This window comes from Pseudomonas sp. HC1(2025), assembly GCF_058742075.1.
Genome location: NZ_CP196017.1, coordinates 519,045 through 576,715, shown reverse-complemented (window position 1 = coordinate 576,715; position 57,671 = coordinate 519,045). Strand labels below are relative to the sequence as shown.

51 protein-coding genes and 1 riboswitch (2 of these 52 cut by a window edge) are annotated in these 57,671 nt (G+C 62.0%); of the genes, 14 read left to right on the top strand and 37 right to left on the bottom strand.

Translation table 11 applies throughout. The features are described 5' to 3' along the window. From ACSSVH_RS02430 to ACSSVH_RS02375, 12 genes are all read right to left on the bottom strand, one after another. On the bottom strand, positions 1-474 hold the 5' portion of the coding sequence (locus ACSSVH_RS02430) for a methyl-accepting chemotaxis protein (protein WP_172312576.1). Its footprint begins 1,461 nt before the window's first position; 474 of the gene's 1,935 nt are visible here — the first part of the coding sequence; its start codon is at positions 472-474; the stop codon falls past the left edge of the window. A 139-nt stretch (positions 475-613) separates the two neighbouring features. Continuing rightward, the gene (locus ACSSVH_RS02425; protein ID WP_169952210.1) at positions 614-1,903 is read right to left on the bottom strand and encodes an adenylosuccinate synthase; all 1,290 of its coding nucleotides are present in this window, start codon (positions 1,901-1,903) and stop codon (positions 614-616) included. A gap of 54 nt (positions 1,904-1,957) precedes the next feature. Next, positions 1,958-3,145: an ATP phosphoribosyltransferase regulatory subunit gene (locus ACSSVH_RS02420; RefSeq protein WP_172312572.1), complete on the bottom strand. Its 1,188-nt coding sequence runs from the start codon at positions 3,143-3,145 to the stop codon at positions 1,958-1,960. A gap of 296 nt (positions 3,146-3,441) precedes the next feature. Further along, positions 3,442-4,308, bottom strand: a complete 867-nt coding sequence (hflC, locus tag ACSSVH_RS02415; protein WP_017849753.1) for a protease modulator HflC — start codon at positions 4,306-4,308, stop codon at positions 3,442-3,444. Continuing rightward, positions 4,308-5,486 carry an FtsH protease activity modulator HflK gene (gene hflK / locus ACSSVH_RS02410; protein ID WP_115127254.1) on the bottom strand — a complete coding sequence of 393 codons (1,179 nt, stop codon included), beginning with the start codon at positions 5,484-5,486 and terminating at the stop codon, positions 4,308-4,310. Before hflK ends, hflC begins: the two co-directional genes overlap by 1 nt. A 96-nt stretch (positions 5,487-5,582) precedes the next feature. Beyond that, on the bottom strand, positions 5,583-6,884 hold the full coding sequence (hflX, locus tag ACSSVH_RS02405) for a ribosome rescue GTPase HflX (protein ID WP_029299582.1): 1,302 nt from the start codon (positions 6,882-6,884) through the stop codon (positions 5,583-5,585). 12 nt (positions 6,885-6,896) lie between these two features. Then, positions 6,897-7,157 carry an RNA chaperone Hfq gene (hfq, locus tag ACSSVH_RS02400; protein ID WP_010221594.1) on the bottom strand — a complete coding sequence of 87 codons (261 nt, stop codon included), beginning with the start codon at positions 7,155-7,157 and terminating at the stop codon, positions 6,897-6,899. Between the two features lie 95 nt (positions 7,158-7,252). Continuing rightward, a complete protein-coding gene (gene miaA / locus ACSSVH_RS02395; RefSeq protein ID WP_170042453.1) occupies positions 7,253-8,224 on the bottom strand; it encodes a tRNA (adenosine(37)-N6)-dimethylallyltransferase MiaA in 972 nt (323 codons plus the stop codon). Further along, positions 8,224-10,122: a DNA mismatch repair endonuclease MutL gene (gene mutL / locus ACSSVH_RS02390; protein WP_170058222.1), complete on the bottom strand. Its 1,899-nt coding sequence runs from the start codon at positions 10,120-10,122 to the stop codon at positions 8,224-8,226. Before mutL ends, miaA begins: the two co-directional genes overlap by 1 nt. 14 nt (positions 10,123-10,136) lie before the next feature. Continuing rightward, on the bottom strand, positions 10,137-11,558 hold the full coding sequence (locus ACSSVH_RS02385) for an N-acetylmuramoyl-L-alanine amidase (RefSeq protein ID WP_169952436.1): 1,422 nt from the start codon (positions 11,556-11,558) through the stop codon (positions 10,137-10,139). Positions 11,559-11,575: 17 nt separating this feature from the next. Continuing rightward, entirely contained in the window at positions 11,576-12,043 is a 468-nt protein-coding gene (tsaE, locus tag ACSSVH_RS02380) for a tRNA (adenosine(37)-N6)-threonylcarbamoyltransferase complex ATPase subunit type 1 TsaE (RefSeq protein WP_169952216.1), read from the bottom strand. Beyond that, a complete protein-coding gene (locus ACSSVH_RS02375; protein WP_169952218.1) occupies positions 12,031-12,891 on the bottom strand; it encodes an NAD(P)H-hydrate dehydratase in 861 nt (286 codons plus the stop codon). Before ACSSVH_RS02375 ends, tsaE begins: the two co-directional genes overlap by 13 nt. A 63-nt stretch (positions 12,892-12,954) precedes the next feature. Here ACSSVH_RS02375 and queG point away from each other — a divergent pair, with 63 nt between their 5' ends. Continuing rightward, on the top strand, positions 12,955-14,034 hold the full coding sequence (gene queG, locus ACSSVH_RS02370; RefSeq protein ID WP_169952220.1) for a tRNA epoxyqueuosine(34) reductase QueG: 1,080 nt from the start codon (positions 12,955-12,957) through the stop codon (positions 14,032-14,034). On the opposite strand, the gene ACSSVH_RS02365 is transcribed toward queG, so the two are convergent. Next, positions 14,016-14,630 carry a trimeric intracellular cation channel family protein gene (locus ACSSVH_RS02365; RefSeq protein WP_169851492.1) on the bottom strand — a complete coding sequence of 205 codons (615 nt, stop codon included), beginning with the start codon at positions 14,628-14,630 and terminating at the stop codon, positions 14,016-14,018. The two genes, queG and ACSSVH_RS02365, sit on opposite strands and share 19 nt — an antisense overlap. A gap of 175 nt (positions 14,631-14,805) precedes the next feature. Continuing rightward, the gene (gene orn, locus ACSSVH_RS02360) at positions 14,806-15,348 is read right to left on the bottom strand and encodes an oligoribonuclease (protein ID WP_169952222.1); all 543 of its coding nucleotides are present in this window, start codon (positions 15,346-15,348) and stop codon (positions 14,806-14,808) included. 106 nt (positions 15,349-15,454) lie between these two features. Here orn and rsgA point away from each other — a divergent pair, with 106 nt between their 5' ends. Further along, positions 15,455-16,486: a small ribosomal subunit biogenesis GTPase RsgA gene (gene rsgA / locus ACSSVH_RS02355; protein ID WP_492634030.1), complete on the top strand. Its 1,032-nt coding sequence runs from the start codon at positions 15,455-15,457 to the stop codon at positions 16,484-16,486. Between the two features lie 114 nt (positions 16,487-16,600). Here rsgA and motB read toward each other — a convergent pair whose 3' ends face one another. Both motB and motA read right to left on the bottom strand, forming a co-directional pair. Next, on the bottom strand, positions 16,601-17,623 hold the full coding sequence (gene motB / locus ACSSVH_RS02350; protein ID WP_169952225.1) for a flagellar motor protein MotB: 1,023 nt from the start codon (positions 17,621-17,623) through the stop codon (positions 16,601-16,603). Positions 17,624-17,626: 3 nt separating this feature from the next. Beyond that, on the bottom strand, positions 17,627-18,478 hold the full coding sequence (motA, locus tag ACSSVH_RS02345; RefSeq protein WP_169952227.1) for a flagellar motor stator protein MotA: 852 nt from the start codon (positions 18,476-18,478) through the stop codon (positions 17,627-17,629). A 166-nt stretch (positions 18,479-18,644) separates the two neighbouring features. On the opposite strand from motA, the gene ACSSVH_RS02340 reads away from it, so the two are divergent. Genes ACSSVH_RS02340 through asd form a run of 3 tightly spaced genes read left to right on the top strand, consistent with a single transcriptional unit; the run spans position 18,645 to position 21,930 of the window. Next, a complete protein-coding gene (locus ACSSVH_RS02340; RefSeq protein WP_492634029.1) occupies positions 18,645-20,180 on the top strand; it encodes an HDOD domain-containing protein in 1,536 nt (511 codons plus the stop codon). 57 nt (positions 20,181-20,237) lie between these two features. Next, the gene (locus tag ACSSVH_RS02335; protein ID WP_169952231.1) at positions 20,238-21,053 is read left to right on the top strand and encodes a rhodanese-like domain-containing protein; all 816 of its coding nucleotides are present in this window, start codon (positions 20,238-20,240) and stop codon (positions 21,051-21,053) included. Between the two features lie 16 nt (positions 21,054-21,069). After that, a complete protein-coding gene (gene asd, locus ACSSVH_RS02330; RefSeq protein ID WP_169952233.1) occupies positions 21,070-21,930 on the top strand; it encodes an archaetidylserine decarboxylase in 861 nt (286 codons plus the stop codon). Between the two features lie 97 nt (positions 21,931-22,027). On the opposite strand, the gene serB is transcribed toward asd, so the two are convergent. Continuing rightward, positions 22,028-23,242, bottom strand: coding sequence for a phosphoserine phosphatase SerB (gene serB / locus ACSSVH_RS02325; protein ID WP_169952235.1), 1,215 nt, complete (start codon positions 23,240-23,242; stop codon positions 22,028-22,030). Between the two features lie 133 nt (positions 23,243-23,375). Between serB and ACSSVH_RS02320 the strand changes: the two genes are divergently transcribed. Beyond that, positions 23,376-24,905, top strand: coding sequence for an AhpA/YtjB family protein (locus tag ACSSVH_RS02320; protein ID WP_492634028.1), 1,530 nt, complete (start codon positions 23,376-23,378; stop codon positions 24,903-24,905). 171 nt (positions 24,906-25,076) lie between these two features. On the opposite strand, the gene ACSSVH_RS02315 is transcribed toward ACSSVH_RS02320, so the two are convergent. The 9 genes from ACSSVH_RS02315 to ACSSVH_RS02275 form a co-directional block, all read right to left on the bottom strand. Further along, complete coding sequence (locus ACSSVH_RS02315; RefSeq protein WP_029299146.1) at positions 25,077-25,784, bottom strand: PqiC family protein; 708 nt, start codon at positions 25,782-25,784, stop codon at positions 25,077-25,079. A 176-nt stretch (positions 25,785-25,960) separates the two neighbouring features. After that, positions 25,961-28,225 (bottom strand): DNA topoisomerase IV subunit A, encoded by a 2,265-nt coding sequence (parC, locus tag ACSSVH_RS02310; protein WP_169952239.1) that lies wholly within the window; start codon positions 28,223-28,225, stop codon positions 25,961-25,963. Between the two features lie 10 nt (positions 28,226-28,235). Next, complete coding sequence (locus ACSSVH_RS02305) at positions 28,236-28,757, bottom strand: TIGR02281 family clan AA aspartic protease (protein ID WP_169952241.1); 522 nt, start codon at positions 28,755-28,757, stop codon at positions 28,236-28,238. Further along, positions 28,754-29,749 (bottom strand): esterase-like activity of phytase family protein, encoded by a 996-nt coding sequence (locus ACSSVH_RS02300; protein WP_169952244.1) that lies wholly within the window; start codon positions 29,747-29,749, stop codon positions 28,754-28,756. Before ACSSVH_RS02300 ends, ACSSVH_RS02305 begins: the two co-directional genes overlap by 4 nt. After that, on the bottom strand, positions 29,749-31,653 hold the full coding sequence (gene parE, locus ACSSVH_RS02295; protein WP_169952246.1) for a DNA topoisomerase IV subunit B: 1,905 nt from the start codon (positions 31,651-31,653) through the stop codon (positions 29,749-29,751). Before parE ends, ACSSVH_RS02300 begins: the two co-directional genes overlap by 1 nt. Before the next feature lie 44 nt (positions 31,654-31,697). After that, entirely contained in the window at positions 31,698-32,306 is a 609-nt protein-coding gene (locus tag ACSSVH_RS02290) for a YqiA/YcfP family alpha/beta fold hydrolase (protein ID WP_169952248.1), read from the bottom strand. A gap of 205 nt (positions 32,307-32,511) precedes the next feature. Beyond that, positions 32,512-33,327: a 3',5'-cyclic-AMP phosphodiesterase gene (gene cpdA, locus ACSSVH_RS02285; RefSeq protein WP_170042440.1), complete on the bottom strand. Its 816-nt coding sequence runs from the start codon at positions 33,325-33,327 to the stop codon at positions 32,512-32,514. Positions 33,328-33,424: 97 nt separating this feature from the next. Further along, the gene (locus tag ACSSVH_RS02280; RefSeq protein WP_169952252.1) at positions 33,425-33,874 is read right to left on the bottom strand and encodes a DUF1249 domain-containing protein; all 450 of its coding nucleotides are present in this window, start codon (positions 33,872-33,874) and stop codon (positions 33,425-33,427) included. After that, positions 33,865-34,482, bottom strand: a complete 618-nt coding sequence (locus tag ACSSVH_RS02275; RefSeq protein WP_169952254.1) for an NUDIX domain-containing protein — start codon at positions 34,480-34,482, stop codon at positions 33,865-33,867. Before ACSSVH_RS02275 ends, ACSSVH_RS02280 begins: the two co-directional genes overlap by 10 nt. A gap of 202 nt (positions 34,483-34,684) precedes the next feature. Between ACSSVH_RS02275 and ACSSVH_RS02270 the strand changes: the two genes are divergently transcribed. Next, complete coding sequence (locus ACSSVH_RS02270) at positions 34,685-35,431, top strand: RsiV family protein (RefSeq protein WP_432754951.1); 747 nt, start codon at positions 34,685-34,687, stop codon at positions 35,429-35,431. Here the strand turns inward: ACSSVH_RS02270 and cytX are convergent. Both cytX and thiC read right to left on the bottom strand, forming a co-directional pair. Further along, the gene (gene cytX / locus ACSSVH_RS02265) at positions 35,400-36,689 is read right to left on the bottom strand and encodes a putative hydroxymethylpyrimidine transporter CytX (protein ID WP_492634027.1); all 1,290 of its coding nucleotides are present in this window, start codon (positions 36,687-36,689) and stop codon (positions 35,400-35,402) included. The genes ACSSVH_RS02270 and cytX overlap by 32 nt on opposite strands. Before the next feature lie 130 nt (positions 36,690-36,819). After that, positions 36,820-38,709: a phosphomethylpyrimidine synthase ThiC gene (gene thiC / locus ACSSVH_RS02260; RefSeq protein ID WP_169952260.1), complete on the bottom strand. Its 1,890-nt coding sequence runs from the start codon at positions 38,707-38,709 to the stop codon at positions 36,820-36,822. Between the two features lie 150 nt (positions 38,710-38,859). Continuing rightward, a riboswitch (TPP riboswitch) is annotated at positions 38,860-38,965 on the bottom strand. A 196-nt stretch (positions 38,966-39,161) separates the two neighbouring features. On the opposite strand from thiC, the gene ACSSVH_RS02255 reads away from it, so the two are divergent. After that, positions 39,162-40,601: a TolC family outer membrane protein gene (locus ACSSVH_RS02255; RefSeq protein ID WP_169952262.1), complete on the top strand. Its 1,440-nt coding sequence runs from the start codon at positions 39,162-39,164 to the stop codon at positions 40,599-40,601. Positions 40,602-40,737: 136 nt separating this feature from the next. Here the strand turns inward: ACSSVH_RS02255 and waaA are convergent, their stop codons facing one another. Together waaA and ACSSVH_RS02245 are read right to left on the bottom strand one after the other, a co-directional pair. Then, the gene (waaA, locus tag ACSSVH_RS02250; RefSeq protein WP_492634026.1) at positions 40,738-42,015 is read right to left on the bottom strand and encodes a lipid IV(A) 3-deoxy-D-manno-octulosonic acid transferase; all 1,278 of its coding nucleotides are present in this window, start codon (positions 42,013-42,015) and stop codon (positions 40,738-40,740) included. Positions 42,016-42,038: 23 nt separating this feature from the next. Then, complete coding sequence (locus tag ACSSVH_RS02245) at positions 42,039-42,929, bottom strand: LysR family transcriptional regulator (protein WP_169952266.1); 891 nt, start codon at positions 42,927-42,929, stop codon at positions 42,039-42,041. A gap of 105 nt (positions 42,930-43,034) precedes the next feature. On the opposite strand from ACSSVH_RS02245, the gene ACSSVH_RS02240 reads away from it, so the two are divergent. From ACSSVH_RS02240 to ACSSVH_RS02225, 4 genes are all read left to right on the top strand, one after another. Continuing rightward, entirely contained in the window at positions 43,035-43,370 is a 336-nt protein-coding gene (locus ACSSVH_RS02240; RefSeq protein ID WP_099170110.1) for a DMT family transporter, read from the top strand. Between the two features lie 85 nt (positions 43,371-43,455). Next, a complete protein-coding gene (locus tag ACSSVH_RS02235; RefSeq protein WP_492634025.1) occupies positions 43,456-44,631 on the top strand; it encodes an NAD(P)/FAD-dependent oxidoreductase in 1,176 nt (391 codons plus the stop codon). Then, positions 44,628-45,440, top strand: coding sequence for an aldo/keto reductase (locus ACSSVH_RS02230; RefSeq protein ID WP_169952270.1), 813 nt, complete (start codon positions 44,628-44,630; stop codon positions 45,438-45,440). The genes ACSSVH_RS02235 and ACSSVH_RS02230 overlap by 4 nt, the downstream gene beginning before the upstream one ends. A gap of 41 nt (positions 45,441-45,481) precedes the next feature. Beyond that, a complete protein-coding gene (locus ACSSVH_RS02225) occupies positions 45,482-46,447 on the top strand; it encodes a metal ABC transporter ATPase (protein ID WP_169952272.1) in 966 nt (321 codons plus the stop codon). A 27-nt stretch (positions 46,448-46,474) separates the two neighbouring features. Here the strand turns inward: ACSSVH_RS02225 and ACSSVH_RS02220 are convergent, their stop codons facing one another. The 3 genes from ACSSVH_RS02220 to msbA form a co-directional block, all read right to left on the bottom strand. Beyond that, positions 46,475-47,404, bottom strand: a complete 930-nt coding sequence (locus tag ACSSVH_RS02220; protein ID WP_170042431.1) for an NAD-dependent epimerase/dehydratase family protein — start codon at positions 47,402-47,404, stop codon at positions 46,475-46,477. Positions 47,405-47,415: 11 nt separating this feature from the next. Continuing rightward, positions 47,416-48,852 (bottom strand): bifunctional D-glycero-beta-D-manno-heptose-7-phosphate kinase/D-glycero-beta-D-manno-heptose 1-phosphate adenylyltransferase HldE, encoded by a 1,437-nt coding sequence (hldE, locus tag ACSSVH_RS02215; RefSeq protein WP_170042429.1) that lies wholly within the window; start codon positions 48,850-48,852, stop codon positions 47,416-47,418. A 105-nt stretch (positions 48,853-48,957) separates the two neighbouring features. Continuing rightward, a complete protein-coding gene (gene msbA / locus ACSSVH_RS02210) occupies positions 48,958-50,778 on the bottom strand; it encodes a lipid A export permease/ATP-binding protein MsbA (RefSeq protein ID WP_169952278.1) in 1,821 nt (606 codons plus the stop codon). Positions 50,779-50,902: 124 nt separating this feature from the next. On the opposite strand from msbA, the gene ACSSVH_RS02205 reads away from it, so the two are divergent. Then, positions 50,903-51,559, top strand: coding sequence for a phosphotransferase (locus tag ACSSVH_RS02205; protein WP_169952279.1), 657 nt, complete (start codon positions 50,903-50,905; stop codon positions 51,557-51,559). Between the two features lie 2 nt (positions 51,560-51,561). Here the strand turns inward: ACSSVH_RS02205 and ACSSVH_RS02200 are convergent, their stop codons facing one another. The 4 genes from ACSSVH_RS02200 to ACSSVH_RS02185 all read right to left on the bottom strand — a co-directional run bounded on the left by ACSSVH_RS02200 (position 51,562) and on the right by ACSSVH_RS02185 (position 56,340). Beyond that, the gene (locus tag ACSSVH_RS02200; RefSeq protein ID WP_492634024.1) at positions 51,562-53,034 is read right to left on the bottom strand and encodes a hypothetical protein; all 1,473 of its coding nucleotides are present in this window, start codon (positions 53,032-53,034) and stop codon (positions 51,562-51,564) included. A 160-nt stretch (positions 53,035-53,194) separates the two neighbouring features. Continuing rightward, positions 53,195-54,100, bottom strand: coding sequence for a glycosyltransferase family 2 protein (locus ACSSVH_RS02195; RefSeq protein ID WP_169952283.1), 906 nt, complete (start codon positions 54,098-54,100; stop codon positions 53,195-53,197). Then, a complete protein-coding gene (locus ACSSVH_RS02190; protein WP_169952285.1) occupies positions 54,093-55,847 on the bottom strand; it encodes a carbamoyltransferase C-terminal domain-containing protein in 1,755 nt (584 codons plus the stop codon). The genes ACSSVH_RS02195 and ACSSVH_RS02190 overlap by 8 nt, the downstream gene beginning before the upstream one ends. Positions 55,848-55,998: 151 nt before the next feature. Further along, complete coding sequence (locus ACSSVH_RS02185) at positions 55,999-56,340, bottom strand: YceK/YidQ family lipoprotein (RefSeq protein ID WP_346266505.1); 342 nt, start codon at positions 56,338-56,340, stop codon at positions 55,999-56,001. A 163-nt stretch (positions 56,341-56,503) separates the two neighbouring features. Between ACSSVH_RS02185 and ACSSVH_RS02180 the strand changes: the two genes are divergently transcribed. Then, on the top strand, positions 56,504-57,671 hold the 5' portion of the coding sequence (locus ACSSVH_RS02180; RefSeq protein ID WP_492634023.1) for a TonB-dependent receptor family protein. It continues 926 nt past the right edge of the window; only the first 1,168 of its 2,094 coding nucleotides appear in the window; its start codon is at positions 56,504-56,506; its stop codon lies off the right edge, out of view.

The following is a 57,671-nucleotide window of genomic DNA, read 5'->3' as shown; positions in this document are numbered from 1 at the left end:
GTGCTGGCCCGTGGCATCGTCGTACACCACAAACAGCACGTTGGGGTTGCGCTGGGCGCGTCGGGCGAACTCGGACAGCGCCGGGACATCACTGTCCCACATGGCACGCGGCGCAACCGAGGCCAGCAACTGCGCCATGTCATTGGCAGAGTCCTTCAGGTCCTTTTCCAGGGTCGCACGCAGTTGCTGCTGCTCTTGCTTGAGGCGCGCAGAAAGCCCGGCCGTCAGGCGGTCGCTGGTGCTGGTCGACAGGCTGTCCAGGCTGGATGTCACTTCCTTGCCCGCCTGGGTCAATTCGCCCGACAGTTTCTGGCTGTCCACACCCAGACGCTTGCCCAAATCGGCTTCCAGGGCCGTGACTGTGCTCCGGGTCAGGGCGACCGCCACCAGCACTTGCACCAAAAGAGCGATACCAAGGGTAACGAACACCGGCCGCAGCAGCCGGCTTTGTAACAATGAGAGAACGGCAGACATCGGGAATCCCTCCACCACGGGTGCCATTAAATTGATAGCACCGCGAAAGAGAGAAACATAGCAAGGGTCGTGCCGTGCGCAAGGCAGAAACGACAAAGGGCCCCCGAAGGGACCCTTTGCTTTTTACATCAACAGCTTATTAAGCGAACGGATGACGCAGAACGATGGTCTCGTTGCGGTCCGGGCCGGTCGAAATAATGTCGATCGGCGCGCCAATCAGCTCTTCAACGCGCTTGATGTACGCACGGGCGTTAGCGGGCAGTTCTTCCAGGGTCTTGGCACCCACGGTCGATTCGGTCCAGCCTGGTACTTCTTCGTACACAGGCTGCAGGCCGACGTAGCTGTCAGCGTCAGTCGGGGCCACATCATTACCTTCTGCGTCTTTGTAGCCGATGCAGATGTTGATGGTTTCCAGGCCGTCGAGCACGTCCAGCTTGGTCAGGCAGATGCCCGAGATGCTGTTCACATCGATAGCGCGACGCAGGATAACGGCGTCAAACCAGCCACAACGACGGGCACGGCCGGTAGTGGCGCCGAACTCGTGGCCTTGCTTGGCCAGGTGCGCACCGACGTCGTCAAACAGCTCAGTCGGGAATGGGCCCGAACCTACGCGTGTGGTGTAGGCCTTGGTGATGCCCAGGATGTAGTCCAGGAACATCGGACCGACGCCCGAACCCGTCGCAACGCCGCCAGCGGTGGTGTTGGAGCTGGTCACGTACGGGTAGGTACCGTGGTCGATATCCAGCAACGAACCCTGGGCGCCTTCGAACATGATGTCTTTGCCGGCGCGACGCAGGTCGTGCAGCTCGGCAGTCACGTCCAGCATCAGCGGCTTGAGCAGTTCAGCGTACTCTTTGCACTCAGCCAGGGTCTTGTCGAATTCAATGGCGGGCTCTTTGTAGTAACCAACCAGCATGAAGTTGTGGTAATCCACCAGCTCACGCAGCTTGTCTTCAAAGCGCGGCATGTTGAGCAGGTCGCCCACACGCAGGCCACGACGTGCAACCTTGTCTTCGTAGGCCGGGCCGATGCCGCGACCGGTAGTACCGATCTTCAGCTCGCCACGGGCCTTTTCACGGGCCTGGTCCAGCGCAACGTGGAAGGACAGGATCAGCGGGCAGGACGGGCTGATACGCAGGCGCTCGCGCACCGGTACGCCTTTCTCTTCCAGCTTGGTGATCTCGCGCAGCAGGGCGTCAGGTGCAACCACCACGCCGTTGCCGATCAGGCACTGCACGCCTTCGCGCAGGACGCCCGACGGGATCAGGTGCAAGACGGTTTTTTCGCCATCGATGACCAGGGTGTGGCCAGCGTTGTGACCACCTTGGTAGCGCACTACGGCGGCAGCATGTTCGGTCAGCAGATCAACGATCTTGCCTTTGCCCTCATCACCCCATTGGGTGCCCAGGACTACGACATTCTTACCCATAACACTTGTCCTCATTCGCGCAAACTTGGTGCCGGCATTGGCCGGCAGGAAAACTCAAGAAGCCAGTGGCGATACTTGCCAAAGCCCGTTCTGCTGAATCAATTGCCGGTCGCAGTCCGCTTCACGGGCGGCGGCCAATGGCTGCCCAGGCAAGGCCTGGACGACACGCTGACCCTCACTGCGCAACTGGCAGACCTGCTGCCAGAGTGCCGCGTCCGTACTGTCTGGCATCCAGATACCGCCAGACGGTAGCTCGACTTCAGCACGCCCCAGGGTCACCAGGGTTTTCAAATCGGTAGAAAAGCCAGTCGCCGGACGGGCACGACCGAAGTCGGCGCCGATATCGTCATAACGACCGCCCTGGGCGATGGCTTGGCCAACACCCGGAACAAACACGGCGAACACCACACCGGTGTGGTAGTGGTAGCCGCGCAGCTCACCCAGGTCAAAATACAGCGGCAGTTGCGGGAAGCGCGCCGACAACTGCTCGGCAATCGCCAGCACGTCGTCCAGAGCCGCCAACACCGGGGCCGGTGCGTTGGCCAGGCGATCACGGGCAGCGGTCAGCACTTCGCGACCACCACACAGGCCCACCAGCGCACGCAGCATGCCGGCCAGATCCTCAGGCACCCCTTCGGTCAGGGCGATCACTTCGTCGATAGCCTTGCGTTGCAGGGCATCGAACAACTGTTGCTCAACTTCGCCAGACAAACCGGCCGCACGGGCCAGGCCACGGTAGATACCGACATGCCCCAGGTCCATGTGCACATCCGGCACGTCAGCCAGTTGCAGCATCGCCAGCATCAGGCTGATGACTTCGACGTCGCTGCTCGGGCTCGCATCGCCGTACAACTCGGCGCCCAGCTGGATCGGGCTACGGGACGATGACAGGGCGCGCGGTTGCGCGTGCAGCACGCTGCCGGCATAGCACAGGCGGCTCGGCCCTTCACGGCGCAGGGTATGCGCATCGATGCGCGCCACTTGCGGCGTGATGTCGGCGCGAAAGCCCATTTGCCGGCCCGATTGCGGGTCGATGACCTTGAAGGTGCGCAGATCCAGGTCCTGGCCCGCGCCGGTCAGCAGGGATTCCAGGTACTCGATATGGGGAGTCACGACAAACTCGTAACCCCAGCTCTGGAACAGATCCAACACCTGGCGACGCGCGATTTCAATACGCGCAGCCTCTGGTGGCAGTACTTCTTCGATGCCATCTGGCAGCAGCCAGCGGTCTACCGTTGCCATTACGCCATTCCCCTATGACCCGGCCTGCCCTTGGGCGAGCCTTGAGTGAAGCAGAAAATACCCGGCCCCTGCATAAACCACGCGCAAGAGCGACGTGACGAATGGCCTGTAAACGGCCTCGTCGGGCACTTTCCTCGAAAAACCTGTCACGCCTGCAGCGTAAAACAGCAATCAAACATGCAGACGCAAAAAAGCCGGGAATTTCCCGGCTGCCGCATCATACACCCGTTTTCCGAAAGGATCACCCCGCCAAGCGTTTTAGCCGCCCGACGGAGTGGGTCCAGACAGTCAGCGGGTTACTTGGACTTTTCCAGGTAGCGGAAGAAATCGCTACTTGGGTCCAGCACCATGACGTCGGTTTTGTTCGCAAAGCTTTCACGGTAGGCACGCAGGCTACGGTAGAACGCGTAGAACTCCTGGTCCTGGCCATAAGCCTTGGCGTAGATCGATGCGGCTTGAGCATCACCGTCACCGCGGGCCTCTTCAGACTCACGATAGGCTTCTGCCAACAGTACGCGACGCTGACGGTCGGCATCCGCACGGATACCTTCAGCCAGTTCGTTACCCTTGGCGCGGTGCTCACGAGCCTCACGCTCACGCTCGGTGCTCATCCGCTCGAACACGCTGCGGTTCACTTCCTTGGGCAGGTCAATGGCCTTGACCCGAACATCGACCACTTCGATGCCCAGCTCTTTTTCAGCCATGGTGTTCAACGAACGCGTGATGTCAGCCATCAGCGCATCACGTTCACCGGATACCACCTCGTGCAGGGTGCGCTTACCAAACTGGTCGCGCAGGCCCGACTCCAGACGACGGGACAAACGCTCGTCGGCAATCTGCTTGAGGCCGGAAGTCGCGGTGTAGAAACGCTCGGCATCCTTGACGCGCCACTTGGCGTAGGCGTCAACCATTACGGCTTTCTTTTCCAGGGTCAGGAAACGCTGTGTCGGTGCATCCAGGGTCATCAGGCGGGCGTCGAACTTGCGCACCTGGTTGACGTAGGGGACTTTCACATGCAGGCCCGGCTGGACATCCGCCTGGACCACACGCCCGAATTGCAGCAGCACCGCGCGCTCGGTCTGAGCCACGATGTAGAAGCAGTTCCAGGCAGCGATGACCACGACGACGCCCACAATCAGGGCGGTCAGCGATTTATTGCTCATCAACGACTCTCCCTGGAACGTGTTTGCTGTTGCTGCAGGTCAGCGGCCGCACGGGCGCTCGCTTCGTTGGCAGCGGCAGTCGAACTGGCGGAAGACGAAGTACTGCCGGCACTACGACCACCTTCGATCATCTTGTCCAGCGGCAGGTACAGCAGGTTGTTCTGCCCACCCTTGTTGCCGGTCACGAGAACCTTGCTGGTGTTGGTGAAGACTTCCTGCATGGTGTCCAGGTACAGACGCTCGCGGGTGACTTCCGGTGCCTTGCGGTACTCGGCCACCAGCTTGGTGAAGCGGTCGGCCTCACCCTTGGCGCGGGACACGACTTCGTCGCGGTAACCGTTGGCATCTTCAAGGATGCGCTGGGCCTGACCACGGGCTTCCGGCACGACGCCGTTGGCGTAGGTTTCAGCCTGGTTGCGCGAACGCTGCTCGTCTTCACGGGCACGGATCACGTCATCGAAGGCTTCCTGCACTTCACGCGGTGCAGCTGCGCTCTGTACGTTGACCTGGGTAACGGTGATACCGGTGCGATAGGTATCGAGGAACCGTTGCAGGCGCTCCTTGATCTCGCTGGCCATCAGTTCACGGCCTTCGGTCAGCACCTGGTCCATCGCAGTGGAACCCACTACGTGGCGCAGGGCGCTTTCGGTCGCGTGCTGCAAGCTGATTTCCGGCTGGTCGACGTTAAGCACGAAGTCCTGCAGGTTGCTGATCTTGTACTGCACGGTCAGCGGCACTTCGACGATGTTCTCGTCTTCGGTCAGCATCTGGCCCTGCTTGGTGTAGGCACGCTCACGCGTGACGTTCTCCATGTACTTCTTGTCGATCGGCGGGAAGTAGATGTTCAGGCCTGGACCGACAGTCTCGTAGTACTTGCCAAAGCGCAGCACCACGGCTTGCTCCTGCTCGTCGACTACATAAACCGCGCTGTACAGCCAGACAGCCGCCAGCGCCACGAGGCCGAGGCCAAGCAGGCCGTAGCCGCCGCCCTTGCCTGTGCGACCGCCGTCGTCACCACCACGTTTTTTTCCACCACCGAACAACCCATTCAGGCTTTCCTGCAGCTTTCGGAAGGCCTCGTCGAGATCTGGTGGCCCCTTGCGGTCGCCATTATTGCGGCGTTTACCACCCCAAGGATCCTGATTATTCGAGTTGCCACCCGGCTCATTCCAAGCCATAGCGCTCTCCATCTGATAAAGCAAAGACGCACCCACGGCGCGCCGACCAATGCTACAGAATGCCTGCCACAGCGGCACAACCGCTTTCTCAGGCTTTTATTGCAAAGTGTGTTGTTCGAGGAACTCCGTCGGTACAACGCCCTCACGACTCACCAGTCGATTGAGCTCCGAACGGGGCAAACGAACAGCCAGCAGGCTGACACCTTCTTCGTCGTGTTCTTCTTTCTGTACGGCGCCCAACTCGAAAAATTGAGCACGCAGTCGAGCAAAACGCTGCGGCAAGCGCAAGGTGCCGACGAACAAATCGCCGCCCAGCAACTCTGCGATCGCCTGTTCAAGCAGTTCCAGGCCGCTACCGTCCCGCGCCGAGAGCCAGACCCGCTGGGGCCTGCCGTTTTCGTCGCGCTGGATCTGCGGCTCTACACCCTCGAGCAAATCGAGTTTGTTATAGACCTCGAGGATCGGCAAGTCTTGGGCACCAATCTCACCCAGTACTACCATGACCTGCTCGATCTGCAACATCCGGTCAGGCTCGGCCGCATCGATGACGTGCAGCAGCAGGTCGGAGTTGCTCGACTCTTCGAGCGTAGACCGGAATGCCTCGACCAGCTTGTGCGGCAAGTGGCGGATGAAGCCCACGGTGTCGGCCAGCACAATCGGCCCCAGGTCGTCGAGTTCCAGACGGCGCAAGGTCGGGTCGAGGGTGGCGAACAACTGGTCTGCCGCGTACACGTCCGACTTGGTCACGTTGTTGAACAACGTGGATTTACCGGCGTTGGTGTAGCCCACCAGGGACACGGTAGGGATATCCGCACGGGTACGCCCACGGCGTGATTGCTCGCGCTGGCTGCGTACTTTTTCAAGGCGGCCCTTGATCTGGCGCAGGCGCACCCGCAGCAGACGCCGGTCGGTTTCAAGTTGGGTTTCACCCGGGCCACGCATGCCGATACCACCACCCTGACGCTCAAGGTGAGTCCAGCCACGAACCAGGCGGGTGCTCATGTGGTCAAGCTGGGCCAGTTCGACCTGGAGCTTGCCTTCATGGGTACGGGCGCGCTGGGCGAAAATATCGAGAATCAGACCGGTGCGGTCAATCACGCGACACTCGAAGACACGTTCGAGGTTACGCTCCTGACTGGGCGTGAGGATGTGATTGAAGATCACCAGATCGGCTTCTTCGGCATGGACCAGGTCGCGTAGTTCCTCGACCTTGCCGCTGCCAATCAGAAATTTGGCGGTTGGCCGATGACGCGGCACGTTAAAAAACGCGACGGTCTCGGCGCCGGCCGAATTTGCCAGCTCCTGAAACTCCTGCGGATCTTCGCGCGCCTCAGGGTCCTGTCCATCCAAATGAACGAGGATCACTCGCTCACCACCACCGTGGCGCTCAAAGAACAAAGGAGACTCCTATCAGGCGTTACCTGGCTCAGCGTCACCCTGTTCGGATTCGGTTGCGCTAGGCAGACGAATTGGACGAACCGGCACTACTGTCGAGATAGCGTGTTTGTAGACCATCTGGCTTACGGTGTTTTTCAGCAGGATCACGAACTGGTCGAAAGACTCGATCGTACCTTGCAGCTTGATGCCGTTGACCAGATAGATGGAAACCCCAACTTTCTCTTTACGTAAAGTATTCAAGTAAGGGTCTTGTAGCGAATGCCCTTTTGACATGTGCCGCACTCCTTTAAGGATCAATAATAAAAAATCGGAAAAATAGATAGTTTGTAGCCGTCACACCCCCAAGGATAGACGGCAATTGCAAGGACTCAGCTCAATATGGAGACCGTTCCCAAGTATTTCAAGGCGCGTGACAGATTGTCGCAATCCAGACTGTCCAGCCAATGCAAGTCAGTCCAGCTGCGCAGCCAAGTGAACTGGCGCTTTGCCAATTGGCGCGTGGCAATAATGCCGCGCTCCTGCATTTCGGCTGACGTCAGCTTGCCATCCAGATGATCCCAGACTTGGCGGTAGCCTACAGCACGTATCGAAGGCAATCCCGGATGCAGATCACCTCTTGAACGCAGTGCTACGACCTCTTCCACGAACCCCTGTTCCAACATAATTGTGAATCTTTGTGCAATTCGCTCATGCAGCACCTGACGATTCGCCGGAGCGATGGCCAGATTGGCGACAGTATAGGGCAATTGTCCCGGTCCAGAGGTGCCTGCGTCAGTACTTTGCGCAGATTGTCTGAGGCGATGGGCCGTCATTGTCTGGCCACTCACGCGCCAGACTTCCAGGGCCCGGCTCAGGCGCTGGGGGTCATTGGGGTGAATGCGCGCGGCAGACACCGGGTCAATCGCCGCCAATTGCTCGTGCAGGGCCTGCCAGCCAAGGCGCGCAGCCTCTTCTTCGATCTCGGCGCGCACCTGTGGATCGGCGGGCGGCATGTCTGCCAGGCCTTCCTGTAGAGCCTTGTAATAGAGCATCGTGCCGCCCACCAGCAGCGGGATATTGCCCCGCGCGGTGATCTCAGCCATGGCGGCGAGGGCATCGGTACGAAAATCCGCCGCCGAGTAGCTTTGCGACGGATCGATAATGTCGATCAGACGATGGGGATGGGCAGCCAATAGCTCTTTGGACGGTTTGGCGGTGCCGATATCCATGCCTCGATAAACCAGGGCCGAATCGACGCTGATCAACTCACAGGGCAGGACCTTGGTCAGCTCGATCGCCAAGTCGGTCTTGCCGGCCGCTGTCGGGCCCATCAGGAAGATGGCGGGAGGTAGGGCGCTCATCAGCGACCGCGCAGGAATAGTTTGTCCAGATCATCCAGGCCCATCTGGGTCCAGGTCGGTCGGCCGTGGTTGCACTGGCCACTGCGCTCGGTGTTTTCCATGTCCCGCAGCAGGCCGTTCATTTCCGGCAGGGCCAGGCGCCGGTTGGCGCGGATCGCGCCGTGGCAGGCCATGGTGCCGAGCAGTTCGTTGATATGTGCCTGGATCCGGTCACTGGTGCCGTACTCCATCAGGTCCGCCAGCACGTCAGCCACCAGCCGGTTAGCCTCAGCCTGCTTGAGCAAGGCGGGAATCTGCCGGATAGCCAGGGTTTCCGGGCCCAGTCGCTGCAATTCAAAGCCCAGTTTCTGGAACACCGCGAGGTGCTCCTCGGCGCAATCGGCTTCACGCTGGCTGACGGCCAGGGACTCTGGCACCAGCAATGGCTGGCCGCTCAGGCCTTCGCTGGCCATGGCGATCTTCAGGCGCTCGTACATGATTCGCTCGTGGGCTGCGTGCATGTCCACCAGCACCAGGCCGTGGGCGTTTTCGGCGAGGATATAGATGCCCTTGAGCTGAGCCAGGGCATAACCGAGCGGCGGGATATCACCGCCACCTTCCGGCAGGGCCACCGCGCCCGGCTCGGCACCGGGCAGCGGCGCGAAAAATTCGCGATAGGCCGCCTGGGCCTCGGCCACTGGCACCGCCGACTGCGGACGCGGGGTGTATTGATATTGATAGCCCGCCCCCGCGCCGGAACCCGCCGCCGGGTAGCTTGGCTGGGATTGCGGCGCTTGCAGCAGGTTGGCCGCCAGGCTCATTTCGCCCTGGGGCCCGAATTCACCGGCCTCAGGCCCCGTCGGGCGGACGATGGCGGTGACTATCGGCGCCGCCAGTTGATCATCCGGACGCACATCGCCCAAAGCACGGTGCAAGGTGCCATAGAGGAAATCGTGGACCATGCGCCCGTCACGGAAGCGCACCTCATGCTTGGTCGGGTGCACGTTGACGTCGACTACTGCCGGGTCCACTTCAAAAAACAGTACGAAGGTCGGATGCCGGCCATTGAACAGCACGTCGCGATAGGCCTGGCGCACCGCGTGGGCCACCAGTTTGTCGCGCACTGCACGACCATTCACAAAAAAATACTGCAAGTCGGCCTGGCTGCGGGAGAACGTCGGCAGGCCGACCCAACCCCACAAATGCAGGCCATTGCGCTCGATTTCAATCGGCAGCGCCTGCTCCAGGAACCCAGCACCGCAGATCGCCGACACGCGCCGGGCGCGGGCGGCATCGTCGTTGGCCTCGTGCAGGCTAAGGATGGTCTTGCCGTTGTGGCGCAGATGGAAAGCCACGTCGAAACGGGCCAGGGCCAGGCGCTTGATGACTTCTTGCAGGTGATCGAATTCGGTTTTTTCGGCCTTGAGGAATTTGCGCCGTGCCGGAGTATTGAAGAACAGGTCGCGCACTTCCACCGAGGTGCCTACCGGATGGGCCGCCGGCTGGACCCGAGGGGCCATGTCGCGGCCTTCGGTTTCTACCTGCCAGGCCTGTTCGGCGCCGCGGGTGCGGGAAGTCAGGGTCAGGCGCGCCACGGAGCTGATCGACGCCAGGGCCTCACCGCGAAAGCCCAGGCTCATCACCCGCTCAAGGTCTTCCAGGTCACGGATCTTGCTGGTGGCATGGCGTGCCAGCGCCAGCGGCAGATCGTCGGAGGAGATCCCGCTGCCGTCGTCACGCACCCGCAGCAACTTGACCCCGCCCTGCTCCACGTCCACGTCAATGCGCTTGGCGCCGGAGTCGAGGCTGTTTTCCAGCAACTCCTTGATCACCGAGGCCGGACGCTCAACCACCTCGCCGGCGGCGATCTGGTTGGCCAGCCGTGGGCTGAGCAGTTCGATGCGCGAAGCGCTGTTCAATACCGATTCGCTCATTACTGGGCTGCCAATTCAGTGCCGGGGATGGTCAATACCTGGCCGACTTTCAGTTCATCGGTTTTCAGGCTATTGGCGCTGCGCAAGGTGGCAGCCGAGACCTGGAAGCGTACGGCCAGCATGGCCAGGGTGTCGCCGGGCTGCACCCGATGGTCACGCGGGCCCTGGGCAATTTTCCCGGAGTCCCGCAGCCAGGCGATATAAGTGCCCGGTGGCGGGTTCTGCTGGAAGAACTGGCGCACGCCGGCGCTGATGGAGCGCGCCAGCGCCTGCTGGTGGCTGGCGGAGGCGAGCTTGTTGGCTTCGTTGGCGTTGGAGATAAAGCCGGTTTCGACCAGGATCGACGGGATATCCGGCGACTTGAGCACCATGAACCCGGCTTGCTCCACCCGCTGTTTGTGCAGCGGCGTGACCCGGCCCATGTTGCTCAACACCTTCTGCCCCACGTTCAGGCTGGAGGTCAGCGAGGCGGTCATCGACAGGTCCAGCAACACACCTGCGAGCATGCGGTCCTTGTCATCCAGGGACACGTTGCCGGCACCGCCGATCAAGTCGGAACGGTTTTCGCTGTCAGCCAGCCAGCGCGCGGTCTCGGATGTGGCGCCACGATCCGACAGGGCAAACACCGAGGCGCCGAAGGCTGCCTTCGACGGTGCGGCGTCGGCGTGGATCGAAACGAACAGGTCCGCGCCCTTTTTGCGGGCGATTTCAGTACGCCCACGCAATGGGATGAAGTAGTCGCCAGTACGGGTCAATTCGGCGCGATAACCCTTCATCCCGTTGATCTGGCGCTGCAGTTCACGGGCGATGGCCAGAACCACATCTTTTTCGTGCTGGCCACGGGAGCCCGAGGCGCCCGGGTCTTCACCGCCGTGCCCGGCGTCGATCACTACGATTATGTCGCGCTTGCCGGCCGGCGCGGGTGGCAGCGGTGGCAACTTGACCTGGGGCTGCGCAGGATTGACCGGCACCGCCGGGGTGGTGGCAACCGCAGGGGTCGGCGCCGGGGTGGGCGCGGCGTCGGCAGGATTGTCAAAGAGATCGACCACCAGGCGGTTGCCATACTGGGCGTTCGGCGCGAGGGAAAAACTCTTGGGCGTCACGACTTTCTTCAGGTCGATGACCACCCGCAGGTCGGTCGGAGTGCGCTGGGCCGAGCGCATCGCGGTAATCGGCGTGTTGGCGGTGGAAACCTTCAAGGGCGCAGCCAGGGTTGCACCGTTGATGTCGATCACCAGGCGATCAGGCGCCGTCAGGGTAAAGACGCTGTGCTGGACCGGGCCAGACAGGTCGAACACCAGTCGCGTGTTATCCGGTGCTCGCCACAGGCGCACACTTTTTACCTGTGAAGCGGCCAGAGCATTGACAGTCATTGCCGCAAGCAACACCCCCACGACAGCAACCAACGCGCGAAAGCGCATACCTAACCCACCCATTATTAGAATTCCAAAGCCAAAGCGGCGCACCAAGACTCACTGCGCGCGCTCTGGGACAACAATTTCAACTGACGCCCATGGTTATGCGGGGTAATGGTAATGGTCAGGTCAGGCTTTGGCAAAAAGCCTGTGCCCTTGTCCGGCCACTCGATCAGACATAAAGCATCGCCATCAAAGTAATCGCGAATGCCCATGTACTCCAATTCCTCAGGATCCACCAGGCGGTACAGGTCGAAATGGAACGCGCGCAGGTCACCGATCTCGTAAGGTTCTACCAGGGTGAACGTCGGACTTTTCACCGCGCCAGCGTGCCCAAGCCCGCGAATGATGCCGCGCGACAGCGTGGTTTTGCCGGCACCCAGGTCACCCTGCAGAAAAATCAGGCCCACGCCCTGGGTGATCTCGGCAATGCGTTTACCAAACGCCACCATGGCCTCTTCATCGGCAATAAACAGGGTTACTTCAGACACGGTGACTGCTCCTCCAGCAACTGACGAATGGCAGGAATCAGGTCGCTGGCTACCAGGCCGCGACCAAAGGTGCCCTGGCGATCGCCCGCCGTGGCGTGCAACCACACCGCCAGGCTGGCGGCCTCGAACGCCGGCATGCCCTGGGCCAGCAGCGCGCCGGTCAGGCCGGCGAGCACATCCCCCAGGCCCGCCGACGCCATGGCCGGGTGCCCCTGGTCACAACGCGATACCCGCCCATCCGGGCTGGCGATCAGGCTGCCAGCGCCCTTGAGTACCGTGACGGCATTGAATTTCTGGCTCAGCGCGCGCGCCACCTTAAGTCGGTCGGCCTGAACCTCGGCTGTCGAAATACCCATCAGCCGCGCCGCTTCCCCCGGGTGCGGGGTGATCACACAATCGGCCGGCAAGGTTACATGGCCTGCGGCCAGCAGGTTCAGCGCGTCAGCATCCCAGACCTGGGGTTGCCGGGCATTGGCCGCCACCGACAGCAGGCTCTTGCCCCACGCCATGTCGCCCAGGCCAGGGCCGATAACAATCACCGAGACTTTTTCCAGCAGGCCCATCAATTGGTTGGCCGAATGCACGCCCCGCGCCATGATTTCCGGCAAGCGGGTCAAGGCCGCCGGGACGTGTTCGCTGCGGGTCGCCAGGGACACCAGGCCAGCACCGCTGCGCAGCGCGCTTTCGGCACTCAGCAACCCCGCCCCGCCAAAGCCATGGTCGCCGCCAATCACCAGGACATGGCCAAACTGGCCCTTGTGGGCCTCTGGGGAACGCGCAGCCAGTTGCGGCAAATGGCCGGGCAACAGGGGCTGAACGTCAGTTATTTCGTGTTTTGTCTGCGGCATGCGTCTTCAAGCTCCGATGTCTGGCAGAATTATACGCATCTAACCTGCGGTTTCTCTCGTCTCATGCCTGCTATTACCACCGATCTGCCCGCCCTCGCCCAATCGATCAAAGACTGGGGCCGCGAGTTGGGCTTTCAACAAGTCGGCATCAGCGGCCTGGACCTGGCCGAGCATGAACAGCACCTGCAGCGCTGGCTCGACGCGGGCTATCACGGCGAGATGGACTACATGGGCGCCCATGGCAGCAAGCGCTCGCACCCTGACGAGCTGGTACCCGGCACCTTGCGCGTGGTGTCCCTGCGCATGGATTACCTGCCCGGCGACACGCAGATGGCGCAACTGCTGGCCCAACCCGAAAAAGCCTACATCTCCCGCTACGCCCTGGGCCGCGACTACCACAAGCTGATCCGCAAGCGCGTGCAGCAACTGGCCGACCGCATCCAGGCACAGATCGGCCCGTTTGGTTTTCGCGCCTTTGTCGACAGCGCCCCAGTGCTGGAAAAAGCCATCGCCGAACAGGCAGGTTTAGGCTGGATCGGCAAAAACACCCTGGTCCTCAACCGCAAGGCCGGTAGCTACTTCTTCCTCAGTGAGCTGTTTGTCGACCTGCCGCTGCCCATCGATCCGCCCCACAGCACCGAACACTGCGGCCGCTGCACCGCCTGCCTGGATATCTGCCCGACCAATGCCTTCGTCGGCCCCTATGTGCTGGACGCCCGGCGCTGCATTTCGTACCTGACCATCGAACTCAAGAGCGCGATCCCCGAAGAGCTGCGGCCGTTGATTGGCAACCGGGTTTTCGGCTGCGATGACTGTCAGATCGTTTGCCCATGGAATCGTTTCGCCCGCCCCTCAGGAGAAAGCGATTTCAAGCCGCGCCACAATCTGGATAACGCCGAACTGGCTGAGTTATTTATGTGGGATGAGGATAAATTCCTCAGCAGCACCGAAGGCTCGCCGCTGCGCCGCGCCGGCTATGAGCGCTGGCTGCGCAACCTGGCCGTGGGCCTGGGCAATGCGCCCTCGAGCATTCCGGTGCTGGAAGCCTTGAAGGCACGCCTGGACTACCCCAGCGAACTGGTTCGCGAACATGTGGAATGGGCGCTGAACCAGCACGCGCTCCGTCAATGTTCGTCGTTGTAGACGAACTTGGGCATTTCCCAATGAAAGCGGATCGCCAGCAGACGCAATAGAAAACCGCTGAACAACGTCAGCAGGATCGCCTGCTCGCTGGGCAGTTCGAGGTAGATGCACAGCATGTAGCACCAGGCGGCGAGGAACGACACGCTGGCGTACAGCTCGCGACGGAAGATCAACGGGATATCGTTACAGAAGATATCCCGCAGGATCCCGCCGAAGACCCCGGTGATCACCCCGCTGACCGAGGCCACCAGCATGCCGTGGCCCATTTCCAGGGCCGTCATGCAGCCGATCAGGGTGAACGCCACCAGGCCCACGGCGTCCAGCGCCAAAAACAGTGAACGCAAATGACGCATCAATGGGGCGATAAAGATCGTCACCAATGCCGCTACCGAGGTCAGCACCAGGTATTCCGGGTGTTTGACCCAGGTGAGCGGGTAGTGGCCAAGCAACACATCGCGTACCGAACCGCCGCCAAGGGCTGTGACGCACGCAATCAGCACCACGCCGAACCAATCCATGCCACGACGGCCAGCCGACAAGGCACCAGTCATGGCTTCGGCGGTGATGGCGATGAGGTAGAGCATCAGCAGCATGATGGCGATCCTTGCAAAGAGGCGCGCAGTCTAATCATTTGGCAGGGGCACCAAAAGGGGGCGGCCAGAAAACCCGCGCGAACATCCGTGTAGGAGCCCCGCTTGCCGGCGATGGGGCCCTTGAGGACGCCATCGCCGGCAAGCCGGACTCCTACAGAGGGCACCGCCCTGCTGCAAGTCAGGCCTTGATGAAATGCTTGCGATAGTGCTGCAACTCGGCAATCGACTCACGGATATCATCCAGGGCCAGGTGGGTGCTGCCCTTGTGGAAGCTGTCCTTGACCTCTGGCGCCCAGCGCGCGGCCAGTTCTTTCAAGGTCGACACATCTAGGTTGCGATAGTGGAAATAGCTTTCCAGCCCCTTCATGTGGGTATAAAGGAAGCGACGGTCCTGGCAGATGCTGTTGCCACAGATCGGCGACTTGCCCTTGGGCACCCACTTTTCCAGGAACGCAATCGTCTCGGCCTCAGCCTCAGCCATGCTCACGCGGCTGTCGCGCACGCGCTGGGTCAGGCCCGAGTTGCCGTGGGTGCGGGTGTTCCACTCGTCCATGGTGGCCAGCACCGCGTCGCTGTGGTGGATGGCGATCACCGGACCTTCGGCCAAGGTGTTGAGGTTGCTGTCGGTGACAATGGTCGCCATCTCGATGATGACGTCGGTGTCAGGGTTCAGACCGGTCATTTCCAGATCGATCCAAATCAGGTTCTGTGGGTTTTGCATGTCGTGGTTCCTTGGCACCTTGGCGTAGCTGCGCAGTTTAGCAGGCGGGGCGTGCTAGACTCGCGACCGTTTTATCCAACCTTTGCATTATCGACACGGAACACCAATGGCCAAACGCCAGCTCAACCGCCGCCAAAACTGGCGCATCGAAAAGATCCAGGGTGAACGCGCTGCCCGCGCCGCCAAACGTGAATCCTCTGCCGTAGAAGCGCTGGAGGGTGGCGACCTCGGCCCCGAGCAAACAGGCCTGGTAATCGCGCACTTTGGGGTGCAGGTCGAAGTCGAGGCCCTGGAAGGCGAACTGGCCGGCGCAGTGTTCCGCTGCCACCTGCGCGCCAACCTGCCGGCGCTGGTCACTGGCGACAAAGTGGTATGGCGTGCCGGCAACCAGGGTATCGGGGTGATCGTCGCGCAACTGCCGCGCACCACCGAACTGCGTCGCCCCGACAGCCGTGGCCAACTCAAGCCGGTGGCGGCCAACGTCGACATGATTGTCATCGTCTTCGCCCCGCTGCCCGAGCCCCACGCCAACCTGATCGACCGCTACCTGGTGGCGGCCGAACACGCCGGCATCCGCCCGCTGTTGCTGCTGAACAAATTCGACCTGATCGACGAACAGAACGCCCCGGCGCTCAATACATTGCTCGCGGTGTATCGGCAGCTGGGCTACCCGGTGCTGGAAGTCTCGGCGCACCATGGCAACGGCATGGAACAGCTGCAACAACAGTTGGACGGGCGCATCAGCGTGTTCGTCGGCCAGTCGGGCGTGGGCAAGTCGTCTTTGGTCAACAGCCTGCTGCCGGAAGTCGAGACCCGCGTCGGCCCGCTGTCGGAACTGTCCGGCCAGGGCACGCACACCACCACCACCGCGCGTCTGTTCCACTTCCCGGGCGGTGGCGAGTTGATCGACTCCCCCGGCATCCGTGAGTTCGGCCTGGGCCACGTCAGCCGTGCTGATGTCGAAGCGGGTTTCATCGAGTTCAACGACCTGATCGGCACTTGTCGCTTTCGCGACTGCAAGCACGACCGCGAGCCAGGCTGCGCCTTGCTCAAGGCCCTGGAAGACGGGCGCGTGCAGCAACAACGGATGAACAGCTATCGCTCGATCATCGCCAGCTTGCCGGAAAGCAGCTATTAAGTCGTAGGTACGCGCTTGTGTGGGAGCGGGCTTGCCCGCGATGCAGATAACTCGGTGCAACTGATGCACCGAGGTGATGCTATCGCGAGCAAGCTCGCTCCCACCTAAGCCGCATCAGCTACCGGCCGGGGCTTCTCCGGGAGCCTTCACCCCACCCTCATCAAACAAATTCAGCTTCTGGCGCAGCTCATGGGCCGGCAACGGCTGCTGCTCGGGTGGCAGGGCGTTCGGGTCCACCGGGACTTCACCCGGAGCGCCCTCGCCCTGGGTCGGCACTGGCGGTGGAGTGCCCTGCTCGCCTTCGATGGCGCGCTGGGCTTTTTTGGTCAGCACCACGATGTCGATGCGCCGGTTGATCGGGTTGAATGGGTCCTGGGTATCAAACAACTGCGATGAAGCAAAGCCCACCACGCGCGCCACCTGGGTGTCTGGGTAACTGCCAGCCACCAGGGCGCGGCGGGCGGCATTGGCGCGGTTGGCGGACAGTTCCCAGTTACCGAAATCGCCCAGGCCCGAATACGGCTTGGCATCGGTATGGCCGCTGACGCTGATCTTGTTCGGCACCGCCTTGATGGTGTCGGCCATGGCCAGCAAGATGTCTTCGAAGTAGGGCTTGAGACGCGCACTGCCAGAGTCGAACATCGGTCGATTGGCGTCATCCATGATCTGGATACGCAGGCCGTCCGGGGTGATCTCGAAGTGGATCTGATCCTTGAATTTTTGCAGTTGCGGGTTCTCGTCGACCTTGTTCTGCAGCTCTTGCAGCAACAACTCCAGGCGCTCCTGCTCGACCTGTTCGGCCATGCTCTCGACGGTCTGGCGTTCGATCGGGATGTTTTTCTGGGGCGCTTCGGTCTGGACTTCCGGGTTGATGGTGCGCTCGGGAGCCAATTCTGGCGAACCACCCAGGTCGATCACAAACGGCGTGCCACTCTCGGAGAAGCCGATGGGATCCTTGAAATAACCGGCGATGGCGATCTTCTGTTCCGGCGTCGCAGTGGACATCAGCCACAGCACCAGGAAGAACGCCATCATCGCCGTCGCAAAGTCGGCGAAGGCGATTTTCCAGGCGCCGCCGTGGTGCCCGGCAGCGAAGCGCTTGACGCGCTTGATGATGATTGGCTGGTTGTTTTCCATGGCTTAGCGACCGCGAACTGCTTGTTCCAGCTCGGCAAAGCTCGGGCGGTGCTTCGGATACAGCACCTTGCGCCCGAATTCCACGGCCAGGGACGGCGGCATACCGGAAGCCGAAGCCACCAGCGACGCCTTGATCGCTTCGTAGATATTCAGCTCTTCCTTGGCATCGTGGGCCAGGGAGGTGGCCAGCGGGCCAAAGAAACCATAGGCCGCGAGAATACCGAAGAAGGTCCCCACCAGCGCCGCGCCTACGTGCATACCGATGGCCGCCTGGTCGCCCTCGCCCAGGGACGCCATGGTCACCACGATACCCAGTACCGCCGCGACAATACCGAAACCGGGCATGCCGTCGGCGATGCCGGTCACGGCGTGGGACGGGTGCTCCAGCTCTTCTTTCAAGCTGAACAGCTCCATGTCGAACAGGCCTTCCAGCTCGTGCGGGGCCATGTTGCCGGAGGACATGATGCGCAGGTAGTCGCAGATGTAGGCGGTCATGCGCTCATCCTTGAGCACGGCCGGGTACTTGGCGAAAATCGGGCTCGCTGCAGCGTCCTCGATATCTGCCTCAATGGCCATCATGCCTTCGCGGCGGCTCTTGTTGAGGATCTCGTAGACCAGGCCCAGCACTTCCAGATAGAACGTGTGGGAAAAGCGCGAGCTGAACATGCCCAGCGACTTTTTGACCACGTGCATGGTCATGTAGCCTGGGTTAGCCTGCAGGAAAGCGCCAAACGCCGCACCGCCGATGATCAGCACTTCGAAGGGCTGGATCAGCGCAGCAATTTTACCGTGGGACAGAACGTATCCGCCGAGCACGCTTGCGATGACGACGATGATGCCGATAATTTTAGCCATAGGGGATGAGTACTTGCGCCGTCGGGTTCATGGACATATTCGGAAGATCTAAAAACTCTTCTTCTACTTATCGGCAAAACTGCGCCAGACTATAGCCCGTTAAGGCGAAAAGCCAGTTCGGCCCACTCCGGGCGTGTTGACCGCAAGTGATGATCGCGCCCCAATCATGGCAAACGAAACGACAGTCCCAACTGCAAAACCCAACTCCCTGGCTGGCTGGATCAAGCGTCTGGACGAGGTGCACCTGCCCGTCCCGCAAGCGAGCCACGTTGCGGTGTGCAAGGCCATCGGCGACAGCCGCCGTTCGTTGCGAGATATTGCGGAGCTGATGCAAGACAGCCCGGCGCTAGTCCTGAGCGTTATGCGCGAAGCCAACAACCAGGCCCACGGCAGCCTGGCAGAGCCTGCAGAAAACCTTGAAGTGGCGATCAACCGCCTCGGCCTCAAGCGCACCGAAGAACTGCTCGTGCGCCTGCCGTCGGTGCCGCTCAATGAAATCCCCGTGGCCCTGCGTCAACTGCAACTGATCAGCCAGCACGCCTCGCAACAAGCCAATGGCCTGTTCGCCAGCCGCCTGGCGCGCCTGTGGCAGGACATTCATTGGGGCAGCCTGCTGTTTCTCTCGCCGCTGTGGCCGATGGCCGTGGCCTACCCAAAGCTTTTGGAAGAATGGGAACTGCGGGTGATCCACAAGGGCCAATCGGCACGCAAGGTCGAGCAGGAACTGTTCGGCGTGCGCCTGCTGGAACTGTGCCTGGGGCTGACCGAGGCCTGGCGCTTGCCGATCTGGGTGTCCCAGGGCTACCAACTGCTGCTCAAGGAACAACGCTTGCTGGTCAAGGCCCTGCACATCGCCCGCGATGAAGCGCCCTTGAGCCAGCAGCAAAAACTCGATGACGACCCAGCGCTGCGGCGCTGGCTGAACCAGCCGGCCAACACCGTGCTGCTGGCCAATGGCATGGCGCTGGCAGCGCAGGAGTCCTGGACCTGCCCGCACACCCAGCGCTGGCAGTACCTCACCGCACTGTACCTGCAACAACCGCTGGCCGATGTGCAGCAACAGGTGCACCAGCAGGCAGCCATCAGCGCCCGCCATACCTTGACCGCCGGTCTCTGGCACCCAGCGTTGGCACTGATCTGGCCGTGGCATGTGCAGCGGATGCATCGCGGCCTGCTGCCAGCACCGCCGCCCACCGCCGAATCCCTGGCGGTCTGGCGCAAGCGCTGCAGCGAACTGTTGGTGGAGCCCAGCCGCTTCGCCAACGCCATGCACCTGACCACCTGTGCCAAGGAGGCCCTGGTGGCCAGTGGCATGCAGCGCGTCATGTTGCTGATGGCCGACAAGGCCTTGACCACGCTGCGCGTGCATCAGGTCGATGGCCTGCCCAAGGACGCCGCCAACCTGAGCCTTGAAACCGCACAAAGCACGCTGCTGCAACGCCTGCTGGAGAAGTCTGCGCAGGTGCGCCTTAACCCGGACAATCACGCGCAATTCGCGGCACTGCTGCCGGCCTCATTGCGTCGCCTGTTTGTCGGCGAGCACCTGCTGTTGCGCTCCCTGAGCTGTAACGGCCGGGTGGTGATGCTGATGGTGGCCGACCAGGGTGGCGGGCCGTTCTCCGAAACCACCGTGCAGGCCTTCGGTAAAACCGCCCAATGCATCGAGAAAGCCCTGCACTGCTTTACCAACCGCACCACCTGATGCTTGCGTTACAATCGCCCTCTTTTATCGCCCAACCTAGTGCCCGGGAGACCTCACATGCCTGACTTTTCTGGCTTGCCGCTGGTGATCGAGCCCAGCGACCTGCTTGGCCGCCTCGCCGCCGAGCCGTTGATTCTGGTGGACCTCACCAGCGCCGCCCGTTATGCCCAGGGGCATATCCCCGGCGCGCACTTTGTTGATCCCAAACGCACCCAACTGGGCCAGCCTCCGGCACCGGGGCTGCTGCCGGCCAAGGCCGACCTGGAGAAGCTGTTCGGCGAACTGGGCCACACTCCGGACGCCACCTACGTGGTGTACGACGACGAAGGCGGCGGCTGGGCCGGGCGCTTTATCTGGCTGCTCGACGTGATCGGCCACAAAAAGTATCACTACCTCGATGGCGGCCTGCTGGCGTGGCTGGATGAGCAGCACCCGGTGTCCACCGAGGCAACCGCCGCCGTGGGTGGGCCGGTCAGCCTGACCCTGCACGACGAGCCCACCGCCACCCGCGAATACCTGCAAAGCCGCCTCGGCGCTGCCGACCTGGGCATCTGGGATGCACGCGGGCCGCTGGAATACTCGGGAGAGAAAGTCCTCGCCGCCAAGGGCGGACATATTCCCGGCGCGGTCAACTTCGAATGGACGGCGGGCATGGACAAGGCGCGCAACCTGCGAATCCGCCGCGACATGCCGCAGATCCTCGAAGGCCTGGGCCTGAGCAAAGACAAAGAAATCATTACCCACTGCCAGACTCACCACCGTTCTGGCTTCACCTACCTGGTGGCCAAGGCGCTCGGTTATCCGCGAGTCAAAGGTTATGCCGGTTCCTGGGGCGAATGGGGCAACCACCCCGACACCCCCGTCGAGATTTAAGGTTTAAGGACAGTTCATGAAAAAGCGTTTGTTTATCCTCAGCCAGTACCTGCTACCCCACCACCTGCTATCGCGCCTGGCCGGCTGCATCGCCGAATGCCGTGTGCGCTGGTTCAAGAATGCCTTCACCACCTGGTTCGCCAAGCGCTACCAGGTGGATATGTCCCAGGCGCTGGTTGAAGACGTGACCGCCTACGAGCACTTCAACGCCTTCTTCACCCGCGCCCTGAAGGACGGCGCGCGCCCACTGGACCCAACCCCGGGCGCGGTGTTGAGCCCGGCAGACGGCGCCGTCAGCCAGCTCGGCCCGATCGAGCACGGTCGTGTGTTCCAGGCCAAGGGCCACAGTTTCAGCGTGCTGGAATTGCTCGGTGGCGACGCCGCCGTTGCCGCACCGTTCATGGGCGGCGACTTTGCCACCATCTACCTGTCGCCGAAGGACTACCACCGCGTGCACATGCCACTGGCCGGCACCCTGCGGGAAATGGTCTACGTGCCTGGCCGGATTTTCTCGGTCAACCAGACCACCGCCGAAAACGTGCCGGAACTGTTTGCGCGTAACGAGCGTGTTGTCTGCCTGTTCGATACCGAACGCGGCCCGATGGCCGTGGTATTGGTGGGCGCGATGATTGTCGCGTCGATTGAAACCGTATGGGCCGGGCTGGTGACGCCGCCCAAGCGCGAGCTGAAAACCGTGCGCTACGACGAAGCCGCCCGTGCACCGATCCACCTGGAAAAAGGTGCGGAACTGGGGCGCTTCAAGCTGGGTTCGACCGCTATCGTGCTGTTTGGGCCGGATCAGGTGCAGTGGGCTGAAGAACTGGTGGCGGGAACGCCGGTGCAGATGGGCCAGGGTATCGCGCTGCCAAAAGCCTGATGCAGCCTTCATTGTAGGAGCCGGCTTGCCGGCGATGACGGTGGTGAATCCAACACCGCTATCGCTGGCAAGCCAGCTCCTACATTTTGATCTCGGCTTACAGCTGCCCGTCGCGGTCGCGCAGGCCCAACAGATACAGCACACCGTCCAACCCCAACGTCGAAATCGCCTGCTTGGCCGACTGCTTGACCAGCGGCTTGGCACGGAACGCTACGCCCAACCCGGCGATAGCCAGCATCGGCAGGTCATTGGCGCCGTCGCCGACCGCAATGGTCTGCTCCAGACGTAAACCTTCCTTGTGTGCCAGCTCCCGTAGCAGATCAGCTTTGCGCTGCGCGTCGACAATCGGCTCGACCGCCACGCCCGTCACCTTGCCATCCACCACTTCCAGCTCGTTGGCGAACACATAGTCGATGCCCAGCTTGGCCTGCAATTGCTTGGCGAAGTAGGTAAAGCCGCCCGAAAGGATCGCTGTCTTGTAGCCCAGGCGCTTGAGTTCGGCGAACAGGGTTTCGGCACCTTCGGTCAAGCGCAGGGAGGCGCCGATAGAGTCGAGGACGCTGACGTCCAGGCCCTTGAGCAGCGCCAGGCGCTCCTTGAAGCTGGCGCGAAAGTCCAGCTCTCCCGCCATCGCGCGTTCAGTGATCTGGGAAACTTGCTCGCCAACGCCCGCAGCCTTGGCCAACTCGTCGATGACTTCGGCTTCGATCAGGGTCGAGTCCATGTCGAACACCGCCAGGCGGCGATTGCGACGGAACAGCGAGTCTTCCTGGAAGGCGATATCCACGTTCAGTTCCTGGGCGACGCTAAGGAACTCGGCGCGCAAGGCCTGTGGATCGGCCGGCTCACCGCGCACAGAGAACTCGATACAGCCCTTGCCCTGGTCCGCCGGCATGTCCAGCGGCATACGACCCGACAGACGGTCGATATGGTCGATGTTCAAGCCGTATTGCGCGGTGATCGAGCTGACCCGCTGCAACTGTTCGGCGGTGACCTTGCGCGTCAGCAGCGTGACGATGTGGCGTTTCTTGCCTTGGCCGGCCACCCAGTGCTGGTAATCCTCTTCGGATACCGGAGTGAACCGCACCTGCTGATCCAGCTTATAGGCCGTAAACAGGATGTCCTTGAGCACGGACGAAGCCTGCTCGGTATCTGGAATCTCCACCAGAATGCCGAACGACAGGGTGTCGTGGATCACGGCCTGGCCGATGTCCAGAATGGTCACGCCACCCTGGGCCAGGACACCGGTGATGGCTGCGGTAAGACCCGGACGGTCCTCACCTGTGATGTTAATCAGGACAATTTCGCGCAAAGCGCACCCCCGAGCTGGAAAAAAACCGCATTCTACCCACTTTCAGTGACCATCGGGCACAGCCAGCGCTTTGCCGGTCTTGGGCCTGTCGCTATACTGCGCGTCAACTTCACGGACCAAGAGCCGAGCGCAAGTGAACCGGCCCACGCCAGTAAAAACCGATAACTTCTTCCTGCTGATCTTCCGGGCACTGCGCCACCGCCGTGTACCGATCGCATTACGCATTGCCAGCCATAACGTGATCCTGGTCGCCCTGGCCCTGGTGATCTACGCGTGCGTGATGGGTTTGCAGTTCAAACAGGCCATGCACGAGCAAGCCGACGCCCTGGGCGAGAGCTTGACGACCCAGACCGCCACCTCGGCGACCGAGCTGTTGGTGTCCAATGACATCCTCAGCCTCAACGTGCTGCTCAACAACCTGACCAAGAACCCGCTGGTGGCCCACGCCGCCATCTACAGCGTGGACAACCGGATCATGGCCGAAGCCGGGCAACGCCCGAAAAACGGCCTGTTGGGTGAAGCCGAAGGCTTGTACCAGAGCAATATCACGTTTCAGGATGTGAAAGCCGGCCAATTGCGCATCAGCCTGGACATGCAACAGTTCCAGCAGCCGATGACCATCAGCCTGCAAAGCATGGGCATCCTCAGCGCGATCCTGCTGGCCCTGGCCCTGGCCTTGAGCCTGCGTCTGGGCCGGCATATCTCCACGCCCCTGATGCAACTGCGCATCTGGTTGCGCGACATCGACGAACACACTCCGGCCACCGACCGCCAGGATGAGATCGGCGACCTTGCCCGCCAGTTGCACACAAGCTTTGCCCCGGAGCCGGTCGTACCCGAAGCCAAGCCTGAGCCTGAGCCAGAGTTCGACGACACCGACTATGACGACGAGCCCGAGTTCGAGGTGCGCAACCTGCGCGACCCGAGCTTCGACGAGTCGGCACCGGTGGCAGGCCTCAAGCCGCTACCGCGCACCCTCATCAAGGCCGACGAAGACAGCCTGGACGAAGACGACCCGTTTGCCGACCTGCGTGACGAGTCGGCACCAAGCCCGGTGGTCGCGCCCAAGCCTGCGAACAGCCAACCCCAGCACAGCGCGGTATTGGCCGTGCAACTGGGCGCCCAGGAGCAATTGCGCCGCCTGCCACGGGCACGCCTGACCGAGTTGCTGGAACGCTACCGCGACTGCCTTGACCAGGCGGCGTCGCTGTACCAGAGCGAGCTGCACACCCTCAACGATGGCAGCACGCTGATGCTGTTCCACAGCGAAGACAGCGGCGAAGATTATTTGACCAACGCCATCTGCTGCGGTGAGTTGCTGCGCGCCCTGGGCCATGCCTTGCAGATCGAAGTCGCTGACAGCGGTATCACCCTGCAACTGCAACTGGGCCTGACCTTGGGCGACGATCTATATGGCATGAGCCAGATCGACCTGTTGCTGACCGAAAACGCCCAGGATGCCCTGGCCTTGTCGCAACACAGCCGCAACCTGCTGCTGGTGGAGCGCAAGATCAGCGACGACGCCTTGATCCGCCAACGCGCGCGTATCCGCCCGATTGCCAGCCCGGAAGGCGCGTGCTGTGTAGAGCGCTTGATGGAGCCTTATCCGTCGATGCTGGAGCGCCAGCTGGCGCGGATGCATGAGACTCGGAACAAGCCCTAAACAACACTGCGGGCTTGTGTAGGAGCGGGCTTGCCCGCGATGGCGCTGGATCAGTCAATCAAGTGTCGACTGACACTGCGCTATCGCGGGCAAGCCCGCTCCCACATTTGATCTGCACCAAACAAAAAGGCCCGCTTACTCAGCGGGCCTTTTATTTGGCTGCGATCCAGGTCAGAACCTGAACACTTCCATATCCGTACGAATCGGCGAAGCCATCGGGATCTTTGGCTTTTCCGGAGCTGCCGGCTTGGCCGGGGCCGGGGCCTGTTTGCGTGGGGCTTCGGCAATCGGTGGCTGGTTGGCCAGCGGCTTGAGGGCTACCGACAACTGCTCAGCCAAACGCTGCAACAACACACCCTGGGCCTGGACCTGTGAAGCGGTGCTGCCGGCATGTTGCTCCTGCAGATGCACGATGCGGTTGTCCCGCACCTGGCCGCGGCGGTCGATCAGGCGCCATTGCGCGTCAAGGATCGCCGGCTGGGAAGCCCCGGAGTCCAGGCGCGTGATGGTCAGCAATACCTGCACATCGGGGGAGAAGCTTGTAGGCGCCGGCGACAGCACCACACGCTGGCTGTCCAAGTGGCCAGCCACCTGACGCAACATCAACTGGTTGATATCCGACGACAGGCTACCGGCCCAACGGCCGTCGATGGAGCCTTGCAGGCTGCCATCGTCCTGGCGTTGCAGCAGGGTTTCACGTTGCAGGTAATCGGCAACCACTACCGGCCCGAGCAAGACCGCCATGCCAGCACTTTGCGCTGGCTGCGCCGGATTTCCGCTATCCAGCTGGTACAGCGACACCGGTTGGTGCGTAGTGCAACCCGCCAACCCCAAAAGGCCGGCGAGCATCAAAAATAAAGGAAGGCGTGGAGCAGTCATCATCCCATCCAGGTGGCTGCCACAAGGCAAACCACAATGTAATACTAAAAATAACCTATACGCGCTCAGCCACGCCGGCGCTGGAAAGGCCATATCATCCGTGAATATGCGCCATGACTCCAGCGCGAAAGCGCCGATCTACGCGTTAAATCGTAGATCGGGCGCTCTATATCGCTTTAAGCGGGTGTTTCTACCAGCAATGCATCTACCCGCTGGAAGCCACGGGGCAATTTGTTCCCGCGGCGTCCACGTTCGCCCTTGTAGTGCTCAAGGTCGTCAGGACGCAGGGACAACGTGCGTTTACCGGCCTGCAGCACCAGGGTCGAGCCTTCCGGGATCACCGCGATGTCGGTCACGTACTCTTCGCGACTGGCCACCCGCTCCCCTGGGATACCAATGATCTTGTTGCCCTTGCCCTTGCCCAGTTGCGGCAGGTCGCTGATCTTGAACACCAGCAAGCGCCCTTCGGTGGTCACCGATGCCAGCCAATTGCCCTCGCGGTCCTCGACCGGGCGCGGCAGGATCACCTTGGCGTTGTTCGGCAGGCTCAGCAGGGCCTTGCCCGCCTTGTTCTTGGCCTGCAAGTCCTCACCCTTGACCACAAAACCGTAGCCGGCGTCGGAGGCGATCACGTACAGCGAGTCATCATCGGGCAGCAATACACATTCAAAACTTGCCCCTGGCGGCGGCGTCAGGCGACCGGTCAGCGGTTCGCCCTGGCCCCGTGCAGACGGCAAAGTATGGGCCGGCACCGAATAACTGCGCCCGGTGGAGTCGATAAACACGGCGAACTGGTTGGAACGCCCGGCTGCGGCGGTCTTGAACCCATCGCCCGCCTTGTACGACAAGCCAGTGGCATCAATATCATGCCCCTTGGCAGAACGAACCCAACCCTTTTCCGACAGAACGACGGTAATTTTCTCGTTGGGCAACAGCTCGGTTTCAGTCAGGGCCTTGGCTTCGGCGCGCTCGACAATCGGCGAGCGGCGGTCGTCGCCATAGGTTTCGGCATCTTTGATCAGTTCGCTGCGCACCAGCTTCTTGAGCTTGGCTTCGCTACCCAGCAGCGCTTGCAGCTTGGCTTGTTCCTTGAGCAACGCGTCCTGCTCGTCGCGCAGCTTCATCTCTTCCAGGCGCGCCAACTGACGCAGACGGGTATCGAGGATGTAGTCGGCCTGGATCTCGCTCAGTTCGAAACGCGCGATCAACTCGGCCTTCGGGTGCTCGGCGGTGCGGATGATGTGGATCACTTCATCCAGGTTGAGGTAGGCAATCAGCAAGCCGTCCAACAGATGCAGGCGGCGCTCGACCTTGTCCAGGCGGAACTGCAGGCGGCGGCGCACGGTATTGACCCGGAACTCCAGCCACTCCACCAGCAGGTTGCGCAGGTTTTTCAGCTGCGGCTTGCCGTCCAGGCCGATGATGTTGACGTTGACCCGGTAGCTGGACTCCAGCTCGGTACTGGCAAACAGATGCTGCATCAACACTTCGTGATCGACCCGGCTATTGGTCGGGATGATCACGATGCGGCAAGGGTTCTCGTGGTCGGACTCGTCACGCAAGTCCGCGACTTGCGGCAGCTTCGACGGCTTGGCCTGCATCAGCGCGGCAATCTGTTCCAGCACCTTGGCGCCGGAGACCTGGTGCGGCAAGGCGGTGACGATGATGTCGCCATCTTCGACGTGGTACACCGCGCGCATGCGCACCGAGCCCTTGCCGGTCTCGTACATTTTCAGCAGGTCGGCACGCGGCGTGATGATTTCCGCTTCGGTCGGGTAGTCCGGACCCTGGATATGCTCGCACAGTTGCTCGACCGTGGCCTTGGGCTCATCGAGCAGGCGAACGCAGGCGGTGGCGACTTCACGCAGGTTGTGTGGCGGTACGTCGGTGGCCATGCCCACGGCGATGCCGGTGGTACCGTTAAGCAGGATATTGGGCAGGCGCGCCGGCAAGACCAGAGGCTCGTCGAGGGTGCCGTCGAAGTTCGGGCCCCAGTCTGCCGTGCCCTGGCCCAGCTCGCTGAGCAGCACTTCGGAGTAACGCGACAGCCGCGCCTCGGTGTAACGCATGGCGGCGAACGACTTGGGATCATCCGGCGCACCCCAGTTGCCCTGGCCATCGACCAGGGTGTAGCGGTAGCTGAACGGCTGGGCCATCAGCACCATGGCTTCATAGCACGCCGAGTCGCCGTGGGGGTGGAACTTGCCGAGCACGTCACCGACGGTACGCGCCGACTTCTTGTGCTTGGAGTCCGCGTCCAGGCCCAACTCACTCATGGCGTAGATAATGCGCCGCTGTACCGGTTTCAGGCCGTCGCCGATATGCGGCAAGGCACGGTCCATGATCACGTACATGGAGTAGTTGAGGTAGGCATTTTCGGTGAAGTCAGCCAGCGACCGGCGTTCTACGCCGTCTAAGCTGTCTGCAAGGATGTCACTCATGCGGGCCTCATCATTGTCTGGTCTGGCGCAGCAGCAAGGTGCCGCCACGCTGGGTAAATTCAAGTTGTTTCAATGCGCTCATGCCCAACAGCACTTGCTCGCCACCCAGGCCCGGCGCCACCAGGGCGCGTACGTCCTGCAGGACGATATCGCCCAACTGCAGGCGGTCGAGGTGGGTGCGATAGCCCTGGCTACGGCCGTTGGCGGTGCTCAAGGTCACCGGCAAACCGCGCTTGAGCCCCAGGCGCTCGGCCAACTCGGCCGGCACCGCCACATCGGTGGCACCGGTGTCGAGCATGAAATCCACCGGCTGGCCGTTGATCTGGCCAGTGGCGACAAAATGCCCCTGGCCGTTGCCGACCAGTTTCACTTCTATATAACCCGCGTGTTGCTGCGAGGTGACCACGGCGTTGGGGTTTTCCTGCCGCGCCTCCCATTGCCCAAAAAACCGTGTTGCCAAAAACAGCCCCGCGCCCCAGGCCACGAACATCAATAGGCGTCCAGCGCGCTTGCCGGGCGGTTGCGTGCTCACGGCTGGGCGCTCCAGCCACCGGCCGGGGCGGCAAAACGATAGACCATCGGGCGTTTTTCACCATCGGCCCGGGCGCCGAAATTATTGTCGATGCCAACCCAGGCACCGTCAGCGTCAATCAGCAGCGCTTCCGCCAGCCCGTAACTCTGGGGGTAGCGCCGATTTGGCAGCAGGGCCTCATCGGCGTACGACCAGCACAACTCGACCTTGGCCGTCACGCTGTCGCGCCGGCAGATCTGGAACGCGTTGCGCTCCAGGGTAAACAGCTTGCCGTTGAACAGCGCCAGGTCGGCAAAATCCTTGGACACCGCCCTGGCCCCCGGAAACTGCGCCGGCTGCATTTCCTGGCCGGCTTCGCTCAACAGTACGCATGGGCCATCACAATCCCAAACGCTTTGCCCGCGCTTGATCGAGATCAGCCCACGCCGCTCGCGCTCGGCCGCCAGCCAGATCTGATTGCCCTCGGGGTTGATCGCCAGGCCTTCAAACAATGCATTGAAGTGCAGCAGCAAACCACTGGCCCGCGCTTCGCGAACCATGCCAGGGGCAATTTTCAGCCACTCTGGATCACCGCTTGCCGGCACCTGCAGCACTGCCGCATGGGCTTCGCTGACGATGTAGCGATTACCTGCGGCGTCACAGCTGATGCCTTCAAAATCCAGGTCGCCGCCGCGTATCACCGACGCTGCCGTGGTGCGCGCGCGCAAGCCCCACGGCAGGCCCGACTCGGGCACTGGTGGCACGTCGAGCTTTACCGTCTCGGCCTGCCAGGTGTCGGCGCGGGTGTCGAGGCGGTAGATCTGGTCGTCGTCGCGGTCAGAGACCGTCCACAACTCCTTGCCACACAATGCCAGGCCCGACAGGTTGCCGCCGCGCATGCCGTCTACCGGGTGTTCGGACAGCAACTTGAGCTCGACCGCAGGCTGGGCAACTGCCTGGGTAGCTGCCAACCCGCTCAACAACAGTATCGCCAGGGCGAAACCGCTGCGCATCAGCCCAATACCTCGGCCAGGTTGCCTTTGGACTCCAGCCAGGCCTTGCGGTCGCCGGCGCGTTTCTTGGCCAGCAACATGTCCATCATTTCCGAGGTGGCGGCGTAGTCTTCCAGGGTCAACTGCACCAGGCGCCGAGTGTTCGGGTCCATGGTGGTTTCGCGCAGTTGCGGCGGGTTCATTTCACCCAGGCCCTTGAATCGGGTGACCTGCGGTTTGCCGCGCTTCTTCTCGGCTACCAGGCGGTCGAGGATGCCGTCGCGCTCGGCTTCGTCCAGGGCGTAGAAAATCTCTTTGCCCAGGTCGATGCGGTACAGCGGCGGCATCGCCACATAGACGTGACCGGCATCCACCAGCGGGCGGAAATGCTGGACGAACAAGGCACAGAGCAAGGTTGCGATGTGCAAGCCGTCGGAGTCGGCGTCGGCGAGGATGCAGATTTTGCCGTAGCGCAGCTGGCTCATGTCCTCGGCGCCTGGATCGACGCCAATGGCCACGGCGATGTTGTGCACTTCCTGGCTGGCCAGCACTTCGCTGCCATCGACTTCCCAGGTATTGAGGATCTTGCCGCGCAGCGGCAGGATCGCCTGGAACTCCTTGTCCCGTGCCTGCTTGGCCGAACCGCCGGCGGAATCACCCTCCACCAGGAACAGTTCGGAGCGCATCGGGTCCTGGCCGGCGCAGTCCGCCAGCTTGCCGGGCAATGCCGGGCCCTGGGTGATGCGCTTGCGCTCGACCTTTTTGCTGGCCTTGAGGCGACGGCCGGCGTTGTTGATCGCCAGTTCCGCCAGGGCCAGGCCCAGCTCCGGATGTTCATTGAGCCACAGGCTGAACGCGTCCTTGACCACACCCGAGACAAACGCCGCGGCCTCGCGGGACGACAGGCGTTCCTTGGTCTGGCCGGAGAATTGCGGCTCCTGCATCTTCATCGACAGCACAAAGGCGATGCGCTCCCAGACGTCTTCCGGCGCCAGCTTCACGCCGCGCGGCAGCAGGCTGCGGTATTCGCAGAATTCACGCATCGCATCCAGCAGGCCCTGGCGCAGACCGTTGACGTGGGTACCGCCCTGGGCGGTGGGGATCAGGTTGACGTAGCTTTCCTGAACGCTGTCGCCACCCTCGGGCAACCACAGCAAGGCCCAGTCCACCGCCTCCTTGTTACCGGCCAGGCTGCCGCAGAACGGCTCGTTGGGCAGGCGTTCGAAGTCGCTGACCGAGTCTTCGAGGTAGGAGCGCAGGCCGTCTTCGTAGTGCCACTCGACCTTTTCGCCGGTGCCTTTGTCTTCAAAACTGACCAGCAAGCCCGGGCACAACACGGCCTTGGCCTTGAGTACGTGCTTGAGGCGGCTGATGGAAAATTTCGGGGAATCGAAGTATTTCGGATCCGGCGCAAAGTACACGCTGGTCCCGGTGTTGCGCTTGCCGACGGTGCCGACCACTTCCAGCTCGGTGGCCTTGTAGCCATCGGCGAAGGTCATCTGGTATTCGTTGCCGTCGCGCTTGACCTTGACCCGCACCTGCGTGGACAAGGCGTTGACCACGGAAATACCCACACCGTGCAAGCCACCGGAGAACTGGTAGTTCTTGTTGGAGAACTTGCCGCCGGCATGGAGCTTGGTGAGGATCAGCTCGACACCCGAAACCCCTTCCTCGGGGTGAATGTCCACCGGCATGCCGCGCCCGTCGTCGGACACTTCCAGGGAGTGGTCGGCGTGCAAAATGACCTGGACCGACTTGGCGTGCCCGGCCAAGGCTTCGTCGACGCTGTTGTCGATGACTTCCTGGGCAAGGTGGTTCGGCCGACTGGTGTCGGTGTACATGCCGGGGCGTTTGCGCACCGGGTCGAGGCCCGAGAGGACTTCGATGGCGTCGGCGTTATAAGAGCTAGCGCTGGGAGTGGCCATGGGGTCTCGTCGTGAGTCGTTCGATTAAAAAGTAACCTGCGGTTTCACAATGCGGTGAAATCGAAGGATTGGTACTGATCTGCGCCAATGCCGGCAAAACTCAACAACGCCGGCAACTGTCGGCCAAAACCCTGGTAACCGTGATCGCCGCCAGCCTGGATACGCAAGGCACAGGCCCGGTAATACTGCTCGGCGAGGCGATAATCCAGTGTTTCGTCCCCGGTCTGCAACCACACCTGATAGCGCTGGGCATCCTGGGGCGCCGCAACCTCAAGCTCAGCCAGGGCCGCGACGTGATCGTGGGTCAATTCCCAGGTTTCATCGGTATAGAGGTTCTTCTGGGTGCCCAGGTAACCGTCGAACATGCGATGGGGGCTGACCGCCGGGTTGACCAGCAGCGCCTTGAGGCCATGGCGTTCGGCAAGATGGGTTGCATAGTAGCCGCCGAGTGAGCTGCCGACCAGCAACGGCCGCCCCAGCTCGCCGATCGCCTGCTCCAGCTGGGCAATCGCCTGGCGCGGGTGGTGATGCAAGGCCGGCACCCGCAGTTGGTCGGCCAGACCGAGACTGTCCATCACGCCCATCAGCAAGCTGGCCTTGGTCGAGGCTGGCGCGCTGTTGAAACCGTGGATATACAAGATCGAAGCGGACATGCCGGGCTCTCCGTGCGTTATCGGCCAAAGGGGCGCAGTTTACAGGGAATGACGCAGTGTGAGCAGGGTTACTGCCGAACGCGGTCTGCCAGGGGTGTGGGAGCGGGCTTGCCCGCGATGGCGCTATATCAGTGATAGATTTGTTGGCTGACCCACCGCAATCGCGGGCAAGCCCGCTCCTACATTTTGGTGTGTGTTTGCAGGTTTAGTAGCCGTTACTGCCGTAATCCACGGTAAAGGTGAAGTCTTTGACCCGCTCTACCCCAGTGTCCAGCCGTCCATCCGGATGCAGACGCAGCCAACGATAGCCTGGCGCCTCTTCACTGACCTTAAAATCCTCACTGCCGGGGGCGAACTGGATGCAGGTCGACGGCGACGCCAGCAAGCGCACGCCATGGCGTTCGCGGTCGATTTCCTGGTGCACATGCCCCCACAGCACCGCCCGCACCTGGGGGAAGCGATCGAGCACGGCGAACAGCGCCTCGGGGTTGCGCAGGCCAATCGGTTCCATCCACGCGCAACCAATGGGCACCGGGTGATGATGGAAGCACACCAGATGATGACGGCCCGGCGCTTCACTCAAGGCTTGCGCCAGCAATTGCAGTTGCGGCTCGGCCAGATAACCCGGCACCGAGCCCGGCACGGCGGAGTCCAGCAAAATCACCCGCCAGTTGCCCACATCCACCACCGGTTCCAGCAGTGCGCTGCCCATGGTCGCCTGGGCCATGACCTGCGGCTCATCGTGGTTGCCCGGAATCCAGCGCGCCGGGACGCCAAGCTGCTGGCTCAGGTCGCGAAACTGCTGGTACGACGCAAGCGTACCGTCCTGGGACAAGTCACCGGTGGCCAACAGCAAATCAATCTGCGGTTGCTGGGCCCGCACCAGCTCGATCACCCGTTGCAGGCTGTCACGGGTGTTCATGCCCAGCAGCGTGCCGTCGGCCTCGGCAAACAGGTGGCTGTCAGACAGTTGCACCAGCAACGCCGGCGCATCAGGGTTCACGGTGGATACGCTCGGCAAGGCGTTCTCCCAGGGCGATCACAAAAATGGACAATGGGCGCAATTATGCTGGGGCAGGACACAAAGAGGAAACCCGTGAAGCGTACGCAGTTCACCTCTAGCGCACGACTTCAAACTCATGGCCCAAGGCCAGGCAATGACTCAACCATTCACCGAGGAACACATTGAGCTGTGCTTTCTCATCGGGCTGGTGCATGAACACATTGGGGTAAGGATAGATGCTGCGAAAGCGCCGCGCATGTTCGGCGCTGACCACTTCGGCCATCCGCGCATCGTGATACACCTGCACTTCCAGCTGCGGCACCGGCAGCCATGGCAGGCTGTGCTCCTGGCGCACGCGCAGGGTGCTGGTGTACGGGCAGGTGAGGATGACTTCCAGGTTCAGCACGCCGAGCATCTGGTCGCCGTGGGTCACGGCAATGCGCCGCGCTTGCGGCGTGCGGCGCATGTCTGGCAGCAGGCGCATCAGCCGCGCATAGTTAGCCTCGCAAGCGGCTTGCAAGCCGATCAGGTCGACCCGGTAGCGTTCCCGTGTCTTTACTGCCATAGCCCCCTCACTTCCGCGCGATTAAGCGCAAGCCATTGCAGGGCGATAATGCTGGCTGCGTTGGAAATCTTACCGTCGCGCACCGCTTGCAGGGCATCTTCAAATGCCCAGGTGGTGACGCGGATATCTTCTGCTTCTTCGGCCAGGCCGTGGATACCGCCGGCACCGGTACTGTCGCAACGCCCCAGGAACAGGTGGACGAATTCGGTGCTGCCACCCGGCGAGGGGAAATATTTGGTAATCGGCCACAGCGCCGAGAAGGTCAGCCCAGCTTCCTCCTCGGCTTCGCGGTGTGCAACCTCCTCCGGTTGCTCGTCCTTGTCGATCAGGCCGGCAACCATCTCCACCAGCCAGGGGTTGTCGGTGCGGCCCATGGCACCCACGCGAAACTGTTCGATCAACACCACTTCATCGCGCTGCGGGTCGTAGGGCAGTACACACACGGCATCGTGGCGCACAAAGACTTCACGATTGATCACCGGGCTCATGCCACCATCGAACAGCTCGTGGCGCAGCTGTACACGATCGAGCTTGTAGAAGCCCTGGTAGGCATTGTCGCGCTGAACGATTTCAATTTTGTTCGGCGTCGATTTCGCACTGTCGGTCATATCAACCCTCGTTTAATACGGTGTGTGTCTGAGCATCGCGCCATCCTACAGCGCCCGCGTGCCTCGGTGCAGCCCCTTTGCAGTTGCCGGGACGGGCGGCGGCGGTCAAACTCACTGTAATCAGCTTAGTGGCGAACTGACTGGGATGCCGATAGTCCAAGCCCCATCTCTTTCGCTCTTCTCCGCTTTATGAAGGACGCCCATGTCGCTGTTAAAAGTCGCCTCCGTGGCCTGTATTGCCTTGACCCTCGGCGCTTGCCAGAGCCTGTTCCAATCCAGCTACCGTGCACCGCTGGAAGCCACCCGCGATGCCTCCGAGGTGGTGCAACCCGGCTGCACCACCGCCGACTGCCCACTGGTGAACATCGATACCGTGCATTTCGCCAACGAGCCCAAGCTCGATGCGCTGATCGAGCAACGCCTGCTGGAAATGACCCGCACCACGCCCGGCTCCCCATTGCCAGCGACACTGAACGCCTATCGGGAAAAATTCCTGCGCGAGTCCGGCCCGCGCAACAGCATGTACTTGCAGGCCAAGGTACGGGAGCAGCATGACGGCTTGGTGATCATCGAACTGTCCAGCTACCTGGACACCGGCGGCGCCCATGGCGAACCTGGCCGCGGCTTCATCAACTACTCGCGCCAGCAGCAAAAAAACCTGACCCTGGCGGACATGCTGCGCCCCGGCAAGGAAGACGCGTTCTGGAAAGCCGCCCAGGTGGCCCACAACAGCTGGCTGATCAGCACCCGCCTGAGCCTGGAGCCGGACTACGTGAAAAGCTGGCCCTTCCAGAAAACCCCGAACGTGGCGCTGACCTACGGCGCGGTGGTGCTCAAGTACCCTACCGCCACCATCGCGCCCTACGCCATGGGCCACGTCGAGTTGCAGATTCCTTACGCTCGCCTCGACGGCATCATCAAGCCTGAGCTGGTGCCCGTGCGCCGCTGAAGGCGCGCCCGAGGATAAATTGCAGCAGCCCTGCCAGCACCAGTGCCGGCAGGGTTGCGCCAACATCCAGGTACAGATTGGCCAGCAGGTGATAGGTACTGATGCCCCCCAACCAAGCCAGCAGCGCCGGCCAACGCAGGCTTGCAACCAGCGCCTGGCCACGCCGGCGCAGGATGAAGTGGTCTACCAGCACCACGCCAAACAGCGGCGCGAATACCGAGCCGATCAACAGCAGGAAGTTCTGATACTGGGCCAAGGGCGCAAAGCAGGCGATCAGCGTGCACACCAGCCCAATCGCCAGCGCCAGGTGCTCGACTTTCAGGCGCAACAGCATGCCGCTGGACACCGCCGCCGAGTGGATGTCGGCGAAGGCGTTTTCTGACTCATCCAACACAATCAGCAGCAGCGGAATCCCCAGGCCAGCCCCGGCCAACGCCAACAACAGCGCATTGACTTCACCACTGGGCGCGAACGCCAGGGTGTAGGCCACGCCCAGGCTCATCAGCCAGAAATTGCCGATAAAAAAGCCCAGGGCCGTGCCGCCGAACACACGGGTGGCGCGCTGGCCGAAACGTGAGTAATCGGCAATCAGCGGCAGCCAGGACAACGGCATGGCAATGGCGATATCAAACCCGACGGCAAACGGCAGCGAACCGTCGCCAGCCTGGGCCCACAGCGCGGCCAGGTCAGCCTTGGCGAACAGGTTCCAGGTCAGCCACAGGCACGCCGCCAGCAGCAGCCAGATTCCCCATTTGCGCAGGATCTTTCGCACAAAGGTCAACGGGCCGCTGATTGCGAGCAAAGTGGCGAGGCCGCCGAAGAACACGGTCCAGAGCAACGGGCTGGCCAACAGGCTGCCTGCACTGAAGGCGCGGGTGCCCAGCAGGCTGGCGGCATCGCGCATGACGATGATCTCGAACGAGCCCCAACCGATCAGTTGCAACAAGTTCAACAGCGCCGGCAGGCTGGCGCCTTTGGCACCCAGGCTGAGCTTGAGGGCGGCCATGGACGACAGGCCGGTGTCACTGCCGATCACCCCGACGGCGGCCAGTAACAGCACGCCCACCAGGGTCCCGAGGAAGATGGCCAGCAACGCCCCCGACAGGCCAAGCCCCGGCGCCAACAGTGCACCGGTTTGCAGGACCATCAGGCCGATGCCGAGGGAGAACCACAGGGAAAACAGATCGCGGGCGCCGAAGACACGTTTGTCTATTGGGACTGCAATGTCGGGAGAGTAGGTACTCGGTTGAATGCTCAAGGGGGTCATCTCAGAGGGACATTTGTTATTGGAGAGATTGCTATCGCGGGCAAGCCCGCTCCCACACATTCAAAAATGTGGGAACGAGCTTGCCCGCGATGAGGCCAGTAGAAGCACCTCCAATCCCAAGTCAGACCTTTTTGTAGAGCTGACTGCCTTCCTGCTTGAACCGCTGCGCCTGCTCGGCCAGGCCCTTGGCCACATCCACGTCCACCGCCTCGATGCGCTGGTTGGCCGCGTATTCGCGCACTTCCTGGGTGATTTTCATCGAGCAGAATTTCGGCCCGCACATCGAGCAAAAGTGCGCGACCTTGGCCGAATCCTTGGGCAGGGTTTCGTCGTGATAGGAGCGCGCGGTGTCCGGGTCCAGGCCGAGGTTGAACTGGTCTTCCCAGCGGAACTCGAACCGTGCCTTGCTCAACGCGTTGTCGCGGATCTGCGCACCGGGATGGCCCTTGGCCAAATCCGCCGCGTGGGCCGCAATCTTGTAGGTAATGATCCCGGTCTTCACGTCATCCTTGTTCGGCAAGCCCAGGTGCTCCTTGGGCGTGACGTAGCAAAGCATGGCGCAACCGAACCAGCCGATCATCGCCGCGCCGATGCCCGAGGTGATGTGGTCGTAGCCGGGCGCGATATCGGTGGTCAGCGGGCCCAGGGTGTAGAACGGCGCTTCGTCGCAGCACTCCAGCTGCTTGTCCATGTTCTCCTTGATCAACTGCATCGGCACGTGGCCGGGGCCTTCGATCATGGTTTGCACGTCGTGCTTCCAGGCGATTTTGGTCAGCTCGCCGAGGGTTTCCAACTCACCGAACTGCGCCGCATCGTTGGCGTCGGCAATCGAGCCCGGGCGCAGGCCATCGCCGAGGGAGAAGCTGACGTCATAGGCCTTCATGATTTCGCAGATTTCGTCGAAATGGGTGTAGGTAAAGTTCTCTTTGTGGTGTGCCAGGCACCACTTGGCCATGATCGAGCCGCCACGGGACACGATGCCGGTGACGCGCTTGGCGGTCAGCGGTACATAGCGCAGCAACACACCGGCGTGGATGGTGAAGTAATCGACGCCCTGCTCGGCCTGCTCGATCAAGGTGTCGCGGAACAGTTCCCAGGTCAGGTCTTCAGCGGCACCGCCGACTTTTTCCAGGGCCTGGTAGATCGGCACGGTACCGATCGGTACCGGCGAGTTGCGGATGATCCACTCGCGGGTTTCGTGGATGTGCTTGCCGGTGGACAGGTCCATCACCGTGTCCGAGCCCCAGCGAATGCCCCAGGTCAGTTTCGCCACTTCTTCTTCGATGGACGAACCCAGGGCGCTGTTGCCGATGTTGCCGTTGATCTTCACCAGGAAGTTACGGCCGATGATCATCGGCTCCAGTTCGGTGTGGTTGATGTTGGCCGGGATGATGGCGCGGCCGCGGGCGATTTCTTCGCGTACAAATTCCGGGGTGATGATTTTCGGCACGCTGGCCCCGAAGCTGTGCCCGGCGTGTTGCTGGTCGAGCAGGCCACTGGCACGGGCTTCTTCAAGCTTCATGTTTTCGCGGATGGCGACGTATTCCATCTCGGCGGTAATGATGCCCTGGCGTGCGTAGTGCATCTGCGTGACGTTGGCCCCGGCCTTGGCGCGGCGCGGGTTTTTCACATGGGCAAAACGCAGGGCGGTCAGCTCGGCGTCGCTCAGGCGCTGTTGGCCGAAGTGCGAACTCAGGCCCGGCAGGCGCTCGGTGTCGCCACGGGATTCAATCCACGGCGAGCGCACATCGCCCAGGCCTTTGCGCACGTCAATGATCACGTTGGGGTCGGTGTACGGGCCGGAAGTGTCGTAGACCACCACGGGCGCATTGATCTCGCCGCCGAAATCGGTGGGGGTCACGTCCAGGCTGATTTCGCGCATCGGCACGCGGATATCCGGGCGAGTGCCCTGCACATAGACTTTTTGCGAGCGGGTAAACGGCTGCACGGATCCCGAGTCAACCTTGGCCGACTCACTCAAATGCACGGTGTTTTTTAGTTTTGTACTCATCACGGGCTCTCCAGACACATCCAGGCAGTGGATTTTTGTCGGAGCGAACCTGTGACGGACGGACGCACTGGAAGCAGTGCTGTGCTTGGCGCACGAGGGCTGTTCGATTGTCGAACAACATCCCGGACGAAGCACAAGAGGACTCGCCGGGTGACGAGAAATCTTGTTCCCTACGCAGGCGCTAACCTGATCAGGTTCAACGGGATCCGGTATTTACCGATCTCAGCCTCATAGCAAGGCACCCCGACAAGAACGCGGCCAGTCTAGACCATGGAGCAGGCAAATTGCCAATAGCGGTGCATTCAGCGTGATGAATGGCGCAATTACAGGATTGTTGTGCGGGGGTGTGGCCACTACACTCGCCTACTGTCTCAACGCCTTGACGCTATGGATTGCTCGTCGTAGCCTTGGGCGCTAAATTATCGCCGTAATATTTATCTAGGGATCGCCTCATGCTGCGCAAACTTTCACTGGCTCTTGCCGTGTCTTGTGCGACCAATGGAATGGTCTGGGCAGCAGAAGCGCCCTTGTCGACCAAAACCGACTTGGTCAGCGTCTACCAGGAAGCGGTGGACAACAACGCCGACCTGGCCGCCGCCCGCGCCCAGTACGGCGCGCAGAAAGAAGTGGTGCCCCAGGCCCGCGCCGGCCTGCTGCCCAACCTCTCGGCCGGTGCCGACGTGAACAACGTGCGCACCCAGATCGACACACCGTCGGCCACCGCCAATCGCGACGCCCACACCTGGCGCGCAACCCTGAGCCAGCCGCTGTTCCGCGCCGACCGCTGGTTCCAGTTGCAAGCTGCCGAAGCCGTCAATGAACAGGCCGCCCTGCAACTCTCGGCCACCGAGCAGGAACTGATCCTGCAAAGCGCGGAAAACTACTTCGCCGTGCTGCGCGCCCAGGACAACCTGGCCTCCACCAAGGCCGAAGAGGCCGCCTTCAAGCGCCAACTGGACCAGTCCAACGAGCGTTTTGACGTGGGCCTGTCGGACAAGACCGACGTGCTGCAATCCCAGGCCAGCTACGACACGGCGCGGGCCAACCGGATCCTCGCCCAGCGCCAGGTAGATGACGCGTTTGAAGCGCTGATCACCCTGACCAACCGCCAGTACAACGCGATCCAGGGCATTGTCCATACCCTGCCCGTTTTGCCGCCAGCACCCAACGACGCCAAGGCCTGGGTCGACACCGCCGGGCGCCAGAACCTGAACCTGCTGGCCAGCAACTATGCGGTCACCGCCGCCGAAGAAACCCTCAAGCAACGCAAGGCCGGCCACGCGCCGACCCTGGACGCGGTGGCGCAATACGAAAAAGGCGACAACGACGCCCTCGGTTTCAGCAACCCCAATGCGTTCGGCCAGCCCTATCGTGGCGATGTCGAGCAACGCACCATCGGCCTGCGCCTGAATATCCCGCTGTACAGCGGCGGCCTCACCAGCTCCCAGGTACGCGAATCCTATTCGCGCCTGGGCCAGACCGAACAGCAACGCGAAGGCCTGCGCCGCCAGGTAGTGGAAAACACCCGCAACCTGCACCGCGCGGTGAACACCGATGTAGAACAGGTGCAGGCACGCCGCCAGTCGATCATCTCCAACCAGAGCGCAGTGGAAGCCACGGAAATCGGTTACCAGGTGGGCACACGCAATATCGTCGACGTGCTCGACGCCCAGCGCCAGCTGTACACCTCGGTGCGCAACTACAACAACAGCCGTTATGACTACATCCTCGACAACCTGCGCTTGAAACAGGCGGCGGGAACGTTGAACCCGGGGGATCTGCAGGACCTGGCGCGCTACCTGAAGGCTGACTACAACCCGGACAAGGATTTCCTGCCGCCGGACCTGGCCAAGGCCGCGGCCGAACAACTGAAGGCCCGCCCCAGCAACTAAACCCACCACATAACAAATGTGGGAGCGGGCTTGCCCGCGATACAGGCGCCTCGGTTTATCTGCAACACCGAGGTGATGCTATCGCAGCGATGCGGCGACCCGACAAGCCAGCTCCTACATTTTTGACCGAGCTGGGTCAGGCTTTGAGCAGTCTGTCCAAGCCATCGAGCAAACGCTTCAACGCGCCCTGATTGGCCTGCATCACTTTGAGCCCCGCCAGCGCCCGCTTGTGCGCATCCTGTGGCAGTTCGAACAGTTGCCGCACTACCTCGGCCAACCCCTGGGCATCATCCACTTCTTGCAACGCCCCGGCGTCGCGCATCATTGCGGCGATTTCGAGGAAGTTGAACAGGTGCGGGCCGCTGATCACCGGCTTGGCCAGCGCCGCAGGTTCCAGCAGGTTGTGCCCGCCGTTGGGCACCAGGCTGCCGCCGACAAAGGCGCTGTCGGCCAAGGCGTAGAGAAACAGCAGCTCGCCCATGGTGTCGCCAAGCAATACCGAGGTGTCGGCATCGACCGGCGCCCCACTGGAGCGCTGCACCGTGGCAAAACCCTGCTGTTGGCACAGCTCCAGCACCGTGTTGAACCGCTCCGGATGACGGGGCACCAGGATCAACAGCGCGTTGGGGTAGCTGGCGAGCAACTGCCGGTGGGCTGCCAGCACCACTTCATCTTCGCCCTCGTGGGTACTGGCGGCGATCCATACCGGGCGCTCGCTGGCCTGCCACTGCTCACGCAACGCGGCGGCGCGTGCCAAAAGCGCTGGGTCGATGGTCAGGTCGAACTTGATCGAGCCGGTGACTTCGACCGTTTCCGGGCGCGCGCCCAGGCTGCGAAAGCGCTCGGCCTCGGTGGCGGTCTGCACCGCGAACAGGCTCATGTCTGCCAGCATCGGCGCGGTCAGCTTGGCGAAACGCCCGTAACCCTTGGCCGAACGTGCCGACAGCCGCGCATTGGCCAGGGCTACGGGTATCCCGCGCTTGGCGCATTGGTGAATATGGTTGGGCCACAGCTCGGTTTCCATGATGACCGCAAGCCTGGGCTGGACCCGGTCCAGGAAACGCTTGGCGGCACACGGCAAATCGTAGGGCAGGTAGCAATGCTGGATGCGCGGTTCGTTGGCAAACAGTGCCTGGATCCGCTCGGAACCGGTGGGCGTCATGCAGGTGACGGTGATCGGCAGCTGTGGATGACGCTCCAGCAAGCCGCGGATCATCGGTGCGGCGGCGATGCTCTCGCCCACCGACACCGCGTGCACCCAGATCCCGCCGGGTTTGAGTACCGGCAAACCGTAGGAAAAGCGCTCGCTGACGCGCTTGGCGTAGGCCGGCGCCTTGCGGGCACGTAGCCATAGTCGTAAGGCCACCAACGGCAGCGCCAGGTAAAACAGACAGCTGTAGAGAGTTCTATTCATGGCGGCGGAGTTTATCGGCTTTTTCAGCCGATCGCCTGCAAACACGCGGTAAAACGTTCGGCCAGAAAGCGCGCGGCCGGACCCAGGGGCTCATCGCGCCGCCACACCAGTTCCACCACCAAGGCCGGCGGCGTCCATTCGCTGTCCAGCTCGACCATCTGCCCGTGATAGGTCGGGTATTGCACCACATGCCGGGGCAACCAGGCCCAGCCCAGGCCACGGGCCAGCCATTCGGCCAGCACATAGAAGCTGTCGGCGCGCCACACCTGCGGGCTGGCCGCCTCGCTGCCGGGGTAGACGCTGGTCTGGGTCGACATCAGCAATTGGCGAAACTGCGCCAGGCGCTGGCAATCGACAAAACCTTCCCTGGCCAGCGGATGCCCGACGCCACACACCGTGACCATCTCCACACTGCCAACCACCCGCCGCTCAAGGGCTTCGGGGATCTGGTCGTGGTAAAACAGCAACCCCAGGTCAGCCTTGCGCTCCACCAGCTTGCGCGCGACATCGCCCTGGGCCGTGCTGGACAACTGCACCTCCAGGCTGGGAAATTTCCCCGCCAGCGCCTCTAGGCTGTCGAGTACCGGCTGATAGAGCATGGCTTCGTCCTGGGCCAGGCGCAGCCGTGCTTCTTCGCCGCGCATCAACGACAGGGCGCGGCCATTGAGGCGCTCACACTGGCGCAGCACTTCCCGGGCCTCCTCCAGCAGCACAGTGCCGGCCTCGGTCAGGCGTGGCTGGCGACCGCTACTACGCTCAAACAGGCTCACGCCCAGGTCGGCCTCCAGCAAGGCAATGCCGTTGCTCACCGCCGACTGCGCCTTGCGCTGGTGCCGTGCCACCGCCGAAAAAGAGCGCTGCTCGGCGACGCTGACAAACAGGCGCATCTGCTCCAGGTTCCATTGCACGCTCATTGGCTAAACCCATCTTAAATTCGGATAGGTAATGACTTTACCCCATCTACGGATTCTCTAGAATGCCGGCCTTGTTATGCGCCCCTATTTCCGAGGAACACCCCCATGAACGCCGCCTACTACTACCTGGCCATTGCCATTTGCTCGGAAGTGATCGCCACCGTTTCCATGAAAGCGATCAAGGGCTGGAGCACGCCAATCCCGCTGCTGCTGGTTATCGTCGGCTACGGCGTGGCGTTCTGGATGCTCACGCTGGTGGTGCGCACCGTACCGGTGGGCGTGGCCTACGCGGTGTGGGCGGGGCTGGGGATCGTCATGGTCAGCATCGCAGCGCTGTTTATCTATGGGCAGAAGCTCGATCTGCCGGCGATGCTGGGGATGGGCTTGATCGTGCTGGGCGTGGTGGTGATTCAGTTGTTTTCGAAAACAGCCGGCCACTGACCTTCTACAGTTGTTGATCCTGGGCAAAGATCCCGCTGTCGAGTCTGTATACTTGGCCTCTTGTTCTGAACACTGAGGTCGCCCCATGCCATCCGTTATTTCCACCGACGTCCTGATTGTCGGCGCCGGGGTTGCCGGCCTCTGGCTCAACGCGCGCCTGCGCAGCCAGGGGTTTTCCACGATTGTGGTGGAGAACGCGACCCTGGGTGGCGGGCAGAGCGTGAAGTCCCAGGGGATCATTCACGGTGGTGCGAAATACGCCTTGCACGGTGCCCTGACCGGCGCTTCCGAAGCCATTGCCGACATGCCGCGACGCTGGCGTGAAGCGCTGGCGGGCACCGGCGAGCTGGACCTGACGGGCGTGCGCCTGCTGTCCCAGGCCCATTACCTGTGGTCGCCCGGCACCCTGGCCGGCAACCTCACCAGTTTCTTCGCCAGCAAGGCGGTGCGTGGCCGCGTCGACCAGGTCAAGGGCGACGATTTGCCGCCGGCCCTGCAAGACCGCCGCTTCAAGGGCAAGGTCTATCGCCTGGCCGAACTGGTGGTGGACGTGCCGAGCCTGATCGACCGCCTGGCGCAACTGGCCGGCGATGGCCTGCTCGCCGGGCAACAGATCGAGCCGCTGCTGGAAGGCGGCATCCTGGTCGGCCTGAAAGTCGATGGCCGGGCGATCCGCGCCCAGCGCATCGTGCTGAGTGCCGGCGGCGGCACCGCCGAGCTTTTGAGCGCCCTGGGCCTGAGCCAGCCGGCCATGCAAAAGCGCCCGCTGCATATGATCATCGCCAAGGGCCCCGGCCTCAAACCCCTGTACGCGCACTGCCTGGGCGGCGGCACCAAGCCACGGATCACCATCACCACGCACCCTGCGGCCGATGGCCATTGGGTGTGGTACATGGGCGGTGATATTGCCGAGACCGAAGGCGTGCACCGCACGCCCGCCGAGCAAATAGCCACCGCGCAAAAGGAGCTGGCGCACCTGCTGCCGTGGATCGACATGAGCCAGACCCAGTGGGCAACCCTGCGGGTGGATCGCGCCGAGCCCCTGCAAACGGGCCTGACCCGGCCAGACAACGCGTTCCTCGCCGAACAGGGCCGCCTGTTGGTGGGCTGGCCAACCAAGCTGGCCCTGGCGCCGGACTTCGCCGACCGCGTGCTCAGCGCCCTGGAACGTGACGGCATCCAGCCAACCCCAAGCGCGCCGCTGCCTGAACTGCCACGCCCAGCCATCGCCCAACCCGCCTGGGAGCAATTGTTGCCATGAGCCTGCCGACCCTGCATGACCTTCATCGCCCCCTGGGCAGCACCGGCCTGCTGGTATCGCCGCTGGGCCTGGGCACCGTGAAGCTGGGCCGCGACCAGGGGGTGAAGTACCCCAATGGTTTTCAGATCCCCAATGATGAAGAAGCGCGGATGTTGCTGCGCCAGGCGCGCGAGCTGGGGATCAACCTGATCGACACCGCACCGGCCTACGGCCATAGCGAAGAGCGCCTGGGGCCGCTGTTGCGCGGCCAGCGCCAGGACTGGGTGATTGTCAGCAAGGTCGGCGAAGAGTTTGCCGACGGCGTGTCCCACCATGACTTCAGCGCGGCCCATACCCGGCTCTCCGTGGAGCGCAGCCTGAAACGCCTGGAAACGGATTTCATCGACCTGGTGCTGGTGCATTCCGACGGCAATGACTTGCATATCCTTAATGACTGCGAGGTCTACCAGACCCTGGCGCAGCTCAAGGCCGAGGGCAAGATTCGCGGCTTCGGCTTCTCCGGCAAAACCGTCGAAGGCGGCGTGAAGGCTCTGGAACAAGGTGATTGCGCCATGGTCACCTACAATCTGAACGAGCAAAACGAAAAAGCCGTGATCGATTACGCCGCCGCCCATGGCAAAGGCATCCTGGTGAAAAAGGCCCTGGCCAGCGGCCATGCATGCCTTGAGCCTGGAGTGGATCCAATTCATGCCAGTTTCGTCTTGTTGTTTGCGCAAACGGGCGTGGCCAGTGCTATTGTCGGGACCATCAACCCGCTGCACCTTGCCCATAACGTGGCAACCGCTGCCAAGATCATTCGCCAATCCTGATGCCGCCGACGCGGCCGACCCCGACGCAAGAAGGAGCCGACATGCCGCGAACGCTCATAAGAAAAAACCCCAGTAACTTTAAAACACTGCCGCTGTACGTCGAAGCCACCCCCGAAGGCCTGAGCTACCAGAGCGTGGGCATGCCGCTCAACTTTGCCCAGACTCTGCAGCGGCGCAAGCCGGTGGAGGTGGCGGATGCCGAACGCTTCGCCCTGGAACTGGCCAACCTCGGCGTATCGGTGCGCCTGACACTGCACTGGCAAAACCGCGATTACTGGGTGTTGGTGCGCCAGCGCCGGCAGGACCGTGGCGATGTGGTGCTCAAGCTGATTTCCGGCTACGTACCGGCCCATGAACTGAACCTGCCGTTGCACACGGCCATCCAGGAAATCGCCGAGGAATGCCTGCTGGAAACCCCGGAAGGCTGGCTCGGCGGGCGTTTCAACGACACCTGGCTGCCGGCGCCCTACTCCAGCGCGCTGCATTACCGTGAGGCCTTGCCGTTTCGCCTGTCACCGCTGTCCGGCGCCGCCCGCCCGGTGCGCTGCGCCAGCATGCAACTGATCGAACGCCCCCGGGCCTATGTGCACCTGCCCACGGCCTCCCTGCAATTGATCTATGACCTGCGCCTGGAAGTGCCCAAGGAAGCCAAGTCCTTGAGCCTGTTCCATGTGGACGAACGTCTGGAGGGCGATCAACTGGTGGCGCGCCTGGACCGCCAGCGCCCGGACCTGTACCTGATGCCCCTGAAGGACGGCCAGCCGTGCGCCGAGCTGTATACCCTGAAGAAGGATCAACTGATCCCGGCGAGCACACGCGGCTTGTACCTGGCCGAGAGTTTTGCCCAGCAGGAAGGCTGGCTGGTGCGCGATGAGCGGATCCGCTGGAAGGACTGGCTCAGGCAACAGGGCCTGAGCGCGCCAGAGAAGGAATCGAAGTTGAGCCAGTTGACCGGGCGGGCCAGGCAGATCTTGCGCAAGATGGTGCCGAAGAAGGCGGGTCGCTGAAGCAGCCCCGCCTGTGGCGAGCGGTATCTATTGGTTGAGTAGTTTTTCCAGCCCGGCCTTCAGCGGCGTCGGCTCAGGCAATGTGAAGCTCGCCGCCAAGCGCTGGTTGTTGGCCCTGGAATGCCGGATATCCCCCGAGCGCGGCGCGGTGTAGCTGACAGCCGGCAATGAGCCGACGATTTGCGACAGCGCCTGCAGCAACTGCTTGAGGGTGGTGGTGCGGTTCCAGCCGACATTGATCGCGCCCAGCGGCGCATCGGCCATTTCCACGGCTTGCACCAGCACGGCTACCAGATCCCCGACGTACATGAAGTCACGGGTTTGCTCACCGTCGCCGAATACGGCAATCGGCAGGCCTTTTTGCGCGCGCTCGCTGAAGATGCTGATCACCCCGGAATACGGCGATGAAGGATCCTGGCGCGGCCCAAAGATGTTGAAGAAGCGGAAAATCACCGGCTCCAGGCCATGCTGGCGACGGTAGAAGTCAAAATAGTGCTCGCTGGCCAGCTTGTCCGAAGCGTATGGCGTCAACGGTGCCTTGGCGGTTTGCTCATCGATGGAGTCGCCTTCGCCGTTGTTGCCATACACCGCCGCACTGGAAGCAAACACCACGCGCTTGACCCCAGCCTGGCGCATGGCTTCGCAAACATTGAGGCTACCCACGAAGTTGCTCTGGTGCGTACTGACCGGGTCATCCACCGACGCCTGCACCGAAGCGACTGCCGCCAGGTGCACTACCGCCGTAACCCCTACCGCTGCACGAGCGACCAGTGCGGCATCGGCCACATCGCCTTCGAGCAGTTGCAGGCGTGGGTTGTCCAGCGGCAGGTTGCTGCGCTTGCCGGTGGACAGGTTATCCAGCACGCGCACCGCGTAGCCCTTGGCCAGCAGTGCATCGACCAGATTGGAACCGATAAAGCCAGCACCACCGGTAATCAGTACGAGAGCATCAGACATAGCGGCAAACCCTATTGAGCAGCATCGTTGGTTTGGCGAATTTTTTCGACAATCGCGGTGGTCGAGCTGTTTTCCACCAACCCCAGGACTTTGACCTTGCCGCCATAGGCGTTGACGATATCGGCGCCGACCACCTGGTCGACCGAGTAGTCGCCGCCCTTGACCAACACGTCCGGCTTGACCTGGGCCAGCAGGTTTTCCGGGGTGCCCTCGGAGAAACTGATCACCCAGTCCACCGCGCCCAACCCAGCCAGGACCGCCATGCGCCGATCCACACTGTTGATTGGCCGGCCAGGGCCTTTGAGGCGGCTGACCGAAGCATCGTCGTTGATCGCCACGATCAGGCGATCACCCTGGGCGCGGGCCTGCTCCAGGTAAGTCACATGGCCGGCGTGCAGGATGTCGAAGCAACCGTTGGTGAAAACGATGCTTTCGTTATGGGCACGGGCATCGTCAATCGCCAGCAGCAATTGCTCAAGGCTCAACACGCCGCGCTCCGAGCCTTCCTCGCGCTGGATCGCACGGCGCAGTTCCGGGGCGCTGATGGATGCCGTACCCAGTTTGCCCACCACAATGCTCGCCGCCAGGTTGGCCAGGGCCACCGCGTGGGGCAATTCCTCACCGGCTGCGATCGCCGCCGCCAGGGTGGAAATAACGGTGTCGCCGGCGCCGGTGACGTCGAATACTTCCCGCGCCCGCGCCGGCAGGTGCATGGCCGGGTGGCCGGGGCGCAGCAGGGTCATGCCGTGTTCGCCACGGGTCACCAGCAAGGCACCGAGGTCGAGGTCGGCCATCAGGCGTGCGCCTTTGCTCACCAAGTCGTGCTCATCGGCGCAGCCGCCGACGATGGTTTCAAATTCGCTGAGGTTCGGCGTGATCAGGCTGGCGCCCCGGTAGACCGAGAAGTCCTTGCCCTTGGGATCGGCCAGCACCGGGATACCCCGGGCCTTGGCGGCCTGGATCAGCACCTGGTGGTTTTTCAACGCGCCTTTGCCGTAGTCCGACAGCACCAGCACCTTGATGCCTTCGAGCAACGTGTCGACCTGGTCACTGAGGGCCAGGGCGTCGGTGGCGAAGGGTTCTTCAAAATCGATACGCAGCAATTGCTGGTGACGGCTCATGACCCGCAGCTTGACGATGGTCGGCTGGTGGGCAATGCGCTGGAACAGGGCACGCACGCCAGCGCCGCGCAGGCTGTTGGTCAGGCTGTCGGCGGCTTCGTCGTCACCGGTCACGCCGACCAGGGAGGCCGGGGCGCCGAGTGCAGCGATGTTAAGGGCGACGTTGGCAGCGCCGCCTGGACGGTCTTCGATTTGCTCGACCTTGACTACCGGTACCGGTGCCTCAGGGGAAATCCGTGAGGTACCGCCATGCCAGTAACGGTCGAGCATGACATCGCCGACCACCAAGACAGGGGCTTGATCGAATCGCGGCATGGACAACTTCATGGAGCAACCCACATACAAAATGAACAGGGGCGCGATATTAGCACAGGGAAAAGCATCGACCGATTCAATCCTGGCGGTCGATCCCAGCCTGGCTGCAATAGCGCCTCAATAGGCATCAGTCACGTGGGAGGGCGCCACAGGGTCACCTTCTTCGAACTCCTTGGCGTGCAAACGGGCGTAGTAACCGTTCTTCGCCAGCAGCTCGACATGGGTGCCGCGCTCGACAATCTGGCCGTCGTCCATCACCAGGATCAGGTCGGCTTTCTCGATGGTGCTCAGGCGGTGGGCAATCACCAGGGTCGTGCGGTTCTTCACCACATGGTCCAGGGCCGCCTGGATATGGCGCTCGGACTCGGTGTCCAGGGCCGAAGTCGCCTCGTCGAGAATCAGCAGCGGCGCATCCTTGAGCAAGGCCCGGGCAATCGCAATGCGCTGGCGCTGGCCGCCAGACAGCAGCACGCCATTCTCGCCCACCAGGGTTTCGTAGCCCTGGGGCATCTTCACGATGAACTCGTCGGCATAGGCTTCGCGAGCGGCATGGTGCACCGCGTCGGCGGGCGCGCCAGCCAGGTCGCCATAGGCGATGTTGTTGGTCACGGTGTCGTTGAACAAGGTGACTTGCTGGGTCACCAGGGCAATTTGCCGGCGCAGGTTGCGCAGGGTGAAATCCTGCACGCGTACGCCGTCGAGCAGAATCTGCCCCTGTTCGTGCTGATAGAAGCGCGGGATCAAGCCCGCCAGGGTCGACTTGCCGCTGCCCGAACGCCCCACCAGCGCGACCATTTGCCCAGGCTCGACGATAAAGCTGATGTCGTTGAGCACCTTCTTGTCGCTTTCCGGGTATTGGAAGCTGAGGTTGCGCACTTCAATGCGCCCAGCCAGACGTTCATGCTCGATCACGCCCTGGTCGACTTCGACCGGCTCATCCAACTGCTCGAAAATACTCTCGGCACCCGCCACGCCCTTTTGGATGGTCGAGCTGACTTCGGATAGCTGGCGAATCGGCTTGGGCAACAGGCCGGCCATGGTGATGTAGGCCACCAGGTCGCCGGGCGAGGCATCGCCACGCAAATACAGGACCAGGAACATGACCACGGCCATCGCACTGTAGGTCACCAACTGCAGCATCGGCGTGTATACCGCGCCGGTCTTGGTCATCGCCAGTTGTTTCTCGGTATTGCTCAGGCTCGCCTGCTCGAAGCGCACCTTTTCATATTTCTCGCCGCCAAAGCTGCGGACCACACGGTAGCCGTGGATCGTCTCGGAGGCCACATGGGTCACGTCGCCCATGGACACCTGGATTTTCTTGCTTTGCTTGCGGAATTTACGGCTGGTGCTGTTCACCATCATGCCGATCACCGGCAGGATCGCCAGCATCACCAGGGTCAGCTTCCAGTTCATCCACACCAGGGTGCAGAACAGGAAAATCACGGTCATGCCTTCGCGGATAACCACCTTGATCGCATCGGTGGCTGCACCGGTGACCATGGTCACGTTGAAGGTAATGCGCGAAATCAGGTGGCCGGAGTTGTTCTTGTCAAAAAAGCGGTTGGGCAACTCCAACAGTTTGTTGAACAGCACCACGCGCAGGTCGTGGACCAGGCCCAGGGAAACCCGTGCCAGGAAGAAGTTGCCGAGGAACGAACCCACGCCCTGCCAGGCCGCGATCAGCACGATCATCAGCGGCACGGTTTCCAGTAACTGCAACTTGCCCAGATAGGGGTTGCCGGGGAACAGGCTGGCCTCGGGATTCGCCAGGCCATCGACGAAATACTTGAGGATATAAGCGAGCATCGGCTGGGTCGATGCGAAGATCAGGAACCCGACGATACTCAGGATGAACAGACCCACATAAGGCCGTACGTAAGTCAGGAGGCGGAAGTAAATCGCCAGCGTCGACTGGGTTTTCGGTTCAGGACTGCTCATGGGAATCCGCGCAAATCAGTAAGGCGCGGATCATATCACAGGCCTCTTCGCCCCAAAAAACATGAGCAGGGGCCAGCCTTGCATCAAGTCGGTTAAGATAACCGGCTATTGATGGGAGTCAGGCATGCAAGTAATCGATCACAACACCTATGAGGCATTGCGCGCCGGCGCGCAGGTGCTGGAAGCCGATGGTTCTGGCGACAAGGTGCTCCGGTTGACCGATGGTTGCATGCTCAAACTGTTCCGGCGCAAGCGCCTGCTCAGTTCGGCGCTGTTCTACCCGTATGCCCAGCGCTTCGCCAACAACACCCGCGCATTGCAGCAACGGGATATCCCCTGCCCGCGCATCATTGCGGTGTATCGCATTCCCAGCATTGCGCGGGACGCGGTGTATTACAGCCCGCTGGCCGGGGAAACCATCCGCCAGTTGAAACTCGCCAAGGCCGAGGCCGACGCCTTGCGTGTGCGCCTGGGCTGTTTCATTGCGCAACTGCATGAGAAGGGCGTGTACTTTCGCTCGCTGCACTTTGGCAACGTGGTCCTGACTCCGGAAAACACCCTGGGGCTGATCGACATTGCCGACCTGAGTTGCCAGGCCGCCGCCCTGAGCCAGAGCAAGCGCCTGCGTAACTTCAGCCATCTGCGGCGCTATCCCGAGGATCGGCAATGGCTGCTGGGCGATGATGCCGGGCAAGCCTTCTTCGATGGCTATCGCCAGGGCTTGCCGGCCGGCAGTCAGCAGGCACCGCTGATTGAGCGCCTGCGGCAATTACTGGACTGACTTCACCGGGTGATGATCAGCACCGTGGCGCCTCGGCGATTGGCGAAGCGCTCGACGATGCGCATGTTGCGCTCGGCCAGCCAACTGATGAGCCAGGGCTCGTTACCGCGGGCTTCGATCAGGAAATAGCGGAATTGATCCGCATAGGCCGGCGACATCGCCGCTTCCCGGGTCAATTGCTTGAGCAGATAACCACGCCCGGCGTAATAGCCGATCCGGCCGTCATCGAAATACGCTGGGACATCCGGCTCGACATTCGCCGCCATCCAGTGCCCCGCGTCAACGTACTGGACCTTGCCCGGCCCGGTGGACACCACATTGGACAACATCACCAAAAGGCAGACCGCCACCAGGGCCTTGCCCAGGCGCGGGAACTGTTGGGCAAACATCTGCATCGCCAAGGCCAGCGCCGGCACAAACAGTAGGTTCAGGAAGCTCATGTAGCGCAAGTTCATGAACTGCTGCTGGATAAAGAACAGCAGCAATACCAACAGGTACAACAGCGCCGCCCAGGCAAAAGGCCGGTATTCGTGCCAGTAGCGCTTGATCGCCTGCCAATTGCGGCCGCGCAAAAACGGCACGGCAAACGGACCGCAAATATTCACAAAGCCGATGGCCATGGCCGCCAGGATGCCAAAAAAGATGATGCGCCCGGCTTCATCCTGGGAGTACTTGTTGATCAGCGAGTTGGCGAACTGATCGCGCAGCAAGTCAAACGACGCCAGCACCTGGTTAGGGTTGATCAAGCCCAGATAGTAGTCAACGCGAGCCGATGTAAAACCATCGGTGGCCGAGACCAGCACTATCCCCGCCACGACACCCAACAGCGGCAGCGCCACAAACTGCAGGAGCGCCAGGCGCCGCTCGCGCACCCACAGGCCAGGCAACTGCCATAAGCCCAATGCCGGCAACAGCAACAACGCTTCCAGCCGGAAGGCTGCCGCCGCGACAATCGCCAGGTGGATGATTGCCGCTCGCAGCCATCCACCGCGGGCCTGCCAGCGCATGGCCAGCCAAAGCGTCAGGATGCAGAAGAACCAGAAGCCGAACTCACGCAGGATCTCGCCACGAAACTGGTTGAACGCAGGCATCGCCAACACCACCAGGCAAGCCCAAGGCGCCACCTGCACCGAGCGTTGGCGCACGCAGTCAACCAGTAACGCACAGGTCCCCGCGGCAAACAGCGAACACCACAAGTACGCACTCAGTTCTATGGGCAGGGCTGAAACCGAATGGGTGCCCGCCAGGAGCAGGGAGAACCAGGGCCAGTTGAATACGGCAAAGGCGGCTTTCGGGCCATGGACGTGAGCGTCCTGGGCGATGGTCAGGTAGAAAGCCGCATCACGTCCGACAGTCGCTGCGCCCAGCACAGCGATCAGGGACAGCAGCAGGCTCCCAAAAAATGCCACTCGAACGGGATGCTCGACGACAATACTCAACACCCGGGCCCACAACTTGCTGCCTATACCAACCACACCCCCCCCTTAAAACCTGGCGTCACATCGCGTGCACAAGATTTGAAAACATACATTTCAGAAAAACCACTGCACCACGAAAACCCAACGCCCAGTCATTGCAATCAACTCTGGCGCTGCATAGGTAATTCCCGGCGTAGCGTAACAGGCTATAAAGCGCTTACTTGAACATCAGCTGAAGCGCCTTGCGTGTGTACGACCAGCGCGTCAGGGCGCGCCAGTCGGTACGCACCGCCTGGCAGTAAAACTGCCTGGCAAGCGTGTATTCCCCAGCACTGAAGCAATTGCGAAACAACGACAGGCAGCGCTGCGCGAGAAACGCACTGCGCAGGCCTTGCAACTCTGCTGGCATACGCACCGGCGAAAACACCTCGTCTACCAGGCTCACGCCCGCCGCGACACTGTGGTTGATGTCATGTCGCAGGCTGTCCGCATGCTTGTAGATCAGCGCCAGTGGCTGGTCGATGACCGTGCAAGGCACGCGCGCCAGGGCCTGGGCAAACACCGGGATATCCTCGGCGTTACGCATGCGCTCCGGGTAGTTGCCCACCGCGAAGATGTCCCGGTGCATGGCGCAAGCGCCATTGGAGATCGCGATGGTCTTGTCCAGCAAGTACCCGCGCACCCGCTGGTATGGGGTGGCAGGCAGCGGCTTGACGGCATGCAGGCGGCGCTTGCCATCTTCAAATACCGACCAGTGGCCACCGATGATCAGGCGGCTATCCGGGTGAGCAGCAATATGCTGCGCAACCAGGGCCAAGGCGCCTGGGGCCATTTCATCATCGGCGTCGAGGAACATCAGGTACTGGCCCGCAGACTCCTCAATCCCGCGATTGCGCACCGAGGCCAGGCCGCCATTGGGCTTGCGCAGGGCCTGGAAACGCCCGGGGTGCTTGGCCAGCAAAGCTTCCAGCACCTGCGGCGTCTCATCGGTAGAGCCGTCGTCAATCACCAACAGCTGCGCATCGGCTTCGTCGAGTTGCGCCAGCACCGACTCAACCGCGCGCCCCAGGGTGCGCGCGTAGTTGTAGGCCGGGATGACGACGCCAATCAGTGCTTCAGTCAACGGCTTGCCCTTCCACACCGTCTTTGACGACCAGGATGTCTTCCATGATCAGGTACTGCAGGTCGGAGCCGAAGAACATGTTCAGGGCGTCGGTCGGCGAGCAGATCATCGCTTCGCCGCGGCGGTTGAGCGAGGTGTTCAGGGACACACCGTTGCCGGTCAGCACTTCCAGCTCTTTCATCATGTCGTAGTAGCGCGGGTTGTACTCGCGCTTGAGCACCTGGGCGCGGGAGGTGCCATCTTCATGGACTACTTCCGGCACGCGGGTTTTCCACTCTTCGGCCACTTCAAAGGTGAAGGTCATGAACGGGGCCGGGTGATCGACCTTGATCATCTGCGGGGCCACGGTGTCGAGCATCGACGGGCAGAAAGGCCTCCAGCGCTCGCGGAACTTGATCTGGTGGTTGATCCGGTCAGCCACGCCCACGGCGCTCGGGCAACCAATGATCGAACGCCCGCCCAGGGCGCGCGGGCCGAACTCCATGCGGCCCTGGAACCAGGCCACCGGGTTGCCGTCGACCATGATCTGGGCGATGCGCTTGGGCATGTCGTCGATCTGGCGCCACTTCGGCTTGCTCGGGTGCTTGGCGCACGCGGCAATCACTTCTTCATTGCTGTAGGACGGGCCGAGATAGACGTGTTCCATCTTCTCTACCGGTACCCCACGGGCATGGGACACATAGGCCGCCGCGCCCACGGCAGTGCCGGCATCACCAGACGCCGGCTGCACGAACAGCTCCTTGACGTCGTCGCGGGCAATGATCTTCTGGTTCAACTTGACGTTCAGCGCGCAGCCGCCGGCGAAGGCCAGCTTGCCGGTTTCCTTGAGGATATCGCCCAGGTAATGGTCGATCATCTGCAAGGCCAGTTTCTCGAACAGCGCCTGCATGCTGGCTGCGTAGTGGATGTACGGCTCGTCGGCGATGTCGCCTTCACGCTTGGGACCCAGCCACTCAATCAGTTTTGGCGAGAAGTAGAAGCCCTTGCCCTTCTCTTTATAGCGGCGCAGGCCGATGACGTTGGCGTAGTCGGTGTTGATCACCAGTTCGCCATTTTCAAAGGAAGCCAGGCGCGAGAAATCGTACTTGCTGGCATCGCCATACGGCGCCATGCCCATGACCTTGAACTCGCCGTCGAGCATTTCAAAGCCGAGGAACTCGGTGATCGCGCCGTACAGGCCGCCCAGGGAGTCCGGATCGTAGAATTCCTTGATCTTGTGGATCTTGCCGTTTTCGCCGTAGCCGAAGAAGGTGGTGGCGTACTCGCCCTTGCCGTCGATCCCGAGGATCGCGGTCTTCTCCTGGAAACCCGAGCAGTGATAGGCGCTGGAAGCGTGGGCCAGGTGGTGTTCAACCGGCTCGATCTTGATCTTCTTCGGATCGAAGCCCAGTTGCTCCAGGCACCAGACAATCTTGTTGCGGTAGCGCTTGTAGCGCCGGTTGCCCATCAGGATCGCGTCAAGGGCGCGGTCCGGGGCATACCAGTAACGCTTGGCATAGTGCCAGCGAGCCTCGCCGAACAAGCTGATCGGGGCAAACGGGATCGCCACCACATCAACGTCGGAGGGTTTGATGCCAGCCTGTTCCAGGCAGAACTTCGCCGACTCGTAGGGCATGCGGTTCTTTGCATGTTTATCGCGTACGAAGCGCTCTTCTTCGGCGGCCGCGATCAGCTTGCCGTCGATATACAACGCTGCGGAAGGATCATGGCTAAGGGCGCCGGACAGGCCAAGAATCGTCAATGCCACTGGGGTCTAGCCTCTTTTAGTCTGCATGCAGGCGCTGGCGCCTGAAAAAATGTGAGCCCCTCGCCTCGGCGAGAAAAGCTAAAGGGCGGGATTATAGCTTAAAAGCGGCAAAACGCCTCTAGCCGCAAATGGCACGGAGAAACAAGAGGCATCATCGGAAAATCTCGATACTGCCGTCTCGATTTTGCCGGTAGACGGTGTAGGGCAGTACCAAAGTATCGAGAACGCCCGATAGCACGAAATCAATGGCTATCCACGGCACCGAGGCGATCTGCTGGTCTTCCAGGCTTTTTTTGCTGTTGGGTTCGCCATTGAGGGAGCAGAAGTCATACACCACCCCGCTGTAGATACGGGGCACGCTCTCGCAGTGGCTGCGCAGGTCCTTGAGCTTCTGGCTGGCCACCGCGTCTTCGCGAAACACCGTATTCAGGGTGCCGCAGGCCGTGGTCGAAAGGACAATGGCGGCGAGCAGCAGAATGTTTGTAGGATTCACGGGTAACCCTCTTTGGTATGGGGCGCACAGCCTAACCCAAGACTGTGTAAGACGAATATGCCGGCATTTTGCGGGAATATTCTTCAAAAAACGCCGCGCAGAATCGTTAAACTCGCGCCCTTTTTCCGCGCCCGCGCTGCGCGTCATGGAAGTTGGTTTGCTCATGAAAGTTGTTGCTCCCACGTGTTTTGCGATGTTGCTCCAGAGCCTGCCGGGCCTGCAGCAAACTGCCCTGGCCGAAGATGCCCTGCTGATCCTCGACCCCAGCGTGGTGACAGGTTCGCGCAGCGCCAGTCGCAGCTTCGACCTGCCCTACTCGGTGGACAGCATCAGCCGTGAGCAGATCAGCGACGGCCAGTTGGGTATCAACGCCTCGGAGGCCCTGTCCCGCGTGCCGGGGCTGGTGGTACAGAACCGCCAGAACTACGCCCAGGACCTGCAGATTTCCTCCCGCGGCTTTGGCGCGCGCTCGGCGTTTGGCGTGCGCGGGATCAAGCTGATTGCCGATGGCATCCCCGCCAGCACCCCGGATGGCCAGGGCCAGGCCGCCACCTTCAACCTCGACACAGCGGACCGCATCGAAGTACTGCGCGGCCCGGCCGCCACCCTGTATGGCAGCAACGCCGGCGGGGTGATCCAGATGTTCTCGCGCAATGGCGAAGGCCCGCCCCGTATCGGCGCCGAAACCCTGTTTGGCAGCGACGGCCTGAACAAGAACCACCTCAGCGCCGAAGGCGCGGTGCAGGGCGCCGGGTTTGTCCTCGATGCCTCGCGCATGGACACCGACGGCTACCGCGACCACAGCAGCGCCCGCCGTGACCAGACATTCGCCAAGCTCAACCTCGAACCCGATGACGACAGCAAGCTGGCCCTGATCTATAGCAGCCTGGAGCAAAACGGCACCCAAGACCCGCTGGGGCAAACCTGGGCAGGCTACAAGGCCGACCCGCGTTCGGTAAACAGCAATGCCCTGGCGTACAACACGCGCAAGAGCATTGATCATCAGCAACTGGGGATGAATTACGAGCGGTACATTGGCGATGCAACGTTGCAGGTGAATGCCTATACCGGGCGGCGGAGTGTGATTCAGTATTTGTCGATTCCCAAGGGCGTAGCGAGCAACGAACGCGGCGGCGGCGTGGTGCAATTCGACCGCAAGTTCTACGGCGGTGGCGTGCGCTGGATGCAGCCCATCGACAGCGTGCCGGGCGAATTGATGATCATCACCGGCCTGGACTTCGACCAGAGCGAAGATAGCCGCCACGGCTACCAGAACTACAGCGGCAACACCCTTGGCGTGAAAGGCGAGCTACGCCGCAATGAAATCGACA

Coding starts and splice junctions, on each gene's coding strand:
- ACSSVH_RS02425 (WP_169952210.1), bottom strand. CDS start 1,903: ATGGGTAAGAATGTCGTAGTCCTGGGCACCCAATGGGGTGATGAGGGC.
- ACSSVH_RS02420 (WP_172312572.1), bottom strand. CDS start 3,145: ATGGCAACGGTAGACCGCTGGCTGCTGCCAGATGGCATCGAAGAAGTA.
- hflC (WP_017849753.1), bottom strand. CDS start 4,308: ATGAGCAATAAATCGCTGACCGCCCTGATTGTGGGCGTCGTCGTGGTC.
- hflK (WP_115127254.1), bottom strand. CDS start 5,486: ATGGCTTGGAATGAGCCGGGTGGCAACTCGAATAATCAGGATCCTTGG.
- hfq (WP_010221594.1), bottom strand. CDS start 7,157: ATGTCAAAAGGGCATTCGCTACAAGACCCTTACTTGAATACTTTACGT.
- miaA (WP_170042453.1), bottom strand. CDS start 8,224: ATGAGCGCCCTACCTCCCGCCATCTTCCTGATGGGCCCGACAGCGGCC.
- ACSSVH_RS02385 (WP_169952436.1), bottom strand. CDS start 11,558: ATGCGCTTTCGCGCGTTGGTTGCTGTCGTGGGGGTGTTGCTTGCGGCA.
- ACSSVH_RS02375 (WP_169952218.1), bottom strand. CDS start 12,891: ATGCCGCAGACAAAACACGAAATAACTGACGTTCAGCCCCTGTTGCCC.
- queG (WP_169952220.1), top strand. CDS start 12,955: ATGCCTGCTATTACCACCGATCTGCCCGCCCTCGCCCAATCGATCAAA.
- orn (WP_169952222.1), bottom strand. CDS start 15,348: ATGCAAAACCCACAGAACCTGATTTGGATCGATCTGGAAATGACCGGT.
- rsgA (WP_492634030.1), top strand. CDS start 15,455: ATGGCCAAACGCCAGCTCAACCGCCGCCAAAACTGGCGCATCGAAAAG.
- motB (WP_169952225.1), bottom strand. CDS start 17,623: ATGGAAAACAACCAGCCAATCATCATCAAGCGCGTCAAGCGCTTCGCT.
- motA (WP_169952227.1), bottom strand. CDS start 18,478: ATGGCTAAAATTATCGGCATCATCGTCGTCATCGCAAGCGTGCTCGGC.
- ACSSVH_RS02340 (WP_492634029.1), top strand. CDS start 18,645: ATGGCAAACGAAACGACAGTCCCAACTGCAAAACCCAACTCCCTGGCT.
- ACSSVH_RS02335 (WP_169952231.1), top strand. CDS start 20,238: ATGCCTGACTTTTCTGGCTTGCCGCTGGTGATCGAGCCCAGCGACCTG.
- asd (WP_169952233.1), top strand. CDS start 21,070: ATGAAAAAGCGTTTGTTTATCCTCAGCCAGTACCTGCTACCCCACCAC.
- ACSSVH_RS02315 (WP_029299146.1), bottom strand. CDS start 25,784: ATGACTGCTCCACGCCTTCCTTTATTTTTGATGCTCGCCGGCCTTTTG.
- parC (WP_169952239.1), bottom strand. CDS start 28,225: ATGAGTGACATCCTTGCAGACAGCTTAGACGGCGTAGAACGCCGGTCG.
- ACSSVH_RS02300 (WP_169952244.1), bottom strand. CDS start 29,749: ATGCGCAGCGGTTTCGCCCTGGCGATACTGTTGTTGAGCGGGTTGGCA.
- parE (WP_169952246.1), bottom strand. CDS start 31,653: ATGGCCACTCCCAGCGCTAGCTCTTATAACGCCGACGCCATCGAAGTC.
- ACSSVH_RS02290 (WP_169952248.1), bottom strand. CDS start 32,306: ATGTCCGCTTCGATCTTGTATATCCACGGTTTCAACAGCGCGCCAGCC.
- ACSSVH_RS02280 (WP_169952252.1), bottom strand. CDS start 33,874: ATGGCAGTAAAGACACGGGAACGCTACCGGGTCGACCTGATCGGCTTG.
- ACSSVH_RS02275 (WP_169952254.1), bottom strand. CDS start 34,482: ATGACCGACAGTGCGAAATCGACGCCGAACAAAATTGAAATCGTTCAG.
- ACSSVH_RS02270 (WP_432754951.1), top strand. CDS start 34,685: ATGTCGCTGTTAAAAGTCGCCTCCGTGGCCTGTATTGCCTTGACCCTC.
- thiC (WP_169952260.1), bottom strand. CDS start 38,709: ATGAGTACAAAACTAAAAAACACCGTGCATTTGAGTGAGTCGGCCAAG.
- ACSSVH_RS02255 (WP_169952262.1), top strand. CDS start 39,162: ATGCTGCGCAAACTTTCACTGGCTCTTGCCGTGTCTTGTGCGACCAAT.
- waaA (WP_492634026.1), bottom strand. CDS start 42,015: ATGAATAGAACTCTCTACAGCTGTCTGTTTTACCTGGCGCTGCCGTTG.
- ACSSVH_RS02245 (WP_169952266.1), bottom strand. CDS start 42,929: ATGAGCGTGCAATGGAACCTGGAGCAGATGCGCCTGTTTGTCAGCGTC.
- ACSSVH_RS02240 (WP_099170110.1), top strand. CDS start 43,035: ATGAACGCCGCCTACTACTACCTGGCCATTGCCATTTGCTCGGAAGTG.
- ACSSVH_RS02235 (WP_492634025.1), top strand. CDS start 43,456: ATGCCATCCGTTATTTCCACCGACGTCCTGATTGTCGGCGCCGGGGTT.
- ACSSVH_RS02230 (WP_169952270.1), top strand. CDS start 44,628: ATGAGCCTGCCGACCCTGCATGACCTTCATCGCCCCCTGGGCAGCACC.
- ACSSVH_RS02225 (WP_169952272.1), top strand. CDS start 45,482: ATGCCGCGAACGCTCATAAGAAAAAACCCCAGTAACTTTAAAACACTG.
- ACSSVH_RS02220 (WP_170042431.1), bottom strand. CDS start 47,404: ATGTCTGATGCTCTCGTACTGATTACCGGTGGTGCTGGCTTTATCGGT.
- hldE (WP_170042429.1), bottom strand. CDS start 48,852: ATGAAGTTGTCCATGCCGCGATTCGATCAAGCCCCTGTCTTGGTGGTC.
- msbA (WP_169952278.1), bottom strand. CDS start 50,778: ATGAGCAGTCCTGAACCGAAAACCCAGTCGACGCTGGCGATTTACTTC.
- ACSSVH_RS02205 (WP_169952279.1), top strand. CDS start 50,903: ATGCAAGTAATCGATCACAACACCTATGAGGCATTGCGCGCCGGCGCG.